Below are 57,671 nucleotides of genomic sequence, written 5' to 3'. Positions count from 1 at the left end.
AACTGGACCCGGCCGAGCTGACGACCGTGTCGCTGACGCGGGCCGAGATCGACCACGTCGTGGCGAACAGCCCGGTTCCGGTGGCCGACATCTGGGCGGTCTCGCCCCTTCAGGAGGGCGTCTACTACCAGGCGGCCTACTCCGAGGGCGCCGGCACCTACATCGCGCAGAACGTGTTCGACTTCGACCACCGGCTCGACATCGAGGCCATGACCACGGCGTTCGCGGCGCTGCTGCGGCGCCATCCCACGCTGCGGGCCGGGTTCACCGGCGACGGCGTGCCCGGTGTCGTGCAGTACATCGGCGCCGAGGTCCCAGCCGAGGTCGCGGTCGTGGACCTGGCGACCGGTTCCAGAACGGATCCGTCTGCCGCCTCCGGGACGGACATGCCGCCTGGTTCCGGGACGGGCCCGTCGACCGACTCCACGACGGACCGGGCGGACGCCCTCGCCGAGCTGCTGCGGTCCGACCGGGAGGAGCCGTTCGACCTCAGTCGGCCGCCCCTGGTCCGGCTGACCGTCATCCGCCTTCCCGGCGGCCGCGACCGGTTGCTGCTGACCGCCCACTTCCTGCTCTGGGACGGCTGGTCGCGCGAGCTGGTGCTGCGTGAGCTGTTCGCGCTGTACGAGTCCCGAGGCGAGCGCGGCGCGTTGCCGCCCGCCCAGGCGGCGTTCACCGACCACCTCGCCTGGATCGCCGCCCGTGACCGCGACGCCTCCACCGCCGCCTGGGCCGCCGCGCTCGCCGACGTCTCCGGGCCGACCATCCTGGTCCCGGAGGCGGTCGGCCGGGAGCCGATCCCGTCCGAACGCGTCCTGGCCGCGCTCCCGGCCGAGGTGACGACCCGGCTGGGGGAGCAGGCCCGGCGCGGCGGCGTCACGCTCAACTCGCTGCTGACCGCCGCGCTCGGCCTCCTCCTCGGGTACGAGACCGGGCGCACCGACGTCGTGTTCGGCACGACGGTCGCGGGACGCCCCGCGGGGCTGGCCGGGATCGAGAACGTGATCGGCCTGTTCCTCAACACCGTCCCGGCCCGGGTGACGGCCTCGCCCGACCTGACGGTGATCGAGCTGGCGCGCCGGGCCCAGGAGGACCGCATCCGGCTGGCGCCGCACGAATACCTCGGGCTCGGCGACATCCAGCGCGCCGCCGGTCAGGAACAGCTCTTCGACACCCTGTACGTCCTGCAGAACTTCCTGTCCGACACCACCTTCACCGACCTGGAACGCGAGCAGGGCATCGTCGGAGTGGAGTACGTCGACACCACCCACTACCCCTACACCTGGGTGCTGACCCCCGGCGCCAACCTGCGGATCAAGCTCGAATACCGGCCCGACGCGGTGACGGAGGCGGACGCGCGGCGGCTGGTCCGGCGCTTCAGGCGGCTGCTGGAGTCGCTCGCCGACGGCCTGTCGGTCCAGGCGGGCGCGCTGGACCCGCTGCTCGACGAGGAGCGCGCCGAGCTGGCCGGGCAGTGGGCGGCCACGGAGCATCCGATCGGCGAGGCGACCATCGCCGACCTGCTCGCCGAGCGGGCCGCGAGTTGCCCGGATGGTGTCGCCCTGGTGTTCGGGGAGCTGTCGCTGACCTACGCCGAGCTGGACGGCCGGATCAACCGCTGCGCCCGGCTGCTGCTGGCCAAGGGCGCCGGACCGGGCCGGATCGTGGCGCTGGGGCTGCCGCGCGGCGTCGAGATGGTGGTCGCGCTGTTCGCCGTCCTGCGTACGGGCGCCGCCTATCTCCCGCTCGACCTCGATCACCCGGTGAACCGGCTCGCCGAGATGCTCGACGACGCGCGGCCGGTGCTGCTGGTGTGCGCCGACGCGAGCGCACCGCTGGCCGAGCGGCAGCGGCGGCTGGGCGGGGACTGCCTGGTGCTCGATGGCGAACCGGCCACACTGCCCGCACCCCCGCTGAGCGACGCCGAACTGGGGGCGTTCGCCGGTACGGTTCCGGGCAGGCTGGAGCATCCGGCGTACGTCATCTACACCTCCGGCTCCACCGGCCGGCCCAAGGGCGTGGTCACTCCGTACCGGGGCCTGACCAACATGCAGCTCAACCACCGGGCCGAGATCTTCGACCCGGCCGTCGCCCGCGCGCGGAGCGCCGGGCGGGAGCGGCTGCGCATCGCGCACACGGTGTCGTTCTCCTTCGACATGTCGTGGGAGGAACTGCTGTGGCTCGTCGAGGGCCACGAGGTGCACATCTGCGACGAAGAGCTGCGCCGGGACGCCGCCGCGCTGACCGCCTACTGCCGCGCGAACCGCATCGACGTGATCAACGTGACCCCCACGTACGCCCACCACCTGTTCGAGGAGGGGCTGCTCGACCGGGACGGGCACCCGCCCCGCCTGGTGCTGCTGGGCGGCGAGGCGGTAAGCGAAGCCGTCTGGGACAGGTTGAGCGAGCCGGACGGCGCCGAAGGCTACAACCTGTACGGCCCGACCGAGTACACGATCAACACCCTGGGCGCGGGCACGCGCGACAGCGCCACCCCGACCGTGGGCCGGCCCATCTGGAACACCCGCGCGTACGTGCTGGACGCCTGGCTGCGCCCGGTCCACCCCGGTGTGCTCGGCGAGCTCTACGTGACGGGCGCCGGGCTCGCACACGGCTACCTGCACGCGCCGGGTCTGACCGCCGGGCGGTTCGTGGCGGATCCGTTCGTGCCGGGCGGGCGCATGTACCGGACCGGGGATCTTGTACGGCAGCGCCCGGACGGCAACCTCGACTTCCTCGGCCGGGTCGACGACCAGGTGAAGATCCGCGGCTACCGGGTCGAGCTCGGCGAGGTGGAGTCGGCGCTGGCCGCGCTGCCCCAGGTCCGGCAGGCCGCGGTCATCGCCCGTACCGACTCGGCGGTGACCGGCCTGAAGAAGCTGGTCGCGTATGTGGTGCCGGCGGAGGGGTCCGAGGGGGCCGCCTTAGTCGCGGACTTGCGGGCCGCGTTGGCCGAGCGGCTGCCCGGCTATATGGTCCCCGCGCTGTACGGCGTCGTCGGCGAGCTGCCGCTGACCGTCAACGGCAAGCTCGACGTCGCCGCCCTGCCCGAGCCCATAGCGCCCGTCAGCGGCGGCGACCGGCCACGCGACGACCGCGAGCGAACCCTGTGCGGCATCTACGCCGAGGTGCTCGGCCTGCCGGAGGTCGGCATCGACGACGACTTCTTCGCCCTCGGCGGCGACAGCATCTCCTCGATCGCCGTGACCGGCCGCGCGCGCAAGGCGGGCGTGCACCTCACTCCGCGCGACGTCTTCCGCCGCCGCACCGTACGGGCGCTCGCCGCGGCCGCGCCCCAGGCCGCTCCGGGCGTCGGGCCACGGGACAACGGCGAAGGTACGGTCGCGCTCACCCCGATGCTCGTCGAGACCATGCGGGCGCAGACGCCGCTGGAGCACTTCTACCAGTCGATGGTCTACCGCACCCCGTCGGAGATGACCCGCGCGCAGCTGGAACGCGTGCTCCAGGCCATCGGCGAACGGCACGGCCTGCTGCGGGCCCGGCTCGACCGCCATGGCGACGCCGAATGGGTGCTGTCGGTGCCGCCACCTGAGGCATTCAGTGCGGCGGACGCGCTCACCCTGTCCGTCCCAGGGGACGTGGAGGAGGCCACCCGGCAGGCCGCCGACCTGCTCGACCCGGATCGCGGGATCATGTTGCGGGCAGTCTGGATCGCCTCCGAGCCGGAGTCGGAGCCGGGTCGCCTGCTGCTGGTCATCCATCACCTGGTGATCGACGGTGTCTCCTGGCGGGTGCTCGCCGACGACCTCGCGCGGGCCTGGGCGGAGGTACGGGCGGGCCGCGAGCCCGTGCCCGACGAGGTGCCGACCTCCTTCCGTACCTGGTCGAAGCTGGTCGAGGAGGCGAGCGCGCGGGGTACGTTCCGCGACGAGCTCGACCACTGGCGGGCCGTCCTCGCCACCGAGGACCCCCGGCTGGGTACGCGCCCGCTCGACCCCGCGACCGACACGGCCGCCACCGTGGAGTCGCTGACGGTCTCGCTGCCCGGCGAGGTGAGCGCCGCCCTGCTGTCGGCCGTGCCCGCCGCGATGCACGGCGGCGTCAACGACGTCCTGCTGACCGGCTTCGCCGCCGCACTCGCCGAGTGGCGGGGTGGTGAGAGCGCCGTGGTCCTCAGCTTGGAGAGCCACGGCCGCGACGCCCTCGACGGCGTGGACCTGTCCCGTACGGTCGGCTGGTTCACCGCCATCTACCCCGTACGCCTCGACCCGGGACCGCTGAGCTGGGCGGAGGTCACTGAGGCGGGGCCCGCCCTGGCGGCGGCGGCGAAGCGGGTCAAGGAGCAGCTCCGCGCCGTACCCCGGCAGGGCCTGGGCTACGGGATCCTGCGCTATCTGGACGGCGAGGTGGACCTTCGGGGCGAGCCACCGCAGATCCTGTTCAACTACCTGGGACGGTTCGCCGCCGACGAGGGCGGGGACTGGGCGGCGGCCGGCGCGCTGCGCGAAGGTGTCCACCCGAGCAATCCCGCGATGGGACTGGAGATCAACGCGCTGGCTCAGGACGGATGGGCGGGCACGGTGTTCTCGGCCACGCTGTCCTGGCCGTCCGGCGTCATGACGGCCGCTGAGGTGGGCGAGCTGGCGGAGCTGTGGATGGCCGCGCTGACCGCCCTGACCCGGTGCGCCGAGCTCGCCGGGCGTACTCCCTCCGACTTCCCGCTGGTCGAGCTGACCCAGGGCGACGTGGACCGGCTCGCGCCGGACGGCGTGCGGGACATTCTGCCGCTGCTGCCGTTGCAGGAGGGCATGTACTTCCACGCGTCCTTCGCCGAGGACCAGACCGACACGTACATCGTGCAGCAGGTGGCCGAGCTGTCCGGCCCGGTCGACCGGGCGGCGTTGCGCCGCGCCGTGGAAGCGGTGGTCCAGCGGCACGACGCCCTGCGCGCCTGCTTCCAGGAGATGGCCGACGGCCGGGTGGTCCAGGTGATCGCCGGTGCCGTGGAGGTGCCGTGGCGCGAGGTGGACCTGACCGGTCTGGACGCGGCGGCGGCGAGCGAGCGGCTGGCCGAGGTCACGGCCGCCGAGCTGGCCGAGCCCTTCGACCTGTCGGCCGCGCCCCTGCTCCGCTACGCGCTGGTCTCGCTCGGTCCCACCGAACATCGGCTCGTGGAGACCATGCACCACATCCTCGCCGATGGCTGGTCGTACCCGCTGGTGTTCGGCGACCTGCTGGAGTCCTACGAGCGCGGCCGGTCCGGAAGCGGGTACGACCTGCCCGCCCCGGCGGTGACGTTCCGCGACCATGTCGAGGCGATGGCCGCCCTGGACCGCGTACGGGCCCGCGAGGTGTGGGCCCGCGCGCTGTCCGGCATCGACTCCGCCACCCGCCTGGTCGGCGCCGCGCAGGGGGAGGCCGCGCAGGGGGAGGCCGTCCAGGGGCAGGCCGTCCAGGGACAGAAGGTGTCGCGGCACGACAGCGTCCATGTCGCGCTGCCCGCCGAGCGCACGGGCGCCCTCGTCGAGGCCGCCCGCGAGCAGGGGGTGACCCTCAGTACGTTCGTGCATGGCGCCTGGGGTCTGCTGCTCGGCAGGCTGCTCGGGCGGGAGCGGGTGGTGTTCGGCTCCACGGTGTCGGGGCGGGGCGGAGAGCTGCCCGGCGTCGAGTCGATCGTCGGCCTCCTGATCAACACCGTTCCGGTGCCGATGTCCTGGAGTCCCGGCGACACCCTGCGGCAGGTGCTCGCCCGGCTGCAGGAGCAGCAGACGGATCTGCTGGACGTTCAGCAGGTGGGGCTCGGGGAGCTCGCCGCCGTGGCGGGGGTCCGGGAGTTCTTCGACACGATGGTGGTGGTGGAGAACTTCCCCGCCGTGCGGGCCGGTGCGGGGGATGGGCTGAGCGTGCTGGGGTTCACCGGCACTGATGCGCCGCACTATCCGGTCTCTCTGGTGGCCTTTCCTGGGGAGCGGCTGACGCTGGAGATCAAGTACGACGTCGAGCTGGTCGGGGAACGGGCGGCCCGTCGGCTGCTCGACCAGGTGGGACGTGTCCTCGACCAGCTGGCCACCGCGCCGAGCACGCCGGTCTCGCGGCTGGACGTGCTGGTGGCGGGCGGCTTGACGCTCGCCGACGCGTACGCCGCCGCACCCGTCCGGCCGGGCTCCATAGCCGTCACCTCGGGCGACACAATGCTCACGCACACCGAGCTGGACGCGGCCGCCAACCGGCTGGCCCGCGCGCTGGCCGCCGGGGGCGTCCGGCCGGAGTCGCGGGTCGCCGTCGCGCTGCCCCGCTCGGCGGACCTCGTCGTCGCCCTGCTCGCGGTCGTGAAGGCGGGCGGCTGCTACGTACCGCTGGACATCAGCGCCCCGGCCGGACGACTGAGCCACATCCTCGCCGACTCGGCCCCCGTATGCCTGCTGACCGACACCGCGACGCTGGACTCGCTGCCCCCCGTCACGGTGCCGGTCATGCTGCTGGACGATCCGCGCCTCCTCGCGGACCACGCCTCTGCCCCGCCGCCCCTGGTCCCGTCGGCGGCGGCTGACAACGCGGCGTACGTCATCTACACCTCGGGTTCGACGGGCCTGCCCAAGGGTGTGGCGGTGACCCATCGCAACGTGCTGTCGCTGTTCGCGGCGGCTGGGGAGCTGTTCGACTTCGGTCCCTCTGACGTGTGGACCATGTTCCACTCGTACGCGTTCGACTTCTCGGTGTGGGAGCTCTGGGGCGCGCTGCTGCACGGCGGTCGCCTGGTCGTCGTCGACCGCGACGTGGCCCGCGACCCGCGCCGCTTCCTGGCGCTGCTGGAACGCGAGCACGTGACCGTACTGAACCAGACGCCGTCCGCGTTCTACCCGCTGATGGAGGCCGAACGGGAGCGGCCGGGCGAGCTCGCGCTGCGGTACGTGGTGTTCGGCGGCGAGGCGCTGGACCTCGCGCGTCTGGCGCCCTGGTATCAGGGTCACGCGGACGGAGCGCCGCGCCTGGTGAACATGTACGGGATCACCGAGACCTGTGTGCACGTGTCGTTCCGTGCGCTGACCTCGGCCGACGCTGAAGGCGCGAGCGGTGACAGCGTCGTCGGCGGGCCGCTGCCCGGTCTCGGCGTACACCTGCTCGACGACCGTCTCGAGCCGGTCCCGCCGGGGGTCACCGGCGAGATCTATGTCGCGGGCGATCAGCTCGCTCGCGGCTACCTCGATCGCCCGGGCCTGACCGCCGAGCGCTTCGTGGCGCACACTGGCGGCACCCGCCTCTACCGCAGCGGCGACCTCGCGCGGTGGACTCCCGACGGCGATCTGGTCTACGTGGGCCGCTCCGACCAGCAGGTCAAGGTACGGGGATACCGCATCGAACCCGGCGAGATCGAGTCCGCGCTGCGCACGCTGGACGGAGTCGTGAACGCCGCCGTCACCGTGCGGGAGGACGAGCCGGGACAGCGGCGGCTGGTGGCGTACCTGGTCGTGCGGAACGGGGCGCGTCTCGGTGCCGCCGAGGCCCACGCCCACCTGGCTGAGAGGTTGCCCGGCTACATGATCCCGTCGGCGTTCGTCCCACTCGACGCGCTGCCACTCACGGTGAACGGCAAGCTCGACCGCACGGCCCTGCCCGCCCGTTCACCCGCCCGGGCCGCCGTCGTTGGCGACGCTGGGGGGTCGCCTGTGGCGGTGTTGCGGGCGCTGTACGCGGAGGTTCTGCGGCTGGACGGTGTGGGCCCCGACGACGACTTCTTCGTGCTCGGGGGTGACAGCATCATCGCGATCCAGCTGGTCAACCTGGCTCGGCGCCGGTCATTGCGGCTGTCCCCCCGTGACGTGTTCGTCCACCGCACTCCGGCCGCGCTCGCTGAGGCGATCGGCCATGGTGCTCAGGGTGTGGTTGCCGGGGGGATCGGCCACGGTGAGCGTGGTGCGGTCGGCCATGGTGTGCGGGGCGCGCTTGCTGGGGCGGTCGGCCACGGTGGCGCGGACACCGGCCCCGGCCGGGCGCCGGACGGGCTCGCGTCCGGCCCTGGCTGGGAGCCGGACGAGGTCGTGTCCGATGGGGTGGGCGAGGTCATGCTGATGCCGATCGTGCATCGGCTGGCCGAGTTGGGCGGGCGGATCTCCCGGCTGAACCAGTCCGAGCTGCTGTTCACCCCACCGGGCGCGACCCACGAGCAGATCGTCGCGCTGATCCACGCGCTCGTCAGGCGTCACGACGCGCTCCGGTTGCGGCTGCATCGGCCGTCTCCACTGCTGTGGTCCCTGGAGGTCCGCCCGGCCACCGACATCCCCGGCGCCGCCGACATTCCCGGTCCCGCTGGTGTCTCCGGCGCCGCTGGCATTCCCGGTCCCGGTGGCATCCCCGGTCCGGTTGGCGTCTCCGGTCCGGCTGGTGTTTCCGGTTCGGCCAGTGGCTCCGATCTCACTGGTGCCTCGGAACCTGCCGATGCCTCCGATCCCGCCGTGACCTTGGTCGACGCGGTGGGTCTCGACGACGACGCCCTGCGCGCTCTGGTCGCCGTCCAGTCCGACGCCGCCGCCGATCGGCTGGACCCCGACGGCGGTCACGTACTGCGGGCGGTGTGGTTCGATCGGGGGCCCGAGCAGCAGGGCAGGCTGCTGCTCGTCGCGCACCACCTGGTAGTCGACGGGGTCTCGTGGCGGATCCTGACCGACGACCTGCGACAGGGCTGGGACGCCGTGAGCACCGGGCGCCGCGTCCGGCTCGAACCGGTCGGCACGTCCCTGCGAGCCTTCGCGCGGTCCATTACCGAGAACGCCACCCAGGCGGCCCGGCTCGCCGAGTTCGAGCACTGGACGACGACCCTGGCACCGGGGGGCGAACTCGACCCGTCAACCCCGGCCATCGGCCTGACAGCAGGCCAAACCCGAGACCACGTCGTGCGCCTGCCCCCCGAGGTGACCGCACCGCTGCTGGCCACCGCGTCGGCCGCCCCCGTCGCCGATGTGACCGCTGTGCTCGTTGCCGCGCTGCACCTCGCCGTGTCGCGCTGGCGTGTGGCGTGTGGCGGCGAGCCCGGGGCGCCGCTGGTGATCGACCTGGAGCGGCACGGGCGTGAGCAGATCTCCGACGAAGACGACCTGTCCAGGACCGTGGGGTGGTTCACCGCCATCGCCCCTGTACGCCTGCCCGCCGTTACCGGTGGCCCCCGAGACGTACTCGGCGACGTGGGCCACGCGCTGCGAGCCGCCCCGGACCGGGGCCTGGGGTACGGGCAGTTGCGTTACTGCAACGCGCGCACCGCGCCTGCGCTCGCCCGGCTGGGAACACCCCAGTTGCTCTTCAACTACCTCGGTCGATTCCCCACCGGAGGATCCGGCGACTGGGACTCCGCACCCGAGGCGACGGCGCTGCGCGTACACCCGGACCCCGACCTGGGCACCCCGTACCTGCTGGAGATCAACGTCGCCTGCCACGACACGGCGGCAGGGCCAGAGCTGCACGCCGTGTTCACCTACGCGGACGGCGGGCTCGCCGCGGCCGACGTGGACACGCTCGCCGACGGCTGGGTGACGGCCGCCCGCGAGCTGGCCACCGCATCCTCCGGTTCCGCCTCCCCTGGTTCGACCCCACCCGGCTCCGCGTCCTCCGGCCCTGGGTCGTCCGAGCCCGGTGGGACCGCCCGGCCCACCCTGGTCACCCACCCCGCCCTCACCCCCGATGAGATTGATCGGGTGGTCGCCGCAGCCCCGGTCGACGTACAGGACATCTGGCCCCTGTCGCCACTCCAAGAGGGCCTGTACTTCCAGGCGGGCTACGCGGGTGACGCCGACGTGTACGTGGCGCAGAACGCGTTCGACTTCGCCGGGCGGCTCGACGTCGCGGCCCTCCGCCGCGCCTACGCCACTGTGCTCGACCGGCACGCGGCCATGCGGCTCGGCTTCACCGCCGAAGGCACGACCCGGCCCGTCGCCCTGGTCGGGACCGCGCTGGACAGCTCGGTCGGCGTGGTTGACCTGTCGGACGTGGCCGACGACGACCCGGACGTGGCCGACGGCGACTCGGACGTCGTTTACGGCGACTCGGGAGCGGCCGACGACGGCTTGGGAGCAGTCGACAACGGCTCGGGAGCGGTCGACGATGGCCGGCTCCGGGCGCTGATGGAGGAGGATCGTCGGCGGCCGTTCGACCTGGCCCGGCCGCCGCTGTGTCGCCTGACCGTGGTCCGGCTGCCCGGCGGGCGCGACCGGCTGCTGCTCACGTACCACCTGCTGCTGTGGGATGGATGGTCGCGGGAGCTGGTGCTGCGCGAGCTGTTCGGCCAGTACGCCCTCGCCCGCGACAACCGCCCGACCCCGGAGACCGCCGAGCAGACGGCGACGTCCATCGACTACCCCGCCCCGCGACAGGGAGGGGAGACGGCGATGTCCACCGACCACCCCGCCCTGCCGCCAACCGAACAGACGGCGACGTTCATCGACTACCTTGCCTGGCTGGGGCGGCAGGACACGGACGCGTCCGCGCGGGCGTGGGCGCGGGCGCTGGCCGGGGTCGAGGAGCCGACCATCCTGTTCCCAGCGGCCGCAGGGACCGCGCCGGTGCTGGCCACCAGCCTGTCGTTCCGGTTGACCCGGGAGCAGACCGGGCGCGTCACCGACCGGGCGCGCCGGGGCGGGGTGACGCTCAACGCGCTGCTCAGTACGGCGCTGGCCATGGTGCTCAGTCATGCCTCCGGCCGCCAGGAGGCCGTGTTCGGGACGACCGTCGCCGGACGGCCGACCGAGCTGGACGGCATCGACTCGGTGATCGGGGTCTTCCTCAACACCGTTCCGGTCCATGTCCGGCTGGCTCCGGGCGAGCCCGCGCTGGAGGTCATGCTGCGGGTGCAGGCCGACCGCGTGGAGATGATGCCGCACGAGTACCTCGGCCTGGGCGACATCCAGCGCGCGGCCGGCCGTGACCAGCTCTTCGACAGCCTGTACGTCCTGCAGAACTTCCTCGACGACGACACCTTCACCGACCTGGAGCAGGAGCACGGCATCGTCGGCGTGCGGAGTGTGGACGCCACGCACTACCCGCTCACCTGGGTGGCCACGCCGGGGGCGCGGCTGGCGGTGCGGCTGGAGTACCGCGCCGATGTGGTCGCGCCCGAGCAGGCGCGGGCCCTGCTGTCCCGGCTGGAGCAGGTACTGCTCCACCTCTCCGAGCACCCCGCCACGACCGTGGCCGACGTGCCCGTCATCCTCCCGTACGAGCGCGCGGCGCTGGAGGCCGGATGGGACGCCGTCACCCATCCCATCGGCGCCGAGACCATCGCGGAGCTGATGGAAGCCCAGGCCCGGCGGACACCGGACGCCGCCGCGCTCACCTCAGGCGCGCGGACGCTGACCTACGCCGAGCTCGACGCGCGGGTGAACCAGCTCGCGCGCCTGCTGCTCGACCGGGGAGCGGGCCCCGAGCGGATCATCGCGCTGGCCGTGCCCCGGTCCATCGACATGGTGGCGGCGTTGTTCGCGGTCCTCCGCACCGGGGCCGCCTACCTTCCCCTCGAACTGGACCATCCCGACGACCGACTGCTCGCGATGCTGGCCGACGCCGGTCCGGTCCTGCTGGTCACCACCGAAGCGGTGGCGCCCCGGCTCGCCTCCCATCCCGTGCCGGTGCTGTGCCTGGACGGCGCCGGCGGGCGTACCGGATCGGCGGACCCGATCGAGGACCACGAGCTGGGTGACTTCGCGCCCGGCAGTCCGGGACGGCTCGACCACCCGGCGTACGTCATCTACACCTCCGGCTCCACCGGACGGCCGAAGGGCGTGGTCACCCCGTACCGGGGGCTGACGAACATGCAGCTCAACCACCGCGAGGCCATCTTCGCCCCCACGGTCGCCGCCGCCGGGAACCGGATCCTCACGATCGCGCACACGGTCTCGTTCTCGTTCGACATGTCGTGGGAGGAGCTGTTGTGGCTGGTCGAGGGCCATCATGTGCACATCTGCGACGAGGAGCTGCGCCGTGACGCCCGCGCGCTCGTCGCGTACTGCGACCGGCACCGCGTCGACGTCGTCAACGTGACCCCGACCTACGCCCAGCACCTGCTCGACCAGGGGCTGCTCGACGGCGCGCGGTATGGGGGGCCGCCCGGTTCGTACCGTCCGGCTCTGGTGCTGCTCGGTGGCGAGGCGGTGCCGCAGACGTTGTGGAACGCGCTGAGCGAGGCCGAGGGGGTGGCGGGTTACAACCTGTACGGTCCGACCGAGTACACGATCAACACCCTCGGCGCGGGCACCGAGGACAGCGCGGGCACCACGGTCGGCCGGCCCATCTGGAACACCCGAGGCTACGTGCTGGACGCCGCCCTGCGCCCGGTGCCCGTGGGCGTGCCCGGCGAGCTGTACATCAGCGGGGCGGGGCTGGCGCGTGGATATCTCGACCGCGCCGGGCTGACCGCCTCGCGATTCGTGGCGGATCCGCATAGGCGTGGCGGGCGGATGTACCGTACGGGCGACCTGGTACGTGCCCGTGCCGACGGGAACCTCGATTTCCTGGGCCGTACTGACGATCAGGTCAAGATCCGCGGTTATCGGGTGGAGCCGGCGGAGGTCGAGGCCGCCGTGACGGCACGGCCGGGCGTGCACCAGAGCGCGGTGCTCGCGGTTCCCGGCCCGTCGGGTGGCAAGCGGTTGGTGGCCTATGTCGTTCCCGAGGAGCCCGGTGACGAGGACTCGCTGCTGGTGGCCGTCCATCGTGAGCTGAAGTCGGTGCTGCCCGGGTACATGGTGCCGTCGGCCTTCGCGGTCGTGGAGGCGCTGCCGTTGACGATCAACGGCAAGCTGGACACCGCCGCGCTGCCCGCACCGCGGTCGCTGCCGTCGAGTTCGAGGGCGCCGGCGGGTGAGCTGGAACGGCGGCTGTGCGAACTGTTCGGCGAGGTCCTCGGTGATCTCGGCGGGTTCGGCGCTGAGGACGACTTCTTCGACCGGGGTGGACACTCCCTGCTCGCCATCCAGCTGTTCGGGCTGGTGCGTGCGGCTTTGGGCGTCGAACTGTCGTTGCGTGACCTGTTCGACACGCGAACGCCCGCGCGCCTGGCCGCCCGTCTCGCCGACCGAGCCGGGACCGCACCCCCCGAGCTCACCTCCCGCCCGCGGCAGGGGCGCCCACCGCTGTCGGCGGCCCAGGAACGGCTCTGGCTGCTCCAGCAACTGGACCCCACCTCGACGGCGTACAACTACCCGCTGCTCGTCCGCCTCCGCGGATCCGTTGACCACGACGCCCTCCGGGCCGCGCTCGGAGACGTCGTGACGCGGCACGAGGTGCTGCGGACGCTGGTCACGGTCATGGACGACCAGCCGTTCCAGGACGTACTCGATCCGTCCCCGATCGAAGTCGCGGTCATGGACCGCCCGGCCGCCGAGACCGGGAGCGTGGTGTCGGCGGCGGTGGCCCGACCCTTCGACCTGGCCGCGGACCCGCCGTTGCGGGTCACCCTGATTCAAGAGCAGGACACAGGGGACAGCGTGCTGGCCCTGATCCTGCACCACATCGCCATGGACGAGTGGTCCGACCGGCCGCTGCTGCGCGACCTCGACACCGCCTATGCCGCACGGCGGGCCGGTCATGCCCCGCAGTGGGAGCCGCTGCCGGTGCAGTACGCGGACTACACCCTGTGGCAGCGCGAACTGCTCGGCGACCCCGGGAACCCGGCCGGCAGGCACGCCGCCGAGCGGACCTACTGGCAGGAGCGCCTGCGCGGCCTACCGGACGAGATCCCCCTCCCCGCCGACCGGCCCCGGCAGGCCCGCGCCGCCCGCCAGGCCGGTCGAGTGTCCGCGCCTCTCTCGCCGGGGCTGATCGACCCGCTGCGGGAGCTGGGCAGTGCCGAGTCGGCGAGCCTGTTCATGGTGCTGCACGCCGCACTCGCTACCTTGCTGCACCGCCTCGGCGCGGGTACCGACGTCCCGATCGGCAGCCCGACCTCGGGCCGCGCCGACGCGGTGCTGAACGACCTGGTCGGCTTCTTCGTCAACACCGTCGTACTGCGCGCCGACCTTTCCGGCTCGCCGTCCTTCACCGAGCTGTTGCGTCGGGTGCGCGAGACGGACCTGACCGCGTTCGAGCACGCCAACGTGCCCTTCCAACAGGTCGTCGAGGTGGTCAATCCGGTACGCGAGCAGGGGCGCAACCCGCTGTTCCAGGTGATGATCGGTTTCCTGCATCGGCCGGGCGATCAGGACACCGTCCTGGACCTGCCCACCGGCGAGGCGCCCTCCTCCTTCGCCGATCCGAAGGTCGAGCTGAACTTCACCTTCGTCGACGCCGGACCACGACAGCCGGTCGAACTCATCCTGGAGTACGACGCCGGACGCTTCCACGACCACACCGCTCGGCGCCTGCTCGACCGCCTCATGGTGCTGCTCGACGCACTCGCGGCCCGACCGGACCAGCCGGTCGACACGGCCCCGATCCTCGCCGCGAGCGACCTCGACGACCTCGCCAGGTGGCGGTCAGGCGGGCCGGTGGAACGGGGTGATCTGTCCTGGTACGCGCGGTTCTCCGCACACGCGAAGGCGGCGCCCGACGCGGATGCCTGCGTGTCGGGCGGTCGGACGATGAGCTACGCCGAGCTCGACGCGGCCTCGAACGCGTTCGCCGCCAGGCTCGCCGACCTTGGCGTCGGCCCGGAGAGCCTGGTCGGGCTGGCCCTGCCGCGCTCGGCCGACCTGCTGGCGGCCGTGCTGGGTGTCGCCAAGGCGGGGGCCGCGTACCTGCCGCTCGACCCCGCGTTCCCGGCCGACCGCCTGCGATTCATGATCGATGACGCCCGGCCCGCCGTCGTGGTCATCGACGAGTATTCGCGTGAGCTGTTCCCCGTCCTGCCTGACGGTACGTCTCTTATCGACCTCCCGTCCGCGAGCCCCTTCCAACCCATCTCGCCCATGCGTCCCGTTCACCCCGTCTCGCCCGATCCGGACGCCGCCTCGTACGTCATCTACACCTCGGGATCCACCGGCAGGCCCAAGGGTGTGGTCGTCACCCATCGCGACCTGGAGACCTTCCTCGCCGCCGTGACCGCCGCCGTCCCGATCGGCGACTCCGATCGCCTGCTCGCCGTCACCACCCTGTCCTTCGACATCTCCGTACTCGAGCTGATGGCGCCCCTACGCGCCGGCGGGTGCGTGGTGATGGCCACGGAGGAGCAGGTACGCGACCCGCGACTGCTCACCGCACTGGCCGAGGCCGAACAGGTCACGGTCATGCAGGCGACCCCGTCCCTGTGGTCGGCGCTGACACAGTCGCCGGGCGCCGACCTCGGCGGTGTGCGGGTGCTGGTCGGCGGCGAGGCGCTCCCGCCCCCGCTGGCCCGGGAGCTGGCGGCCAGAGCCCGGAGCGTGACGAACCTGTACGGACCCACGGAAGCGACCGTCTGGGCGACATTCGCGGCTGTGGATACCGACTGGTGCGACCGCCCCACGATCGGCCGCCCCCTGTCGGGCACCACGGTCCACCTCCTGGACGCGGCCCTGTGCCCGGTGCCTCCCGGCGCCGTCGGTGAGCTGTATCTCGGTGGGGCCCAGATCACCAGGGGATACCTGGGCCGCCACGGTCTCACCGCGTCCCGGTTCGTCGCCGATCCGTACACGCACGGCGCCCGCCTCTACCGCACCGGCGACCTCGCCCGCTGGACCGGTGACGGCTCGCTGGAGTTCCTCGGCCGCTCGGACCAGCAGGTCAAGGTGCGCGGCTTCCGCATCGAGCCGGGCGAGATCGAGTCGGTCGCGGCCGATCATCCCGCCGTCCGGCAGGTCGCGGTGGCCGTCCGCCAGGACGCGCAGGGCGAAACCCGCATCCTCGCGTACGTCACCACCGGCGACGGCTCATCGGCACCGCCGCTGCGGGAGTACCCCGCCATCAGCAACGCCTCATCGACGCCACCGTTGCGGGAGTACCTCGCCCGGCGCCTGCCGTCGTACATGGTCCCCTCGGTCGTGACGGTGCTCGACGAGCTGCCGCTCACCCCGAACGGCAAGGTGGACCGCGCGGCCCTGCCGGACGTCGACTTCGCCCGGCTGACCACCCCCACCGCGCCGCGCTCGCGTACCGAGGCGGCCGTCTGCGACGTCATCGCGGAGGTGCTGGGGCTCGACTCGGTCGGCGTGGACGACGACTTCTTCGTCCTCGGCGGCCACTCTCTGCTGCTGGTACGGCTGGCCGCGGCCCTGCGCAGGGAGCTCGGCGCCGACCTCCCGATAGCGGAGCTGTTCACGACACCCACGGCCGCCACCCTCGCCCAGCGCATCGCCGACGCGGCCCCCGGCGACCCCGCGACCGCCGGCGACGCGATGGCCCCGCTGCTGGCCCTGCGGGCAGGCGGCACCCGGCCACCGCTGTTCTGCCTGCCGCCCGCCAGCGGCCTGAGCTGGCAGTTCGCCGGGCTCAAGCGCTACCTGCCCGAAGACGTACCCCTCTATGGGCTGCAGTCGCCCCTCCTGAGCCGTACCACCCACCTGCCCGCGACGATGCTCGAGCTGGTCAAGGAGTACGCCGGGCTGATCGACCGGACCGCACCCGAGGGGCCCGTCAGCCTGCTCGGCTGGTCGTTCGGCGGTGCGGTGGCCCACCAGGTGGGGGTGCGCCTGGCGGCCGGCGGGCGCGAGGTCGCGTTCCTCGGCATGCTCGACACGCGTAAGGACTTCGCCGAGAGGCCCGAAGGCGCAGGGGACCGGTCGTCGGCGATCGCCGACCTGCTGACCGAGATGGGCTGCCAGGTGCCGGAAGGGCGGCGGGCCACGCTGTCGATCGCCGACGCGGTCGGGTTCGTCCGGGATCTGGGCGGCGGCGTGGCCGCGCTGGAGGACGCCCAGATCGCTCGGGTGGTGGAGAACTACCTGGCCGGCGACCGCCTGATGGAGCGGGCCGTGTACGGCGTCTTCCCCGGAGACGTGGTCTTCGTCGACGCGACCGTACCGGAGCAGGGGTTCGCGGGGACGGCCTCCGAGCAGTGGAGCGGGTACGTCGGGGGAGAGCTACGGACGTTCGCCGTCGAGTGCGGGCATTCCGAACTGCTGGACACCCGCACTCTGGAGACCTTGGGCCCGCTGATCGCCCGCCACCTCTCCCGGTGAGGCCGGGTGGGAGCTCAGGTGGGAGCAGGGTGAGGACCGGTCAGGTGACGTTGGACAGGTCGGTGATCGCGGTCGACGGCTTCATGTCGGCCGCGTTCGCCAGCTGGGGCACGAGCACGTCGAGCGCGTAGAGCAGCGCGTCCGGCCCGCTGTACGACAACGCGCCCCCGAGCGGAGTGGAGAAGTCCGTATAAATGGTCCGATCGGTCTTGACCACGTTCAGCCGGGAGAAGACCGGCGAGGAGGTCATCTTCGCCTTGGTCGAGCCGTTGACGAACAGCACGTCCTTGTCGAGCAGGTCCAGCCGCTCCTCGCTGATGTCGCCGCTCTGGCTCTGGGCGGCGAAGCCGAGCGCGTCGAACAGCGCCCGCCGCGGGTCGCGGCCCGGGATCAGGTAGTGCTGCCCGTTCTCGGGCCCGTAGTCCACCACCAGAACCTTCCCAGCGAACTCGGGATGCGCCTGCTTCGCCGCGGCGATCTTGCCGTTGACCTTGTCGACGAGCGCCTGCGCCTGCGCGGACTTGCCCAGTGCCTTGCCCGTGGTGAGCGTCTGGACGTCCCACGGCGTCTGCTCGTCCGGATACGCGCTGGACTGAACCACCGTCGGGGCGATCTGCGAGAGCTTGTCGTACGTCTGCTTGTTGATCGTCTCGTAGATCGCGATGATCAGGTCGGGCCGCTGCTTGATGATGGCCTCGAAGTTGATCTCCGCCGAGAACGTGGGCAACGGCTTGCCGCCCAGCGCCGCCTTGACCCAGGGATAGGTGAGGTATTCCTCGAACCACTCCCGCGTGCTCACCGGCACGACGCCGAGGGCGAGGGCGTAGTCCTGGTCGTTCCACCCGACGGTGACCACCCGGGTGGGCCGCGACTTGATCGTGGTGGACCCGAACTTGTGGTCGATGGACACAGGGAAGGCCGGATCGGCCGCCGCCATGGCCTTCGGGGCCGGCGCGGGGCTCGAACACGAGATCAGCGAACTCACCATGAGGACGCACGCCACGGCGATCGCCGCGGCTCGCCAGGGACGGATGGTGCCGGGAGGAGTCATCTGAGTTCCTTGTCTCTGTGCCCTCCGGCGCCTCGGTGACCGCTGGCCGGGGGGTTGCACAGGCGGGAGTCGATGGGTGTACTTAGGATAGCATTACCTAACTTTTACCGACTCTTCGGAGGGCATGGACATGCAGCGCACCCTGCTCGGCGGAAAGATCCACAGGGCCACCGTGACCCAGGCCGACCTGCACTACGTCGGCTCGATCACGATCGACAGAGTCCTCATGGACGCGGCCGACCTCGTCGAGGGCGAGCAGGTCCACGTCGTCGACATCACCAATGGCTCCCGGCTGACGACCTACGTCATCGAAGGGCCGGCGGGTTCGGGGGTGATCGGTATCAACGGCGCGGCCGCCCACCTCGTGTCCCCGGATGACCTCGTCATCATCATGAGCTATCGGCAGGTGGACGAGAGCGAGGTCAAGTCGTACGTCCCGTCCGTCGTCCACGTCGACGGGCGCAACCGGATCGTCGACCTCGGATCCGACCCGTCCGCCCCGGTGCCGGGCGCGACCGACCAGAAGTCCGGCTCGACGGTCGGCTGACCGCCCGGCGACCTCGGGCGAGCCTCCGGTCAGGCGGGCAGTCGCCGGCCGGTGGCCGGGGAGAAGAGGCGTTCCTTGCCCGGCAGGATGCGCAGCCGGACCCGTTCGCCCTTGGCCGGGGGCATGTTGGGGTCGACGCGGGCGATGACGGTCTGTCCGAGGCGGATCGTGTCGGTCGTGTCGGCGTACTGGCCGTAGAGGAAGGCGTCCGAGCCGAGTTCCTCCACGACGGTGACGGTGACCGGGAAGCTGCCCGGCGTGCCCTCGCCCACCACCTCGACGCCCTCCGGCCGGAAGCCCAGGATGACGCGGTCGCCGCCCTCCTCCTTGAGCGCCTGGATCGTCTCGCGGCTCAGCCGCACCCGCGTGTCGTCCAGGATCGCCTCGTCGCCCTCGACCGGGTACTCGGCGAGGTTCATCGACGGCGAGCCGATGAAGCCGGCCACGAAGACGTTGGCCGGGTGCTGATACAGCCGCAACGGCGTGTCGACCTGCTGGAGCACGCCGTCCTTGAGTACGGCGACCCGGTCACCCATCGTCATGGCCTCGACCTGGTCGTGGGTCACGTAGACGGTCGTCACGCCGAGCCTGCGCTGCAGGGCGGCGATCTGGGTGCGCGTCTGCACCCGGAGCTTGGCGTCCAGGTTGGACAGCGGCTCGTCCATGAGGAACACCTTCGGCTCGCGGACGATCGCCCGGCCCATCGCCACGCGTTGCCGCTGCCCGCCGGAGAGCGCCTTGGGCTTGCGGTCGAGGAACTCGGTCAGGTCCAGCAGGCCTGCGGCCTCCTTGACCCGGCGGTCGATCTCCTCCTTGGGCGCCTTCATCACCCGCAGAGCGAAGCCCATGTTGTCGGCCACCGACATGTGCGGATAAAGCGCGTAATTCTGGAACACCATGGCGATGTCCCGGTCACGCGGCGCCAGGTGGGTGACGTCCCGGTCGCCGATGGAGATGCGCCCGCCGTCGACCCGTTCCAGCCCGGCGAGCATGCGCAGCGACGTTGACTTCCCGCACCCCGACGGACCGACCAGGACCAGGAACTCACCGTCATGGATGTCGAGGTCGAGCGCGTCGACCGCGGGCCGCTCGGTTCCGGGATAGACCCTGGTCGCCTCGTCGTAAAGAACTCTGGACATGATCTCCCCTAAAACTCACTCCTGCGGCCGGACGACGGCTTTGACCAGCTCGGGGTCACGGGCGCCGGCCGTGAGCGCCTGCTCGACCTCGGCCAGGCCGTAATGGCCGGTCACCAGCGCGTCCAGCTGGACCCGGCCGGCGGCGGCCAACGCGATGGCCGCCGGCCAGGTGCCGGCGTAGCGGAACGTGCCCGTCACCTCCAGCTCGCGGGTCTGTACGTGGGCCAGCGGCAGCGGGATCTCGTCCCCGCCCATGCCCACGAGGACGACCCGCCCGGCCCGTCCGACGGCGCGGATGGCCGGCCCTATCGCGGCCGGCTGACCCGAGCATTCGAGCAGCACGTCGGGCTCGAACCCGGCGTCGGACAGCGGGTTCTCGCGCACGTCGAGGATCTCGCTCGCGCCCAGGTCGCGGGCCACCCTGAGCCGTACGGGGTTCACGTCGGTGACCAGGACGTCGGTGGCGCCGAAAGCCAGGGCGGTCTGCATGCACAGCAGCCCGACCGGGCCGGCGCCGGTGACCAGCACGCGGGCGCCCGGCTGGACCCGGGCCTTGCGGCAGGCCCACACGCCCACCGACAGCGGCTCGATCAGCGCGGCGGCGTCATCGGACAGGCTGTCGGGGACGGGGTAGGCGAACTCCTCGCGCACGACGACGTACTCACAGAAGGCGCCGTCGATCGGCGGGGTGCCGAAGAACCGCATCCGCGGGCAGAGGTTGTACCGGCCGGCCCGGCATTGCCGGCAGGTGAAGTCCGGCATGCCCGGCTCCACCGAGACGCGCCGCCCCACCAGCTCACGGCCGACGCCCGGCCCGCTGACGACCACGGTGCCGGCCGGCTCGTGACCCAGGACCAGCGGCGATTCCACCACGAAGTCGCCGATGCGGCCGTGCTCGTAGTAGTGCACGTCCGAGCCGCATGTGCCGACCGACGCGACCCGTACCAGCACCTCCCGGGGACCGGGCTCGGGCCGGGGACGCTCCTCCAGCAGGATCTTGCCGATGCCGTGCAGTACGGCCGCGCGCATAGCCTCACCTACTCCCCGGTGATGGCGCCGAGGGTGAGTCCGGTGACCAGCCAGCGGCGCACGGCGAGCCCGGCGAGCATCATCGGCACGACCACGATCGTGCCGATCGCGGTGAGCTGCCCCCAGTCGATGCCCGTCTGCGTGACCAGCTGGGAGGCGGCGATGGGCAGCGTCTGGGAGTTCGGCCCGGAGAAGACCACGGCGAAGGCGTAGTCGTTCCAGGCGAAGACCAGGCACAGAATGAACGTGGTGACCAGCCCCGACTTGGTCAGCGGCAGGATGACCATCCAGAAGGCCTGCCAGCGGGAGCAGCCCGCGACCAGCGCCGACTCCTCCAGCGACGAGGGCACCTCGGCGAAGAACGCGCTCATCAGCCAGATGGCGAAGGGCAGGTTGAAGGTCAGGTAGGCCAGGATCAGCCCGGGAATCGAGTCGATCAAACCGAGCCCGCGGAAGATGAGGAACAGCGGCACCACGACCGCCGCGATGGGCGCCATACGGGTGGAGATGATCCAGAAGGCCAGATGTTTCTTCCCGCGCATGTGGGTGCGCGCCAGGCCGTACCCGGCCAGCGCGCCCAGGCTGACCGCGAGCAGCGCGGAGATCCCGGCGGCCAGCACGCTGTGCACGATGTACGGCCCGAGGTTGTTGGCACCGGTGAACAGGTGGCGATAGTTGTCCAAGGTCGGCGAGAAGAAGAACTGCGGCGTGGCCGCCGTCACGGCCTCGGCGTTCTTGAACGACGACATCAGCATCCAGATCAGGGGGACCAGCGTCCAGAGCAGCGCCAGCACGATGAGCAGCGTCACCAGCCACCGCGTACGCCGGCTGCTCTCCTCCAGCGGCGACTGGGCCTCGCCGCGCGGGGCGGCGGTGACCGGTGGCCGGGTGGCCTCGCCGGGAAGGGTCTCCGGAGGTATGGGCGCCGCCGGCGGTGTCATCGAGGTGCTCATCGGGTCAACCCCCTCACGTCCAGCAGCCGGACGAAGGTACGCGCGATGAAGATCGAGAAGGCCAGCATCGCCAGGCCGATGGCGGCGGCGTAGCCCAGGTCGAAGAAGCGGAACGCGGTCTCGTACAGCCGGACCGGCACGATCTTGGTCGCGTCGGCTGGGCCGCCGTTGGTGGTGACCCAGATGATGTCGAAGAAGCGGATGGCGTCCATGGAGCGGATCAGCAGCGCGACGAGCAGCACATTGGAGATCGCCGGGAAGAGGATGTAGCGCAGCGTCATCCAGCCCCGGGCGCCGTCGACGGCGGCGGCCTCCCGTACCGACTGCGGCACGCTGGACAGCCCGGCCAGGGTGATCAGGGCGATCAGCGGGGTCCACTCCCACACGTCCATGAGCACGACGGCGGCGAAGGCGCTGACCGGGGCGCCGAGGATGTCACCGGTGTACCCGAGCCCGCGCAGCACCCACGCGTAGAGCCCGAAGGTGGAGTCGGTGAGGTAGCGCCCCAGCAGGCCGACGATCGACGGCGCGGCGAACATCGGCAGCAACAGCAGGCCGAGCAGGATGTTACGGCCGCGCAGCACGCGGAACAGGCACAGGGCGATGCCGATCCCCAGGCCCATCTCCAGCCCCACGGTGAGCACGAAGAAGATGATCGTCCGCAGCCAGGACAGCCACATGTCCGCGTCGGTGAAGAAGCGCGCCCAGTTGTTGAGCCCCACCAGGTCGAGCTTCACCCCGCCCAGCAGCCGGACGTGGGAGAAGCTCATCGCGATCAGGGCGATGAACGGCACGATCGACAGCGCGGCCAGCAGCAGCAGGCCGGGGGCCATCATCCAGCCTTCGAAGCCGACCCGCGGCTCCTTGCGGCCTGCGCTCTTCGGCTGGGCCGAGCCAGGTACCGCCGCTGAGGTCTCCGCCGCGTGCGCCATCTAGGCCACCCACCCTCGTGCCACGATCCGGTCCACCCGGGATTTGATCGAACGCATCGCGTTCGCCGGTGACTCCGCCCCGCTGAGCATCGTGGACAGCTGGGTGAAGATCGCGGTGTTGCACTCGTTCCACATGGGGATCTTGGGTCGCAGGCCGATCCGCTCGGGCGTCCAGGCCTGCTGTACCGCGGCGGCCGTGAGCATGTTGGGCATCGACGACGGCCGCTTCTCGGCCGCGCGCACTTCCGGCATCTCATAGACGGATGTACGCGTGGGAGTGCCGCCACCGGCCTTGCTCTTGAGGTTGGCCAGCTGCGTCTCGGGGGAGGTGGCCCAGACGAGGAACAGCCAGGCGGCGCCGCGCTCGTTGGGCATCGTGTTCGCGCTGATCCCGACCCCGGTGCCGCCGTACATGTTGGCCGTGGCGACCGGCCCCTTGGGCAGCACCGCGTAGCCGACCTTGCCGGGCAGCACCTGCTCGTTGCTGGCCGCGAACTCATGCCAGTTCGGGCACATCGCCAGGCGGCCCGCGCGGAAGGCGGCGCCGACGCCGTCCCAGTCCCACGTCTTCGAGGCCGGGTCGGCGATGGACAGCAGCCGGTTGTAGAACTCCGCGCCCGCGATGGCGGCCTCGGAGTCGAGCCGGCACGGTCCCGGATCCCGTGAGCCCAGACGGCCCACTTCCTTGCCGTGGTCGAAGTAGGCGCCGCCGTAGGACCACAGGACGTTGCTGAAGTCGTTCATGAGGGAGTCGTGCTGCCTGGCCTGGTGGCCGGTGCCGTACTTGACGTCCGAGGTGGCGTTCTTGTTGAACCACTGGGCGATCCGGAAGTACTCCTCCCAGGTCCGGTCTCCGCCCGGAGTGGGGTCGAACCCGAGGTCGTGGGCCATGCGGTCGTGGTACTTGGCGAACAGGTCCTGCCGGTACTGCCAGATCATCGTCGGCGCGTCATAGGGAAGGGCGTAGTAGGCCGCGGGATCGACGAACCGGCCGGCGGCGTCCATCTGGACGGGGATGAAGTCACCGATGCCGCCGGGCAGGCGGGGCAGGTTCGGGTCCGCCTCCAGCGTCCGCAGGTCCACCAGCCCGCGCTGGTACGGGGCGAGCACCTGGTAGGGGTCTGCGTAGATCACCTGGTACTGGGCCCGGCCCGAGGCCAGGTCCAGGGCGACCCGCTGGACCAGGGCGGTCAGCTCCAGCGTGACGATGTTGACGTTGATCCCGGTCAGATCGGTGAACGGCTTGGTGTTGGCGGCGATGGCGGCGGTGGGGGCGGTGTTCTCCGAGATGAAGTTCAGGGTGGCGCCCTGGAACTGGCGCCACTGGTCGGTCGTGCCGGCTCGCGCCACGTCCCCGCGAGATCCACAAGCGCTCAGCCCGCCGCCGAGGGTCACCGCTGCGCCGGCGGCCATGGCTCCACGGAGAATGTCGCGCCTGCTCGGTTGAGGTGGATAGTTCACCGCCTCTTCACCCCCCGATACCGCATAAGAAAAGGGCGATGAGACCAGGTTTATCCCTTATCGACATTGTTTGAAAACTCATATGTGAGATTTTCGCAGAAATAAGGGGATATTTTGGCTTTCGTGAGTTAAGTAAAATTGTCAGGTGCGGTGCTCCGCGAGCTCCCGTACCGTGGCGTGGGCGCCTTTGGCGCGCAGCGACTCCAGCGCGCGCAGATACGGCCGCACGAACCGCTCGTCATCGACGAGATCACCGAAGAGCTCCCGATTCGCGATGAACGCCGTAGGGTCCTGGCGCTGCGTCCGCGCGATGGCCGTCAGCCGATCCTTCAGCCGGTCGACGATCGCGATAGGTGCCCCCGATTCGTCGACGCCCTCGGCGTAACGCGCCCAGCTGGCCACCACGGCGGCCGCCCGGGTCACCGAACCGCCCTTGGCCAGCTGCTCGCGTACGACGGGTAGCAGCCACTTCGGGATCCGGTCCGACGACTCGGCGCACAGCCGGGCGAGCGTGTCCCGTACTTCGGAGTTGGAGAAACGCTCGATCAAGGTCCGCTTGTAGACGTCCAGATCGACGCCCGGCACCGGCCGCAGCGTGGGCGTGGCCTCGATGTCCATGTAGTCGAGCAGGAACGTCGCGATCGCCGGATCGGTCGCCGCCTCGTGGACGTAGTGGTGGCCGCTGAGGAAGCCGAAGTAGGCCAGCGCCTGGTGCCCGGCGTTGAGCAGGCGCAGCTTCATCAGCTCGTACGGCTCGACATCCGCGACGACCTGCACCCCCACCTCCTCGAACGGCGGCCGGCCACCGGGAAAACGCTCCTCCAGCACCCACTGCGTGAACGGCTCGCAGATGACCGGCCACTCGTCCCGCACCCCGAACCGCCGGGCCACGTCCTCGCGATCCTCGTCGGTGGTGGCCGGGGTGATGCGGTCGACCATGGAGTTGGGGAAGGCGACCTCGCGCTCCATCCAGGCGGCGAGCTCGGGGTCGGCGAGCCGGGCGAAGGCCGTGAAGGTACGGCGGGCCACGTAGCCGTTTCCCTGGATGTTGTCGCACGACATGACCGTGAACGGCGTCACGCCCCGAGCACGCCGCCGCCGCAGCGCCTCGGTGACCAGGCCGAACACCGTGGCCGGGACCGCACCGGGTGCCAGGTCCGCGCGGATGGCCGGGGACTCCGGGTCGAACTCACCGGTGACGGGATGGATGTTGTAGCCGCCTTCGGTGACGGTGAGGGACACGACGCGTACGGCCGGGTCGGCCAGCCTCTCGATGACCGCCTCCGGATCGTCGGGGGCGAAGAGATACTCGATGATCGACCCGATGACGCGGGCTTCGCGAGTACCGTCAGGGTGCTTCAGCACGAGCGTGTAGAGGCCGTCCTGCGCGGTCAACGCGTCCCGCATCCGGGCGTCGCCGGGCAGGACCCCGACCCCGCAGATCGCCCAGTCGAACGCCTTGCCCTCGTTCATCAGCCGGTCGAGGTACATCGCCTGATGCGCGCGATGGAATCCGCCGACCCCGAAGTGCACGATGCCGGTCGTGAGCCGCGACCGGTCGTAGGAGGGGACCGCCACCTGCTCCGACAGGCTCGTCACCGTCTCCTGCGTGAGCGTCGTCACCGCCATGAGTCCCCCTTCGGCCCTACGCTCAGCATGGCCAGCTCCACCGGCTTCAAACTCCTGACCTGCGTGTATGCCCGTGAGTGCCAGCCGCGGAGGCCTGGGCGGCTAGGTTGTCCTTGTCACGCGGATCTTTGGTGGAGGAATGATGTGGGAAGAGCAGTTCGCCACGCTTTCGGCCGTCGCCGCGCGCCAGAGCGGGCTGATCACGGAGGCGCAGGCCGGCCGGCTGGGGATCGACAAGCCAGCGCTGCTCCATTTCGCCGAGTCCGCGTTGCTGGTCGAGCTGGATTGGGCGGTCTACCAGCTCGCGTGGTCGGCCACGGGGCCGCGTTACGCTCCCAGCGGAAACTCTCCGGCATGATCGCCAGCCAGGCGGCCATCGGATAGGCGAGCGGTCGCAGTCGCTGCATGAGGACGCCGTCCTGTCGCACGAGTCGGCCTGCGGCCTGCACGGGCTGGGCGCCGAGCCGAGCCCATTGGTGACGTTCACCGTGCCGGAGGAGTTCGAGGGGCCCCGGGCGACGAAGATGCATGTCGCGTCGCTGAAGCCGGACGAGGTGAGCGTGGTCGAGGGGATCCCGGTGACGACCCCCGGCCGGACGATCGTGGATCTCGCCGCCGGCTGGGCCGAGCACGGCGAGCTGCGCCGCGTCCTCAGGGACGCCGTACAGAAGGACCTCGTGGACCTGCGCCGGATTCACGCGAGGTCAGTGGAACTGCGGGACGATCAGGTAGATGCCGTAGCCGACCACCGCCGCACAAGCGGCGAAGCACAGGACGGCGGCGGTCAGCGGGCCGGTGCCCGTGGCCTGCCGCTCCTCGGCTACCTGGCGGGCCGATATCGCCAGCACACCGAGGGAGAAGACGACCACGACGACGACGCTGACGGCCAGACTGACGACGAGGACTTGGCCGAGAGCGGCCCATTTGATGTCCATCACGATCCCCTCAGGCGGCGACCCGCTGCGGTTGGGCGGGGAGCTGGTTTCGGGCGGCACCCGCTGTGGCAGGGCAGCTGGTTCAGGCGGCGACCCGCTCTGGCTGGGCGGGCAGTTCGTTGACGTTGCCCGCGTGTACGGGCTCGCGGCGGCTGGCCGCGTACAGGCCGGCTGAGACGGCGATCGCGACCACCGCGGCGATGGTGACGCCGAGCGTGCCGGTGGTGGCCACGGCGGCGGCCACTCCGCCCACCGCGGCCGCCGCGGGCAGGGTGAGCAGCCAGGCCAGTGCCATCCGGCCGGCCAGGCCCCAGCGCACCTGGGCCAGGCGCCGGCCCAGGCCGGTGCCGAGGATGGCGCCGGAGACCACCTGCGTGGTGGACAGCGCGAAGCCCAGGTGGGAGGAGGCCAGGATGACCGTGGTCGCGCTCGCCTCGGCGGCGAAGCCCTGCGGGGACTCGATCTCGGTGAGGCCCTTGCCCATGGTACGGATGATGCGCCAGCCACCCAGGTAGGTGCCCAGGCCGATGGTCAGCCCGGCGGCGGCGATCACCCAGACGGGCGGGCCGGAGCCGGAGGCGAGCGCGCCGGTCGAGATCAGCGTCAGGGTGATGACGCCCATGGTCTTCTGCGCGTCGTTGGTGCCGTGAGCCAGCGACACCAGCGACGCGGAGGCGATCTGACCGAAGCGGAAGGTGCTGGTCACCGACTCGTGCCGGGCGCGGGCGGTGATCGTGTACGCCAGGTAGGTGGCGGTCATGGCCACGAACCCGGCGATCAGCGGCGAGGCCAGCGCCGGGATGAGGATCTTCTGCAGCACCGTGTCGAAATGGACGCCGCGCATCCCGGCCCCGACCCAGACCGCGCCGATCAGGCCCCCGAACAGCGCGTGCGAGGAGCTGGACGGCAGCCCGAACAGCCAGGTGAGCAGGTTCCACAGGATCGCGCCGATCAGCCCGGCGAACACCATCGGCGGTGTCACCAGCTTGTCGTCCACGATCCCGCCAGAGATCGTCTTGGCGACTTCCACTGACAGGAAGGCGCCCACGATGTTCAGTACGCCTGAGATCGCCACCGCCACCTTGGGCCGTAGCGCGCCGGTCGCGATGGAGGTGGCCATCGCGTTGGCCGTGTCGTGGAAACCGTTGGTGAAGTCGAAGGCCAGCGCCGTGATGATCACCACGACGACCAGGAACGTCACGTGCTCCATGTCGTTGTCCCCATCGTCTCGCCGTAACCCGGACGTTAGGCGCACGTGGTGAACCGGCCGTGAATTCCCAGCGGAGACCGGATAACGAACTCCGGTCTCCGCGCCACGGCCGAGCCGGTCCAGCCGGCGTCGGACTGGGTCAGTCGGCGTTGGAGGGACGGCGCCACGGGCCGGTGATCGCCAGGACGTGGCCGGGGCTCTGGATGTTGGCGAACAGGATCCGGCCGTCCGCGCTGAAGTTGGGGCCGGTGAACTCGCTGTCGTTGAGTTCGTTGCGCGCCATCGGGTACGCCTTGCCCTGCGCGGTGACGCCCACCAGGTGCTGGATGCCCTCTCCGTCCTCGGCGAGGATCACTCCTCCGTACGGCGAGACGGTGATGTTGTCCGGCCCGTCATAGTTCGTGTCCTGGGTGGGGTCGGGGTTGACGCCGAAGATGGTCTTCAGCGTGACCGTCTGGTGGCGCGGGTCGTAGAACCACACCTGGCCGTCGTGCTCGTTGACACTGCCGTCGGTGTGGCGGGCGTAGCTCGCGACGAAATAGGCGCCGCCATCCGCCCACCAGGCGCCCTCCAGCTTGCGGCTGCGGGTGATCTGGTCGTTGGGGAGCTGGGTGCGTACGGACTGGACGAGCGCGTCGCGTTCGGGCACCTCCACCCACCGGACCTGGTAGCGGGTGCCGGGGGAGGTGGCCTCCGACAGGTCGGCGACGTGCGTGCCGTCGCGATAGCAGCTCAGTGCCTCCAGCTTGCCCGCGGTCGCGCCGCCGTCGGAGAGGGCCAGCTCCCGCAGCGCGCCCTTGCCGCCGTGGAACCGCTTCGGCGGCGTCCAGCGGTAGTACAGCCCGTTCGGGCCGGAGGCGTCCTCGGTCAGGTAGATCGCCGACGTCTTCGGGTCGACGGCGACGGCCTCGTGCGAGTAACGGCCGAGGAACTTCAGCGGCACCGGGTCCTGGTTGGCCTTCCGGTCGAACGGGTCGACCTCGAACACGTACCCGTGGTCCTTCTGGAAGGCGCCGCCGGCCCGCTGCTCGGTCTCCTCGCAGGTCAGCCAGGTGTTCCAGGGGGTCTTGCCGCCCGCGCAGTTGTTGTGCGTGCCGGCCAGGCTGACGTATTCGCGGATGCGTACGCCGTGCGCGTCCACGTCGATGTTGGTGGTGCCACCGCCCGCGCCCGGATCGTAGGTGAGTCCGAGCAACGCGGGCACCCGGTACGGCTCGCTGCCGCCGATCTCGTGGTTGTTGACCAGCGTGGCGCCGCCCTTGCCACGGCCGAGCTCTGCGTCCGCTTCGTCGCCGTCAACCCCGATGCCCTTGCCACGGGTGAAGCTCGCCGTCCCGTCCGCGTCGCTCGGCGTCGGCTCGCCGCTCTCCAGCAGCGTCACCCCCGCCTCCGCGACGATCCGGTACGAGAACCCGGCGGGCAGGGCCAGCACCCCGGCCGGATCGGCGACCAGCGGGCCGTAGCCGAGCGGGGGCCGCGTGGCCGCGAACGCGGCGGGCCCGGCGATCGCCTCGATGCTGCCGGCGAACACTATGCCGAGGCCACCGGCGGCGCTGCGGCCGAGGAAGGAACGGCGAGAGACAGGTGCGGACATGGGACATCGCCTCCAACGTTGACGTCTGCAGGAGCCGACCCAATTGCGTCGCGGGAACGGGCGGCACCCCGCACTCCGTCCTTATGGTGAACGTTCGAGGAAGAACCGGCACCTGGATCGATCATCTTGATCGCCCGAAAGTGAATGATTCGTACGCACTGTGTTTGGAACCACGTCATGTGACACTCCTAGCGTGCCGGTCATGAAACGCATCTCCCTCGCCGTGGGCGCGGCCCTGCTGGCCGTGAGCCTCGCCCCCACGACCGGTCCCGCGTCCTACGCCGCCGCACAGGACGGCGCGCGGGACAACACGGGCCGCGCCACGCTGACCGGGTTCGCCGCGCTCCCGGCGCAGACCTTCGTACCCGGCAGCGAGCCCTCCGGCTCCCAGATCGGCACCACCCCGATCAACGGCGTCACGCCGCCCTTCGCCGGCCAGCCGGTCCAGGGGTTCAGCGGCATCGTCCGGCGCGGCGACGGCAGCTTCGACGTGCTGTCCGACAACGGGTACGGCGGCAAGAACAACAGCGCCGACTTCCTGCTGCGCGTGCACCGGGTCAGGCCGGACTTCAAAGCGGGCACCGTACGGGTGCTGGGCGGGTTCAACCTGTCAGACCCGCGCGGCCGGGTCTCGTGGCCGCTGACCAGGGCGGACCGGGTGCTCACCGGCGCCGACTTCGACGTGGAGTCGATCGTCCGGGCGGCGGACGGCACGTACTGGATCGGCGACGAGTTCGGCCCGTTCCTGCTGCACTTCTCGGCCACCGGCACGCTGCTGGAGGCGCCGATCGAGCTGCCCGGCGTCAAGGCGCCGGAGAACCCGACCCTCAACGGCGCGACGCCGAACCTGGCCGGCAGCAAGGGCTTCGAGGGCATGGCCCGTTCCGCCGACGGCCGGTGGCTCTACCCGCTGCTGGAGGGCACGGTCAGCGGAGACCCGGCGGGCACGCTGCGGCTGAACGAGTTCGACGTCCGGAAGCGGGCGTACACCGGCAAGCGCTGGACGTACAAGCTGGACAGCCCGACCAACGCGATCGGCGACGCCATCGCGGTGGACGAGCACCGCTTCCTCATCATCGAGCGGGACAACGAGCAGGGCGACGCGGCCAAGCTCAAGCGCGTCTACCTGGCCGACACCCGCGACCGTGACCACGACGGCGCGCTGGACAAGACGCTCGCCGCCGACCTGCTGGACCTGGCCAACCCGAAGGGCCTGGGCGGGTTCGGCGAGACCTTCCGCTTCCCGTTCCAGACCATCGAGGACGTCGTGATCCTCGATGACCGCACGCTCGGCATCCTCAACGACAACAACTTCCCGTTCTCGTCCGGACGGACGGCCGGGCAGCCGGACAACGACGAGTTCATCACTGTCCGCCTGCCGTTCCGCCTGCACGCCCGCTGACGAAGAGGGGCGGGCCGAACCGCCCGCCCCACCGTCGTCAGGGGGCTCTCAGGTGAAGTCGAGGGGCCCGTCGTTGAAGAGCTTGAACGGTCCACCCATGATCGCCTGCTTCCACCCATCGTCGTGTTCGCGCAGGTGGCGCTGGTAACTGGAGCCGTATCCGCCGTCGAGGTAGGTCTCGCGGGCCGCCTGCTCGTGGCCCAGCTGACTCCCCATCCGGTACGCCTCCTGGTTGGCCGCCTGCTCCTCCTTGTCCCTGGCGGCGCTGTACTCGGCGAAGTCCGTGCCGACCGGACTGTTGCCCCACCGGTCCTTGGCCATGTGAACCTGGCGCACGAACTCCCCGGCGAGCGCCTCGGAGCTGGCCGTTTCGGCTCCGCCGATGCGGATGACGTTGAGCTGCCGGTTGTAGTCGGACCACTGGATGTTCTGGCCGCTCTGGTACAGCGTGGTGATGCCGTGCTCCCTGGCGTAGGCCAGCGCCTCCCGCCCTGCGGCGGTCTCGTTCAGGACTCGCTCGGTGTCCTCCTGCGCCTGCGAGTTGTTGTCCCACGGCTTGAGCGTCAGCGTGTTGACTCCGGCCAGGGCCGTCTGCGCGCCCGGGATGATCATGAGACGAGCCAGCATGTGTCTCGCCAGCTGGAGAGACGTGACCGCGCCCCTGGCGATGTTGCGCTCCACCTGGCCGAGAGCCAGGGCGAGGGCCTTGCGCGTCTCCATGATCCGCCGCCTGCCGAACAGCGCCCCCAGCACCGGACCGAGCTGGAAGCCGCGGATGAGCGAGATCAGGAGCACCAGGAGAGTGATGACGAGCAGGTATTTCCACGCGGTCTTGAACACCACGAGGGCGGTGGTCCCGGCGCCGACCAGCGCGGTGGCCACCGAACCGTCGTCCATCCGCCTCGACTCGAGGCTGTACTCGTTCTCGAAGACGTTGATGTCGCCGCTGTAGTTGCCGGCCGCCCGCACGTGCGCGGCGGCGGGATCCGCCTGCGCCTTGCCGTCCTTGGCGGCGGAGGCGAGATCCAGCCAGGAGCCGGCCCCCTGGAGGCGCGACATGTCATCGGATTTCGGCCAGGGAGCGTCGGCCGCGACGAAACCGTGCACCGCACGCAGGGCGGGCGGCAACTCCCAGGTCACAGCGCCTCGATCGGGGGAGTCGTCCGGCCCGCGGCCGCCGTGCTGGCCTGCTCGGCTTGGGTGAGGTTCGCCTCCGACAGGGCGTGCTTGGACGCGATGCCACGCAGGCGCTCGGCGGTGCCGCCGAACGCGCCGCGCACCAGGTCGACCAGCCCCGAGAACTCGGCGTCGAACTGGGCGCCGGGCCGGTCGGGGCCGTCGGTGGCCGCCGCTCGCCCGGCGCCGTGGAGCGAGCCCCACATGGACTGCTCCAACTGGTCGGCGGTGTCCGCGAACCGGCTCGCCGAGACGAGCCGGCTGCCGAAGACGACCCGCAGCTCGCCGTTCCTGTCTTCCACTCGTGTCACCATCGCTCCGCTAGTAACTCGTGTCACCCGCTCCGCCAGGGATCCGGTCGTACGCGTGCGCTCATCAGGTCGGCCGCATCAGCCGGTCCAGCCTCATGGTCAGCTCGTTGGCGACGCTGAGGATCTCGTTCATGTTGCCGTGGGCGTCGGCCTTGATGTCCTGAAGCAGGGCGTTCAGCTCGGGCGTCTCCTGCTTCAGGGCGTCGGGGATGGCCGCCGCCGCGCGTTCCTGGGCGGCGGCTCGCCCCTGGCTGAACGCCACCCTGATCGCGGCGGCCAGCTCGTACGATGACAGCCGCATCGCCCTCGGGTCGATCACGAGCCCGACCAGGTCGCTGGTGCCGTCGACCTCCGCCTTGACGAGGCCGTTCGCCGCCACGCCGGTCTCCCGCAGGGCGGCGAACCGGTCAAGGAAGTCTGAGGACTCGTCGTTCATCCGGGGGGTCTCCAAGCAGCGCGGTGTGGTCAGCGCCTCTGGTGGCGCAGCCAAGATCCTAGGAGGCGGCCTCGGTGCTCTCGGTCAATGATCATCAGAGTTCATCGACGGTTAACCATGCGTTCTGGCCGGTCGGAGGTGGACCGGTTTCTTCCTCCCCCCTCCGTGCTGGCTGGGGTTCCTAGCGGGGGATACCCCCTTCGGGGAGCGGAAGACCCGGCGTGGACCTCGCCCTCATGGAGCTAGCCGAGGGCGTGGTCGAGGTTGAAGGCGGCGCTGATGAGGGCCAGGTGGGTGATCGCCTGCGGGAAGTTGCCGAGTTGCTCGCCGGTGTGTCCGATCTCTTCCGCGTACAGCCCCAGGTGGTTGGCGTAGGTGAGCATCTTCTCGAAGGCCAGGCGGGCTTCGTCGACGCGGCCGGCGCGGGCCAGGGCCTCGACGTACCAGAACGAGCAGATCGAGAACGTGCCTTCCGGCCCCTCCAGACCGTCCGGGCTGGCTTCGGGGTCGTAGCGGTAGACCAGCGAGTCGGAGACCAGCCCGCTGCCGAGGGCGTCGAGGGTGGACAGCCACTTGGGATCGGTGGGGGAGACGAACTTGGCCAGCGGCATCATCAGGATGGACGCGTCCAGGACGTCGTCGTCGAAGTGCTGGACGAACGCCTGCAGCGAGGTCGACCAGCCATGCTTCATGATCTGGTGGTAGATCGTGTCGCGGGCCCGCCGCCAGCGCGGTATGTCGGCGGGGAGCCCTCGATGGGCGGCCATGCGCATGGCGCGTTCGATGGCCACCCAGCACATCAGCCGTGAGTAGACGAAGTCCTTGCGCCCGCCGCGGGTCTCCCAGATGCCTTCGTCGGGTTGGTCCCAGTTCTCGCAGACCCAGTCTATTAGCGTGCAGACCTGCTCCCAGCGGTCGCTGGAGATGGGGTTGCCCCATTTGTTGTAGAGGTAAATGGAGTCGAGGAGCGCTCCATAGATGTCCAGCTGGAGTTGGTTGACGGCGGCATTGCCCACGCGTACCGGCGCGGATCCCCGGTAGCCCTCCAGGTGGTTCAGCTCGGATTCGGGCAGTTCGCTGCGTCCGTCGATGCCGTACATGATCTGCAGCGGGCCGGTGCTGCCGGCACCGGTGAGCGGGACGTGCGTGGACAGGAAGCCCATGAAGGCTTCGGCCTCCTCGGTGAAGCCGAGCCTGAGCAGCGCGTACACGCAGAACGCGGCGTCGCGTACCCATACGTAGCGGTAGTCCCAGTTACGTCCGCCCTTGACCTGCTCGGGCAGGCTGGTCGTGGGCGCGGCGACGATCCCGCCGGTCGGCGCGTAAGTGAGCAGCTTCAGCGTGAGGGCCGAACGGTGGACGACCTCACGCCACCTGCCCCGATAACGGGAGGCGGACAGCCACTTCCGCCAATACCGCACCGTGGCGGCGAACTGCTCCTCCGCCTCCGCGATCGGGCAGGGTCGTGGGGTGATCCCGTCGCCGATCCGGTCGAGGGCGAACACCGCGTGCTCGCCCTCCTTGAGCTCGAAGCTCGCCCAGGCGTCCCGTCCGTCGGTTTCGATGGGCACGCTGGCGGACAGCGCGAGGGACAGGGACTCCGACTCGAACGTCGTCCGGGACCCGTGCTGGTGGACCGTGTGGGGTTGCCTGGCGTAGTCGAACCGGGGGGCCACCCGGGCGCGGAACGGGAGGGCTCCACGGACGCAGGCCACCCGGCGGATCACCCGGTGCCGGTCCACATCGTCGGAGTCATCCTCGACCGGCATGAAGTCCTGGATCTCGCCCACCCCGTCGACGGCGAAGAAGCGGGTGATCAGGACATTGGTGTCGGGGAAGTAGAACTGCTTGGTCTTCGCCAGGGTGTCGGCGTACAGCTCGAACGACCCACCCTTGTCGGCGTCCAGGATCGAGGCGAACACGCTCGGGGCGTCGAAGCTGGGGCAGCAGTACCAGTCGATCGTGCCGTTGGTGCCCACGAGCGCGACCGTGCGCAGGTCGCCGATCAACCCGTGCTCTCCGATCGGCAGGTACCGCGAGTCCTCGGGGTAGCCGCCTGGTCCAGCCGTCATATCTGTTCCCTGCCACGATTCCGGGAAAATATGCAGGTCAGAGCAGCTCGACGCGCGGTCAGGCCGCCGACGGTGGTGGGGGCATGCCGTACGAAGCGCTCATGGTCAGGACCCGCTTCTCCAGATAGAGACACATCATCTCTGTCACGGTGTCTCTGTTCTGCGGCGTGAGGTGGAATGTCTCCACCGCTTCATGTTCCTTCAGGACATCGACCCACGGCTCTGCGGGGGACATCACCGTGCCCAGGATGAGGCACGGGCTTTCGAGCATATCGAGTACGACCTGCCGAAACGCCGCCGAGTACAGTTGCATGGGGCCGATCTCGTCCACCAGCACGATTCCCCCTGGATTGTTCGACAGGGAGGCACGCAGGGCGGGCACGGCGACGCCGTCCAGGAATTCGAGGTCCACGCCATACTTGAGCCGTCCATGGCTGAGCAGTCGCCCCACGCGCATATCACTGTCCGAATCAATGGACGCGAGCCGGCCTGACCGGCCGTCCAGCATCTCGATCTCGAAGCCCACGCGCTTACCGTCTATTCGCCGCTCGGTGGCGAAGAATCCGACGACGCTCTTGGGGGCCAGTCTGGTCACGACGTTTCTCAGGGCCGTCGTCTTGCCGACCTTTTTGACGCCAGTAAAGAGCAGTGCCCTACCCATGATCGCTCCCCGGAATGAGTAGCCGCGGCAAACCGGCGCCCTTGAGGTCGCCCCAGAGAACCGGGTTCTGGCGGCCATTGCTATAGTCACGCACTTGATGGAAAACCAGGTCGTACAGACTGGCCAGACCGATGACGTTCGTCGCCCCCGGACTGCGTAGCTGTTCGAGCAGGTAGTAGGAGAACACGCCATGTCCGAGGGTGCCGTCTTCCCGCGCGACTTCGTCGTCGGCACAGGCCGACAGGAAGATCGTGCCTGAGCCGAGCGGCAGGTTTTCCAGCCGGATCCGCGGTCTGTGAGTTCGGCGCTGCTCCGCCAGCAGCGGCCCGGTTATCCCACGCCCATCGGAGTAGCCGGAAAAACAGGCATCGAGGATGAAGACCACGAGGCGCGCATTGAGCCGGCTGGCCAACCGGGCCAGATCTGTATGCACCTCGATGGCGCTCGAAAGCAACGCATGCCGCTGGGTGTCATGGCAGACCAAGAAGCGTGACACTTTATCGACCCCGGGATGAATTTCGGGGGAGCCATGCCCGGCGAAGAAGATCAGCACCGCGTCACGGCGGTCGACGATCTGTGCCAGTCGTACCCCGATAAGGTCGATGATGCCCGATCGGGTTGCCTGACCGTCCACGAGTGGATGCACCTGCACGCTGGACGCGTATAACGCCTGCCCGAACAATTCGGCAAAGGCGAGCGCATCCGCTCGTGCGTATGACAGGTCGGGGATCGTTATATCGGCATACTTGTTCACGCCGATGAGCACCGCATGAAGCCGGGTCATTCGTGACCCCCTGCCGAGCGGTGTTCGAGGTAGTCACGCAGAGCCTCCGCCGCCAGCAAGTCGCCGTAGCCCAGGAGCGCAGCCCCATCGGGGACGGGATATGAGTAAGCAGCGTGGAGCTTGGAGCGGGAGACCGCCAGCTGGTGATACTTCGAGCCGTCACGGAGGCGAACGACAGCCAAGGACGTCACTTTCAGCAGCGCGTCGGCCGTGTCGGACAGCATCGTCACTGACTGATTCTCGCCCTGATGCCCCAGCCCCAGCATGCGTCGCGCGGTGTTGGCTTCGGTGACCACTCCGTCCAGGCCGCCCAGAATCTCCGCGACCTCGGTCAGCGCGTCGAAGAGCCGATAGAAGTCGTGCGGCACCACATCGAGCACCACGAGGGCGCCACTTCGCCTGGCCTCGGCGACAGCCCCGACGACCGCCGCGAACCGTGGTACGGAGCGGGAACGAAGACAAAGCCCCGAGATCCAGATGAGATCCCATGGCCCGGATTCGCCGGCGCGCACGAAGTCGCTCGACAAGGCGTCATTGGCACTTACCGAGGACGTGAACATGTGGCGCGCACCGGACGCGTCGTAGGCCACGAGGGTACGAGCCGTGGGAGCCGTGGTACTGCGCTGGACCCGGCACTCGAACGGCGCCGCGGCCAGCGCATCGCCGATGATCTCGCCGGCGGCATCCTCGCCTACTGAGCCGACGACCGTAGGTGAGAGCCCGAACTGTACGGCCCGTCTGGCGAATTGGTAAGCCGTGCCACCTACCTGGTCGGCTATGGGGCCACGCGCCAACAGTTCGCCAGAGGCGGCGACGCGGGACCAGGTTTTCGGCAGCCAGGTCTCCACGACGGTATCCAGACACAGGTCGCCCATGACGAGCACCCGAGGCGGGTCGTTCACCGCTCTGTTCCCGTGGGCATGTCGAGGATGTGGCCGTGATTGAGCTTGTCCCGGTAGTAATCACGTAGCTGTGGATGGCGTGCCAGGTCGACCGCCACCGGCAGCAGATTCGCTACTTTTATCCCGTCTCCAGCAATGGCACCGGCTTTGGCCGGACTATTGGTCAGCAGGCGAATGGACGTCACCCGCAGGTCGTACAGAATGGCGGTCGCCTGCTCGTAGTGCCGCTGATCGTCGCCGTAGCCCAACCTCCGGTACGCCTCGGTTTGCGGGATGCCCTCCTCGGCGGACAGTTGAGTGGCCAGCATCAGCGCGAAATGCCCATTGGCTCGTCCCTCCTGATCGAGCCAGATCACGACCCCCTTCCCGTGCTCCTGGATCGTCGCCTGCGAGGTGGCCATCTGCTCGCGGCAGTCGCATTCGATGCTGTTGAACACGTGGGCGGAAATGCAGGCCGAGTGGACCCGGCACGGCACTTCCTCCTGGCCGCTCACCTCGCCGTGGACCAGGGCGACGCTCTCCGCGACCCCGTCGTAGTAGAGAATCTCCCGCCAGCTGCCGAATTTGGTCGCCAGCGGGCGCTCAGCGAGTCTGACGATCGCTCTTGGCATGCCGCTACTCCAGATTGTCGGGCAGTTGTAGACCGGCCTGTTTCCGCAATATCAAACTCAGGGCCATGACATGGCTGCAGGTGGCGTGCACCGCGAAGAAGTCGCACGTGCACGACCAGGAGCCGGCCTCGAAGCTGATATGCCGCTCATCGTGTTCGGATCGCATGGTGACCTGTAGCGAGTCAAGGCAGAACCTGTCCTGCTCCCGGGCGTAACGCTCCGCCTTCTGCCACTTGGCGGCGACCGCCGCTGTCATATCAGGCATTGTTTTCCGTTTCTTCATGGGTTTCCAGCCAATTCTGGATCTCCGTGGTAAGTCCGATCCGCAGGACACGGCTCTCCGTCAGAGCGCCCCGCGCTTTGTGTCGGGCGCTTTCACGAGCGCTGTTGGCCCAGTCGAGGAGCGCTTGGCCGAACTGAGCGTGTACCAGCCACACCTGATCACCGAGTGTCTCGGAGATCTGCCGGCTCTCGGTGAACAGCCTTTCCGCGTCGGCCGTCCGGCCGGTCTCGAGAGCGAGTTTGGCCATTTGGAACAGCGTCGCCTGCTCCATCACCGGATCTCCGGCCAACTGCTCCAAGTGCAGCGCCTCCTCGTACAGAGTCCGGGCGGAGTCGGTCCGGTGCGCGGCGTGTTCTATTCGCGCCCGCTCATGGATGGTTTTGGCCAGGGCTCCGTCATGACCGGCGCGGAGTCGGTTTTCGTATACGCGGGTGAACAGCTCCCGCGCCTCATCCAGCCGGTCTTTGCGATAAAGGATCTTGGCGATTTGGTGATCGATGTCAGAGATCGCCTCTTCGTCGTCGGCCAGCCGGCGCGCATCCCGATAGACGGTCTCCGCCTGATCGAAATCGCCCATCCGATAATGCACTTGGCCTACCCCGCGCAGTGCCTGCAGCCTGAGACCGTGGGCGTCCGCCTCCTTCGCCAGCAACGCGGCCTGCGTGTACGCGTCTTCCGCGTTCGTGAAAGCGGCAAGCCGATATTCCACCAGCCCACGGACGATGAGGAAGGCCGCCTGACGCATGTGATCACCGAACCGGGACGCGGACCGGATGGCGGCGTCAAGCAGGTCGAGAGCCAAGGGCCAAGGCCCTCTGCGGATCAACGGGAGGTCCCGGTGGCCCACCACCGTTTCGCAGTAGCTCAGGATGTCTTGCCAGAGCCCCAGATCTTCGGCGACGCGCAGCGCTCTGCGGATGTTGCCCGACTCGTCGGCGGGATAGTTGCCCTCGTTCGCCAATTCCAGCTGTTGGGCGAGTTGCGATCTTATGAGGTCACTCATCTTCTCTTGGGAAAGCCCCGCGTGCCGGCGTCGCAGATGGGCGACGAGGAGCGAATGCATGACGCAGCGCGTGCCGCCGCCCGGCTGGTCGTGGCGGTCGATCAACGCGGCGCCATGAAGCTCGTTGAGCGCCGCGTCGAGCCGGGATCTCGTGGTGGGGGTGAGCTCACGGCCGCCCATCGCCACATGCCGCCATGCTGATTCTTCGGCTCCGTCCTCGAAGACGGCCCAAGCGTCGAGGAGGTCGCGCACCGCGGGAGTGCGCTCCTCCAGAAGAGTGATCACCCTGCCGAGCATCTCGCTGTTGACCGCGAGCGGCCCGCCGCCGCTCAGCCTCAGGAGATCGCCCCGCATCTCCGTCCAGCGTTGTCCGAGCTGCAGGAGAGACGCTGTGTACTCGATGGTCTTCGGATGCCCGAAACACAGCCGAGAGGCTTCGGCAACGTGCTCATCCGCGCCCACCAGCCTCCTCGCCCTCTCGGTTCCGCCCAGACAGGCGACCATGAGTTCGCGGGACGCGTCCTGCGGCAATCCGGTCACGGTGATCCAATTCGCACCGATGATGCTCTGCAGCTCGGCGCGATAGGAGTAGGAAATGAGCACGGCACGTCCGCCGAGGCTGGTGTCCCATGAGCTCAGCAGCGCTATGACCTCGGCGAGGACGGATTCGGGCGCCTCATCGATGTCATCGAAGATGAGGAGGAAGCGGCCGCGCGAGAGTCGCATGGCGACTTCTTCGGGCCGCATGGTGCCTTCCCCTTTCGGCCAGCCCAATACCTCGGCGAGATCGGATGCCGCGAAGCTGCCCCGTAGCGAGAAGTAACCGATGCCGCCACGAAATCGCCAGCCATAGCGATTGGCCATTGTCTGTACTATGGTCGTCTTTCCGTTTCCGGTGATTCCGACAAGGCCGATGTAAGGGCTTCCTCTGTCTTCGTCGAAGAGCCGGTGATAGAGGGCGAGCAGTTCGTCGGCTCGATCGACGACCGCGCGGTGCTGCGTCGGCACGTTCGCCGGCGGATTGCAGGCGAAATAGGTGGGACGTCCGCTGGTCGGCATGGCGTCGAAAGCGGGAGCGCTTTCCCGTGGCCCGCGGACTCGAATGGGATCCGCCGTATTTCTCAGCGGAATGCGGCGAAGCACGGCTTGCGAGGCGCTGTTGACCACCTGGCTGAGCGGAGTCCTGGTGAAAAGGAGTCCGTAGATTTCCTCGATGGCGCGCAGGGCGTCACGCCTGCTGATGCTGCCGGCCACGGAGATGGTGGTCAGGTTGCGATTGGCCAGCGCGAGCCGGTCGGCGAGGCTCTCGGTCGAGCAGCCGTTCAGGACGAGCAGACACTGCTGACGGTTGGGAAACGCGTCGGCGAACTCGTCTTCGCCCACCAAGATCGCCGTGCCGTCATCGTCTTCGAACTCGATTCCGCCGCCACTATGAGCGGCCACGTGAACAATGTCGAACTTATCGCTGGCCAGCGCGCGCCTAAGGCGGCCGATGGTCGGCGGCATTAGGCGGAGGATGTCCACTTCCGCCCCCGCTTCCTCCACGGCGGCAGTGACGTGCGCAAGCTCGGTTTCCGGGTGAAGCCGCCCAGGGTCGTTGATAGGCGACGGCGTGACCAGGAGCAGTCGTATCGGTGCAGTGCTCGCCGCCAGGGCCTCGATCAATGTTACGGGCGTCGTCACGCTCGCCTCCCGGCATGAGGGGAAGCCCTAAATTATGCAGCTGCTCGCTTAGTCTAGACGGAAACTTCGATCAGAACACCGGGAATCTTTTGATGGACACCGTGCTCCGTTGAACGCGAAGGATGTGTGCTTCATCGCGCTGTGCCCGCTTTGTGCACATCGCGGATCGGCGCGTTTTTGTTGATCAAAAGCAGCCATGTGTCGCTCTTAAATGTATTTATGGTTGGTCATGCTGACCGGTCTCGCGTCGAGGGACCCGTAGGCGGCGCCGGTCCTGCCGACGTCGGCCCGCTTCTGAGCTTGTGCTTTCTTTGTGCTCCCGCCTGCCAGGATGACCTTCGACCGCTTGGTCCAAGCAGTTCATCCTTCGTGGAACAGCCGAGAGACAGTCGAGGGTAACGAGCATGATTTCGCAGGTCAGGTTGGGAAGAGGAGTCGCCTTATCGGTCGGCGTCCTGCTCCTGGCCATGTCGGGTGCCACCGCCGCCAGGGCCATGACGCCCGCCACCGCCGGGGCCGTGACCGGGACGACCGCAGCCAGGGCCGTGACCGGCGCTGCCACTGCGACCGGCACGTCCGCGGCCACCGGACCCCTGCCGTTCGATCTGCCGGCGAAGGCCAGGCTGCGGGCCTCCGCCAAGAAGGTGTTCGCGCACTACTTCACGCCGTACCCCGTCTCCTTGGACAACAAGGAGAGCAGCGTCGACTACTACACCAAGAACTACCTCAACCCGGCCGGCGAGAGCGGCAAGCACGCGGCCTACGGCGGGCTGCTGCGCGACCGCCCGCGGCCGCGCGCCGTGCGCTCCGGCGACTACCAGCTCCAGGACATGGAGAGCGAGGTCAAGACAGCCGCCGCGGCGGGCATCGACGGCTTCACCGTCGACATGCTCTCGCTGTCCAGCGCCAACTGGACCCGGCTCAAGCTGCTCGTGAAGGCGGCCGAGACGGTCGACACCGGCTTCACGATCGTCCCGATGCCCGACATGACGTCATTGTCGGCCGACGCCGCGACGCTCGCCGCCTCCCTCGCCGAACTGGCCGCGTCGAAGTCGATCTATCGCCTGGCGGACGGGCGCGTCGTCGTGTCGCCGTTCAAGGCCGAGGCCAAGACCGCGGCCTGGTGGGCGGATCTCATCGACATCATGAACACCAAGTACGGCATCAAGATCGCCCTCGTACCGACGTTCCTGAACTTCTCCGCCAATGCCGCGGCCTTCGCCCCCATCAGCTACGGCTTCTCCAACTGGGGCAACCGCAGCCCCGCCGGGCAGTCGGGCATCGCGAGCAACATCAAGAAGGCGCACGACCTCGGCAAGATCTGGATGCAGCCGGTCTCCGTCCAGGACGAGCGCCCGAACCAGAGCATCTACGACGAGGCTCTGAACACCCAGAACCTCCGGACCACGTGGGAGGGCTCCATTGGCAACGGCGCGGACTGGGTCCAGCTCACCACCTGGAACGACTTCTCCGAAGGCACCCAGTTCACCCCGTCCCCGCACAACGACTCGTCCTATCTGGACATCTCGTCGTACTACCTGACCTGGCTGAAGACCGGTACGGCCCCCGCGATCGTCAGGGACACGGTGTACCTGACACACCGCACCCAGCTCGCCGCCGCCAAGCCCACGGGCGGCCAGACGAAGCTGATGGCGCCCCGCTCAGGCACCAGCACGCCCAGGGACAGCGTCGAGATCCTGTCGTTCCTCACCGGCGCCGCGACCGTGAACGCCACCATCGGCGGCACGGCCAAGACCTACCAGGGCAAGGCGGGTGTGCAGGCCCAGCTCTATCCGCTGGCCAACGGCACCAACAAGGTCTCCGTGGTCCGTTCCGGGGCGACGACGGCCACCGTCACCTCCCCCTGGACCGTGGTGGCCGCCCCCGTGGTGCAGGACCTGCAGTACCACGCGGTCAGCAGCGGCCGCTGATCGCGAAAGGGCCACCCGAGGGGGTTCTCGGGTGGCCCTTTCGCGCGTTCCTCCTTCCGGCTGTCAGCGGTTCCTTCCGGTTGTCAGCACCTCCTGCCGCTGTTGATGCATCGGACGACGTTGTTCATGAGCTGCTTCGACATCACCGCGATGGCACCCGCGTGGTCGGTGTTCGGGCTGTTCCCTTCGCTGGGGGCGCTGTCCACCATGAAGGGGACGTTCGTACCGTCGGGCTGGGTGTTGGGCACGTCGTCGTAGACGAGCGTGACGCGCAACTGTGGCACCGCCTGGGTGTCGGCCGGGCAGGCTCCGTTCTCGTCGGGGAAGACGACGTGGGTACGGTGGTCCGCGCTGTCGAGGTTCTGGCCGTCCCAGCAGCTGGGCATGTCGAAGACACGCATGAGGTTGCTGCCGGACGGGCAGATCGGATACTTGTCGGTCAGCCTGTTGGCGAAGCCGGTGCAGCTCCACGTGGGCCTGGCATTGGCCGCGTCACTAGGCGCGTCACTGGGTGCGTCAGTGGCGGTGTCACTGGCCTTGGCACTGGCCGTGTCAGTGGCCTTGGCACTGGCAGTGTCAGTGGGCGGGTCGCTCGGCACGTCACTGGCCGTGTCGCTGGGCAGGTCGGTAGGCACATCAGTGGGCAGGTCGGTGGGCACATCGGTGGGCAGGTCAGTGGGTACGTCACTGGCAGTGTCGCTGGGCGCGTCACTGGCCGTGTCACTGGGCCTGCCGCCGCTCACCGCCTGCGCGTCGCCGGTGATCAGCCTGAGGAACTGAGGCGCGGCCGTGACCTTCGACATGGCGTTGCCACGGAACTGCAACTGCACCAGAGACGGCCGCACGGCGTTGCCGTCCGCGCCGCCTACCCGCAGGACCGGCCAGAAGTACGTCGACCTGTCGGCGCGGATGCGGCAGGTGGTGTCCGAAGCGGCCAGGCTCTCGTTCGTGGAGAAGGCGTCCGTGGACACATTGCCCACGTAGTCGTTCTGCTGCTGGCCACCCTTGGCCACACCTGGAGCGGTGATGACGTTGTCGCTGTTGGCGTGACCCTCCTGGGGCGTGCCACACCTGGAGACGAAGGTGCCGCTGGAAGCGGTCCTCTGCAGCTGCTGCACGGGGTCGACCGACTGGATGTCGACGAAGTCGTCGGCCGTCGGCCCGGACGCCGCCTTCGCGCTCGCGCTCGCGCTCGGCTTCGAGGTCGCTGCGCCGCCGTTGCCGAGCGTGCACTTGGCCAGGCCGTCCAGCCCGGTGGGGCGGTCGGCGACTCGTCCGATGGCTGTGGCGATGCGGTTGATGGTGGCTGTTCGCTTGTCGGCCAGGGGGCCGAGGATGGCGTTCTGTACGAAGTTGGGGCCGCCTTCCCCTGCTGAGGTGATGAGTCGGTTGTTGGCTTCGTTGATCTGTGTTTGCAGGAGTTTGAGGTTGCGGTCCACTTCGGCTTGGGCCTGGGCGGGAATGTCGGGAAGTTTGCCCGCTACGTCCGGGCAGGTGATCTTGTTCCCGCCGGTGGCGGGGGGTGTGGTCGCATTGTCGGACGGCGGTGTGGTCGCGTCGTCGGACGGCGGCGACGTGGGGGGCTCTGAGGCGTCAGGGTCCTGGGTGGCGGGGGCGGTCGCGCCGCCGCCGTTGCCGAGCTTGCAGGTGGCCAGGCCGTCCAGCCCGGTGGGGCGGTCGGCGACTCGTCCGATGGCTGTGGCGATGCGGTTGATGGTGGCTGTTCGTTTGTCGGCCAGGGGGCCGAGGATGGCGTTCTGTACGAAGTTGGGGCCGCCTTCCCCTGCTGAGGTGATGAGTCGGTTGTTGGCTTCGTTGATCTGTGTTTGCAGGAGTTTGAGGTTGCGGTCCACTTCGGCTTGGGCCTGGGCGGGAATGTCCGGCAGTTTGTCGGCGACGTTCGGGCAGGTGATCGTGTCCGCGCTGGCGGACAGGTTCACCATGTTCCGCGACTGCCCGGATAACGGGCCACCCGCCAGAACGAGGGCGACACCTCCGACTAGGGAAACGACTCCCAGCCATGGCCTGAATGGCTTGCTCCCCGAGGCATTCGCCATACGGGAACTCCTCCCGGATTGATGACGTGGGCGGGAAAGCCCGCTTTTCATCAGATACGGGGGCATCGGCGGCATGGTTCACCCGGATGGAGAAGTCGCAGGTCAGAGCGGTGATTCGGGCTTGATGGCGAAGGCTGTGCCGTCGTCGGCGTTCACGTACAGGGCCGCGGCAGTTGGGGTCATAGGTGGCGTGAGCGGCACGAGAGTCGCGGCAAGAAATGGCGATGACCATCCACCTCGTCACACGTCGTCAAGGGAAAAGCGGTGGCAAATTCGCATTCTCCTTCGAGCTGACGCGGTGACGCGTTCTGCCTGGGTATGTGCCCTTTAAATCGTTCAGCGGGATATCTCTTCAGGGCAGTCGCTGAACAGCGCTCTGGCGCTATCCCACGTGTTATCGGTGGATCCCTCGCCGGTCCGGACCATGCGAATTCCGGCCGATGACAGCTTTATTTCTATGTAGGGGGTCCGGGCGGCGCCGGGCGCGGTCGGTGTCGCGATGGCTCTATGCACCTAACCAAGCGCTTGCTACGCTCCGCTCATGCTGTCCACGATCGTCTGGGGCACCGGCAATGTCGGCCGTGCGGCCATCCGTGCCGTCGAGGCTCATCCGGCACTGACACTCGCGGCCGTACTCGTCCACGATCCCGGCAAGGTCGGCCGCGACGCGGGCGCGCTCGCCCGGCTCGACCATGATCTGGGAGTCGCGGCGACCGACGACGTCGACGCGGTGCTGGCCGCCGGTCCCCACGCCGTCGTCTACGCGGCGTCCGGCGACATCCGCCCCGACGAGGCGCTGGCCGACATCATCAGGGCGATCCGGGCCGGTGCCGTGGTCGTCACCCCCTCGTTGTACGCGCTCTATGACCAGCGCAACGCCCCGCCGGAGCTGCGGGAGCCGGTGCTGGCGGCCATCGCGGACGGCGGTGGCTCGCTGTTCGTCTCCGGCATCGACCCGGGCTGGGGCAACGACGTGCTGCCCCTGTTGATCAGCGGACTCGGCGGCACCGTGGACGTGATCCGCTGCCAAGAGATCTTCGACTACTCCACCTACGACCAGCCCGACTCGGTCCGGTACTTGGTCGGCATGGGCCAGCCGATGGACTACGAGCCGCCGATGATCGCGCCGACGGTCCCGACCATGGTGTGGGGCGGCCAGGTACGGCTGATGGCCAGAGCCCTCGGCGTCGAACTCGACGAGATCCGCGAAAGCCGCGACCGGCGCCCGCTCGACGCCACGGTACGTACGGAGACGATGGGCGAGTTCGACGCCGGCACCCAGGGCGCGGTGCGCTTCGAGGTGCAGGGCATCGTCGAGGGCGAGCCCCGCATCGTCATCGAGCACGTCACCCGCATCCATCCGTCCTGCGCGCCGGACTGGCCGACGCCGCCCGACGGCCACGCGGCGCACCGGGTGATCATCGAGGGCCGCCCGCGCATCGAGGTCACGATCGAGGCCACCGACGAGGGCGGCAACCGGGCAGCGGGCGGGAACGCCACCGCGGTCGGCCGGCTGGTGAGCGCCATCGACTGGCTCGTGGCGGCCGAACCCGGGCTCTACGACGCGCTCGACGTCCCACTGCGCCCCGCGATCGGCAAACTCGGGAGGAAACAGCCATGAACCTCGACATCCCCGAGGGAAAGGACGCGATCGAGTACGTCTGGGGTGAGATGGTGCCCGGCATCGGGACCGCCGCCTCGCACTTCTCCCTGTCGGTGTACGCCCACACGACCCTCGGGCTCCGCGAGTTCGAGGCGGCACGGCTGCGGATCGCGCAGATCAACGGGTGCGCCTTCTGCCTGGACTGGCGTACCGAGCGGGACGGGCAGAAGGTCGAGGAGGAGTTCGCCGACGCGGTGACCCAGTGGCGCACCACCGACGCCTTCGACGACCGCACCCGGCTCGCCGCCGAATACGCCGAACGCTACGCCCTTGACCACCACGGCCTCGACGACGAGTTCTGGACCCGGATGACCGCGCACTACAGCCAGCTCGAGATCGTCGAGCTGAGCATGAGCATCGGGTCCTGGCTGGCCTTCGGGCGGCTCAACCACGTACTGGGCCTCGACACCGTGTGCCGGCTGCCCAGCGGCCGTTCACCCGCTTCCCGGCGGACACGCTAGATCTTCTCCAGGCTTTCTCCAGGCGCGAGCTGCAGCAAGAACCTGTTCTCATCCCACCGAGAGTAAGGACCATCGGATGAGTGACAACACCCCGGGCGAGGCCGGTTCCAGAGGTGTCTCGCGTCGTGGATTCATCGCCGGAAGCGTGGGCGCCCTGGCCCTCGCGGCCCACCCCACCGCGGCCCAGGCCGCGGCTCCGGCGGCGGCCGGTCCGATCGGCAACGGGGCCCATGTCCAGGCCCTGGTGATCGGCACCGGGTATGGCGGCTCCGTGGCGGCACTGCGTCTCGCCCAGGCGGGTGTCGACGTACACATGATCGAGATGGGTATGGCCTGGGACACCCCCGGCTCCGACGGCAAGATCTTCTGCAGCACGCTCGCTCCGGACAACCGCTCCTACTGGTTACGTACCAGGACCAAGGCGCCACTCAACTACTTCCTCGGCTTCCCGATCGACCGGGACATCTCCCGCTACACCGGGGTCCTGGACGCCGAGGACTTCAGCGGCATCACCGTCTACCAGGGTCGCGGCGTCGGCGGCGGCTCGCTGGTCAACGGCGGCATGGCGGTCACCCCCAAGCGGGAGAACTTCGCCGCCATCCTCCCGTCGGTCAACGCCGACGAGATGTACAACACCTACTACCCGCGGGCCAACGCCGGTCTCGGGGTGGGCACCATCCGTTCCGCCTGGTTCGACTCCACCGACTGGTACCAGTTCGCCCGCGTCGGCCGTAAGCACGCCCAGCGGTCCGGCTTCCCGTTCGTCTTCGTACCCGACGTGTACGACTGGAACTACATGGAGCAGGAAGCAGCCGGAACCGCCACCAAGTCCGCCCTGGCCGGCGAGATCCTCTATGGCAACAACTACGGCAAGAAGTCACTCCAGAAGACCTATCTCGCCCAGGCCAAGGCCACGGGCCGGGTCACCATCTCGCCGCTGCACAAGGTCGCCTCGGTCGCCCCGGCGGCCGGCGGCGGCTACACGGTCGTCATCCAGCAGATCAACACCACCGGTGACACCACGGCCACCAAGACCGTGACCGCGGACCGGGTGTTCTTCGCCGCCGGCAGCGTCGGCACCAGCAAGCTGCTGGTCAAGCTGAAGGCCACCGGCGCGCTGCCCAACCTCAACAGCGAGGTCGGCAACGGCTGGGGCGACAACGGCAACGTCATGTGCGGCCGCGCCAACCACCTGTGGGACCCGACCGGCGCCTCCCAGTCGACCATCCCCTGCGCCGGCATCGACAACTGGGCGGCCGGTGGCGCGTTCGCCGAGGTCGCGCCGCTGCCCACCGGAATCGAGACCTTCGCCTCGTTCTACCTGTCGATCACCAAGAACCCGAACCGCGCCCGCTTCTCCTGGAACGCCGCGACCGGCCAGGTCGATCTGAACTGGCAGACCGCCTGGAAGCAGCCGGCCATCGACATGGCCAAGTCGATCTTCGACAAGATCAACAACAAGGAGGGGACGATCTACCGGACCGACCTCTTCGGCGTCTACAAGGTGTGGGGCGACCACCTCACGTACCACCCGCTCGGGGGCGCGGTCCTGAACAAGGCCACCGACAACTACGGACGACTGGCCGGGTATCCGGGCCTGTACGTCATCGACGGCTCGCTGATCCCCGGCAACACCAGCGTCAACCCGTTCGTCACCATCACGGCGCTCGCGGAACGGAACATCGAGAAGATCATCGCCACTGACCTGTAGCGAGTGAGTGAGCGGGCGGTCGGTCGATCGGTCGCTCTGGAAGGGGCTGCGGTCTGCCCGCCGCGGCCCCTTCCCACGCTGGCCCTCGCGACCTCGACGACGCCGAGTCGTACACGGACCGGATCCTCTCCACGGCCGACGCCTACCTGGCCGTGACGAGGGACGGGCAGTGCCAGGCCCTGCTGTCCAGGGAGCGGGCCGTCAACAACCTGCTGCGGGCGGCACTACGGACAGATTGACGACGACGCGGCCCGCGCACGGGCCCGGACCGCATGCCGACCCCCCACCCCGCCGTCTGGTGATGTACAGGCGACGGCAGGGCTGGGGCGTCAGGTCGCGTTGGTGTTCTGCGCGGCCTGGTAGACGGCCATCGCCTCGTTCCCGAAGAAGGGGCCGAACATGAAGTCCGGGGCGAAGTTGTACTTGAAGCTGTTGACGGAGTTCAGCCAGCCGAGCCCGGTGGACTCGTTGAACCCCTGGAACCACGGGCCGCCGCTCGCCCCGCCGGTCATGTTGCAGCGCAGCCCCTGGTCCCGGGTCATGACGGTGTCGTTGAACGCGCGCCCACTGCAGTAGATGAGCCTGGAGCCGTCGAACGGCGGCGCCGCCGGGTAGCCGAAGGAGAACATCTGCCGCTGCCTCGGCTGGTTGAACGCCACCCCCTGCCCGCCCACGACGTCGGTCAACGTCCGTCCCTGCAGTGGCGCGACCACGACCGCCGCGATGTCGAAGTTGATGTCCTCGTTGGCGTTCCACTGCTGCGTGGTCAGCATCCTGGTGGCCACCCACGTGCCGAACGGCCGCCGCCCGTTGTCGAAGCCCGGGATGAACACCCAGTTGCGGTGGGCCGCACCGTCGATCTTCACGCAGTGCCCGGCGGTCATCACGACGCTCTCGTTGGCGCTGGTCACCGCCGTACCGGAGCAGGAGGCGTTGCCGCCTTCGGCGGTGGTGAAGAAGACGCGTCCGGTCGTACGTACGACGGCGCCGCCGTCCGTCCACCGGAGGCCGGGGCTGTTGGGCACCCGGGCTCCCTGCTGGGCGGTGGAGGCCGAGGCGGTCTGGACGCGCGTCGCGCCGCCGCTGGTCCACGGGCGCTGGGTGATGGTGGCCGAGGCGCCGCGGGTCGCCCACGGGGTTCCCTGGGTCGGCCCGCTCGACCGATTACCACGTCGCGGCGTGGGCGTATCCAGTGGCCGCGCCGCCAGTGTGCGCTGCTGCGTCCAGTACTGCAGGACGTTCCTGCGTTCCGCCGAGGAGTCCGTGGCGGACCACCTGACGGGCCTGGGGTCGAGGCCGGTCCCGCTCGTGGCCTGGGCGGCGCCCGCTGGGACCAGGGCGCCTGCCACGGTGAGCGCGACGGCGGAGAGCAGGGCGACTCTGCGGTGCATACATACCTCCCGAAACCGGAATCTGCCGTCAGGAGGTACGTATGGCAGCCGCCATCTTCCTCAAGTCATGCTCATTCGGGTATGGCAGCATTACGGGGCGATTGTGCGGCGATACTGCGGGTTATTTCGGGCAGGCCGCGAAGGAGCCGGATCAAGCCCTCCTGACGCCGTGCTTCACAATGTGATGCCATGAATCCCGCCGCCCCCGAGGCCGTATGGCTGGCGCCCACCGACGTCGAACGTGACCTGTACGCGGCCAAGACGCGCGGCGACTGGGCCGCGTACTTCGACGTCCTCGCCGGTACAGACCTGTATCACGCGATGTCGCGCGCTCAGGCCGACGCCAAGCCGGGCTGGCTTCACTACAACGCCGCATACTGGGGCCCTCAGCCGGGAAGCCCCCTGAGTCTCGCGTTCGTCACCGAGGGGATGCTTCCGGCGCCCGCGCCCGACCCGGTCTTCTTCGAGGTCGACCTGGGACAGCTGGTCCGGGACTGGCCCCAGGACGACGAGTGGCTGGCCATCAATCCGGGCACCCCGTGTGAGGCGTTCTTCCCCGCGACGGCCGCCCATCGGCAGACGTGGCGCTGGCATGCCGACCGGATATCCAGCACGCGCCGCAATCAACTGCGCACACTGTGGGTCGGGGGCCCGCTGCACGGCAACGTCGCTCACGGCCTGGCCTGCGGGGCGCTGCTCTGCGTGAACAACGCCTCGCTCTGGAACGCGATGGGCTGGCACGGCACCGGCTACGTCCGTGAGCGGAGGCGCCTGGAGGAGTGGTGGGAGATCACCAGCCGGGAAGGGTGGCAGCATGCCCAGGAGGAGCTGCTCAAGGGCCGGATGAGCAGCTCGGTCTGGGGATTCGTGCTGGGGATACGCGGCACCCTCGCCCGTGACTTCGGTGGCGCGGTCGAGGTGGATCACTGGCGTCAGGTGACGTCACGGGTCATCCGGCACCGCGCCGCGGAGAACGCGACCACCCCTGACTCCGAGACGGAGGCCGAGGTCGCCGGAGCGCAGCGGCTCATCGGACGGATCATCCGCTACGAGGCGCGATTCCGGGCGGACGGGCTGCTTCCCGAGGGCGGGTTCGTACGCACCGTGGAGGCGTGGGACTACGGGCGGGCGTCGAAGATGGCCCGCTGGGGGCTCGGCGCCCGCTACTGCGACCTGGCGGAGGCCGAAACGGCGGTCCTGCGCGCGGGCGCGGTCAGCCGGATCAACTACCGCTCCTGGGAAGAGTTCTCCGCCGCCTACATCCTGGGCCGCTGCCTCCACTTCGACGAGGAGGAGTTCGGCGACTGGTACGGGGAAATGCTCAACGCCCACCGAATCCTGACGACCGACCCGAACAGCCCCTGGCTCAACATCCCCTTCAGACGATGAAGGCGACCTGACACCCCCCCAAAAAAGCCGCTGGTCACCGAGCGCCGAGCGGACGGCCGCAGAGCCCGTCCGGTCGGCGCTCGGCGTTTTGACGCCTCCATGACATCACAGCAGGCCAAGCAAGGCACTTGCAATGACGCCATTGTGACGTCATAGTTGCGTCATGGACCTCGCGCCGTACGTAGATCACCTCCGCCGCGAACTCGCGGCCACCGCCCAAGCGGGCGACGACGACGCCCGCGCGACCGCCGAGCGTCTCGCCGCGGCGCTTGAGCCGGCCACTCGGCTCGCCCTGCTGGAGGCGCTCTCCGCCGCCGCGGACGAGATCACCCGCGATCTCGCGCCGGGCTCGGTGGAGGTCCGCCTGCGTGGCCGCGAGCCCGGCTTCATCGTGACGTCACCGCCCGTCGGCCAGTCGTTCGGGGAGGCGGGCGAGACCGGGCCGGTCAGGGCGGCCGATCCAGGTGTCCGAGCGGACGAGGGCGGGACCTCGCGGATCTCGCTCCGCGTCCCCGACCACCTCAAGCCGCGCATCGAGGAGGCGGCCGCCGGAGACGGCCTCTCGGTCAACACCTGGCTGGTCCGCGCGGTCTCCGCCGCGCTCGAACGCGACGGGAGCCGGCACCGGGGCGCCCAGACCGTTCGGAGCCACACCGGCTGGGTGCGCTAGCCGGGCCCACGACCACGCGTTCCGCTAGCGGAACACCGCTGAATCCATGAGGGAAACGCCATGCCAACGTTCGACACCCCCGAGCCCATCGTGGCCATCATCGATCTGGCGACCGCCAACGTCCGGATCAACGCGAGCGATCGCACCGACACCGTCGTCGACGTGCGCCCGAGGGACGCGTCCAACGACGCCGACCGGCAGGCCGCCGAGCAGGCCCAGATCGAGTACGCCGGCGGCAGGCTCCTGGTGAAAGTGGGTAAGCCCCGGGCCGCGTCGCTGTCCGGGTGGAGCGGCTCGATCGACATGCTGGTCGAGTCGCCCAAGAACTGGGCCCGTTCGCTGCTCGGATGGGACGGTTCCGTCGACGTGACGATCGACCTGCCGGCCGGCTCGCGCGTCGACGCGAACGGGACGGCGGACTTCCGCTGCAGAGGCCGACTCGGCGACGTGAAGTTCACCGCCTCCTACGGCGACATCAGGCTGGAGCGGGCGGGCCGGCTGCAGCTGAAGACCGGCTCCGGCGACATCTCGGTGACCCGGTCGGTCGGGCACGCCGACATCTCCAGCGCCAACGGCACCATCCGGGTCGGCGAGATCGACGGCACGGCGGTGGTCAAGACCTCCAACGGTGACCTCGTCCTCGGCGCGGTGACCGGCGAGCTGCGCCTGAACACCGCCTACGGCGACATCATCGTCGACCACGCCCTGGCCGGCGTCGCCGCCAAGACCGCCTACGGCAATGTCCGGATCGGCGAGGTGGTGTCCGGCGCGGTCGTCCTGGAGACCGCCGGCGGCCGGCTCGAACTCGGCATCCGGGAGGGCAGCGCCGCCTGGCTGGATGTGAGCTCCCAGTACGGCACCGTCGACGTCGACCTGGACGCCTGCGACGGTCCGGCACAGGCCGACAAGATCGTCGAGGTACGCGCCCACACCGCCTACGGCGACATCGCGATCCGTCGTTCATGACACAAAAAGTTCATGCCACAAAACACCGAAGGAGATCTCATGCCCCCCGCGATCGTGGCCGAGGGTCTGGTCAAGAAATACGGCACCGTCACCGCCCTGGACGGCATCGACCTGTCGGTTCCAGAAGGCACGGTCTTCGGATTACTCGGCCCCAACGGCGCCGGCAAGACGACGACCGTGCGGATCCTGACCACCCTGCTGCGGCCGGACGCCGGACACGCCACCGTAGCCGGTCTCGACGTCGTCGCCGACGCCCAGCGCCTGCGCTCCCGCATCGGGGCGTCCGGCCAGTACGCGGCGGTCGACGAGCACCTCACCGGCGCCGAGAACCTGGAGATGGTCGGCCGCCTCTACCACCTGGGCACCAAGCGCAGCAAGCAACGCGCCCGCGAACTGCTGGAGCGCTTCGACCTGACCGACGCCGGCGACCGCCCGGTGCAGGGCTACTCCGGCGGCATGCGGCGCCGGCTCGACCTGGCCGGCGCGCTGGTGGCCGATCCGCCGGTGCTGTTCCTGGACGAGCCCACGACCGGCCTGGACCCCCGCGCCAGAGTGGGCCTGTGGGAGGTCATCTCCGAGCTGGTCGCGGGCGGCACGACCGTACTGCTCACCACCCAATACCTGGAGGAGGCCGACCGGCTCGCCGACCGGATCGCGGTGGTCGACCACGGGCGGGTGATCGCGCTCGGCACCGCCGACCAGCTGAAGGACCAGGTCGGCGGCGACCGGATCGAGCTGACGGTGAGCCACGCCGCCGATTTGGAGACCGTGCGCCGGGTCCTGACGCCGCTGGCCGTCGCCGACGTCCGGACCGACCCCACCTCCCTGAGCATCACCATCCCCGTGGCGGGCGGCGCCGCCTCTCTCACCACCGCCCTGGGGCACCTGGCCGCCGAGCGCGTCACCGTACGCGACGCCGGGCTGCGGCGGCCGACCCTGGACGAGGTCTTCCTCAGCCTCACCGGCCACCAGGCCGCCATCGACGACACCAAGGAGACGGTCCGATGAGCCCCCTTCAGATGGCGGTCGCCGACGGCATGACGATCAGCAAGCGCAACGCGCTCAAGATCAGACGAGCTCCCGACCTGCTGGGCGGCGTGATCATCCTCCCGGTCGTGTTCGTGCTGCTGTTCGTGTACGTGTTCGGCAGCATGATCGACCTGCCCGGCATCTCGTACCCGGAGTATCTGCTCCCGGGGATCTTCGTCCAGACGATCGTCACCAGCGCGCAGATCACCGGCTACACGCTCACCCAGGACCTGCAGAAGGGCATCTTCGACCGGTTCCGCACGCTGCCGATGGCGCCGTCGGCGGTGCTGGTCGGGCAGACGCTCTGCGACATGCTCATGAACATCACGAGCATCGCCACGATGGCGCTGGTGGGACTTCTGGTCGGCTGGCGCGTGCACTCCTCGCCGCTCGAGGCTCTCGCGGGGTTCCTGCTGCTGCTGTTCTTCGCCTACGCCTTCTCGTGGGTGACGGCGACGATCGCGCTGGCCCTGCGTACGCCGGAGGTGTTCAACAACATCGCCACCCTCGTGTCGTTCCCGCTGGTCTTCCTGTCCAACGTCTTCGTCGACAGCTCCCGGCTGCCCGGCCCGCTCAAGCCCGTCGCCGAATGGAACCCGGTCTCCACGTTCGTCCAGGCGGCGCGCGAACTGTTCGGCAACACCACCGCCCTCAGGCCGGTGCCCGACGCGTGGCCGCTCCAGCACGCGGTGGCGGTGTCGGTGGGCTGGTGCGTGCTGATCCTGGCGGTGTTCGTCCCGCTGGCCACGCGCCTGTACAAGAGAGCGGTCTCCCAATGAACCTCCCCGCGGGACGGTACGACGACTTCGAGCGCGACCGGATCGTTCAGCGCGTCCAGCAGGCGTACGCCGACGGCCGCCTCGGCTTCGCCGAGATGGAGGAGCGGGTCGAACGGGCTCTCACCGCCGTGACCCAGGGCGATCTGGCGCGGGCTGTCGCGGACCTGCCCGACCCTCCCGAGGAGGAGGTGGTCCTGCTGAGGTCCACCGGCGGGCGCGTCAGACGGTCGGGCGACTGGCAGGTCCCGCGCGTGCTGCGGGTCGAGTCCGAGTACGGCGGTGTGCACCTCGATCTGTCGGGGGCCGTCATCGACCATCCCGAGATCGGGATCGAGCTCCGGCTCGCGTACGGCTCCGCGGTGATCATCCTGCCGGCCGGCGCGACGGCGAACGTCGACCAGGCGCGGACCGAGTGGGGGCGGGTTATCTGCAAGGCGCCCGGTCGTCCCCGTCCGGGACGGCTGCACGTCCAGATCGCCGGGGAGCTCGCCTACGGCCACCTGCGGGTCCGCCACCCGCGCGGCCTGGTCAGATAGGCGAGTCCGACGGACCTGGAAGAGCCGCCGGGCTCGGCTCAGACAGGCGAGTCCGACGGGTCGGCCGGGAACGCCGTGAGGCCCCGGAGCTCCTTGCGCGACAGCAGGCCGAGCTTGCGCAGCGAGCTGGAGATGTGGCTCTCCACGGTCCGCCTGGACAGGAACAGCTCGGTCGCGATCTCCTGGTTGGTCTTCCCCGCCGCCGCCAGCAGCGCCACCTCCCGCTCCCGCGACGACAGCGTCTGCCCATGAGAGGGCCGCCCGCCGCGCCACGGATAGGGGATGGGCACCCCGTTCTGCCGCATGATCCGGCAGATGCGGGCGATGTCCCGGTCCGCGCCCATCGCCGCGTACCGTCGCAGCGCGCTTTCGAGCAGGTCGCCACCGTCGGCCGCGCCACGTTCGCAGCGCCACCTGCCCAGGCGCTCGCCGGCCAGTGCCTCCTCGTAGCGGAGCCCGGCCTCCCGCAGCGTGGTGCGCGCCGCGTCGATCAGCCGCTCGGCCGTCAGCCGATCCGCCCGGGAGCGGGCGATGACGGCCCGGGCGCTCAGCGCGGCGGCCTGCGCGATCGGCGCGTCGGCGCCGTCGATCGCGGCGCTCAGCTCGTCGACCAGCGCGGCGGCCTCGCCGGCCTTCCCGAGGGTGTCCAGGGCGTCCACGAGGCACAGTACGGTCTCGGCGCCCCAGACCCAGTTCCCCTTGGCCCGCACCTGGTCGAGCCCGGCGGTGGCCTGCTCGACGGCGCCTACGGCGTCGTCGAGGGTCAGCAGGAGCCGGGACAGCGTCATGCGGGCGGAGATGAGCGGCCAGACGGCGCCGACCCGTTCGGCGATCGCGATCACCTCGCCCAGGCCCGTCACGGCCTCCTCGGCCGGGCCCCTCGCCGCCAGCAGCGCGCCCCGCATCAGCCGCGAGTCCAGGGACCCGGCGGCGAACGTGGCCGACGCGCCCTCCAGCGGACGCAGGCGGTGTTCCAGCCCCTCCCACCGTCCGGCGGCTCGGTCGACGGCGGCCGTCACCAGTTCGACGACGTCCGCCACCCGGAGATATTCGGCCTGGTCGGCGGCCTGACGGCCCTCGGCCAGCAGGCCCTGCGCGCGTTCGAGCCGGCCGATGTGCAGGGCGCCCTGCGCCCAGTTGAGGCAGGCGCGGGCGTGCTCTTTGGGCGCCGACCGCAGACCGTCGTCGCGCAGCAGGTCATCGATCAGCCGCCAGCTTCCCGGGTCGCCCTGTTCCAGAAGAAGCGACGCCCGCGCGATGCGTACCGCGATGTCGACGTCCCGGTCGCCGCTGCGACGCGAGGCCTCCTCGGCCTGCTCGCAGCGCGCGGTGTGCTCGCTGACGTGCCGGTTCACCACGGTCTCCGGTACGGCGAGCACGGCGAGCGCGCGGCCGAGGAGCGCGGGCCGCTCCGCGAGGTCGTCGATCGCGCCCTCGATCTGCAGGTAGCCCGCCCGCGCCTCACCCTGCTGACGCAGCAGGCGGCCGAGGGCGAAGCGCAGCTCGCCACGCAGCGGAGCGGGGAGCGGCTCGGTGGCCAGCAGGCGTTCGAGTATCGGTACGGCCTGGGTGTGCGCCAGCCCGTCGACCGCCACCCGGCCGAGCTTGACGGCCAACCGCACGCGCAGCTCACGGGGTAGCTCGCCGATCTCCAGCGCCTGGAGCAGGAACCGCGCCGCCGTGGCGTCGTTGCCGTGGGACAGGGCGGTGTCGGCGGCGGCCTCGGCGTTGCCGACGAACTCCGTCGTCCGGCCCGCGAGCCGGAAATGGTGGGCGAGCCTGGCCACCGGTCGGGGACCGGCCACCGACTCCAGGGCCCGCGCGGTCCTGAGATGCAGCCACCGCCGGCCGGACACGGCTACGGACTCGTACACGATCTGCCGCGCCAGGGCGTGCCGGAACCGGCAGCGGCCGTCCTCCTCGTGCAGGAGTCCGACCGCCTGCGCCTGCCCGAGAGCACGGGCGATCTGCGCCGGGCCGCGCTCCGTGACTTCCGCGAGCACCCGGTCATCGGGCGTCATGCCGATGACCGCGGCGGCGCCGAGGATCTCCTGCGCCGCGTCGTCGAGCGAGGACAGCCGTCGCAGCACCACGTCGCGCAACACCGTCGGAACGGCGAGCTCGGCCAGGACGTCCGACCGGCCGGGGATCTCGCTCGCGGGCAGGCGCTCCAGGAGTGTACGGAGCACCTCCTCCACCACGAACGGGATGCCGCCCGTCTTCTCGTACAAAAGGGCGGCGAAGGTGG

At 69.7% G+C, this 57,671-nt stretch carries 37 protein-coding genes (2 of these 37 running past the window's edge); 14 read left to right on the top strand and 23 right to left on the bottom strand.

The genetic code is table 11. The features are described from left to right. Positions 1 to 17,036: the 3' portion of a non-ribosomal peptide synthase/polyketide synthase gene (locus tag AB0B64_RS01445; RefSeq protein ID WP_358173705.1), read on the top strand. The gene continues 6,535 nt to the left of window position 1, outside the view; 17,036 of the gene's 23,571 nt are visible here — the last part of the coding sequence; the start codon falls outside the window, past its left edge; it ends in the stop codon at positions 17,034 to 17,036. A gap of 40 nt (positions 17,037 to 17,076) precedes the next feature. Here the strand turns inward: AB0B64_RS01445 and AB0B64_RS01440 are convergent, their stop codons facing one another. Continuing rightward, complete coding sequence (locus AB0B64_RS01440; protein WP_357952244.1) at positions 17,077 to 18,087, bottom strand: ABC transporter substrate-binding protein; 1,011 nt, start codon at positions 18,085 to 18,087, stop codon at positions 17,077 to 17,079. A gap of 130 nt (positions 18,088 to 18,217) precedes the next feature. Here AB0B64_RS01440 and panD point away from each other — a divergent pair, with 130 nt between their 5' ends. Further along, entirely contained in the window at positions 18,218 to 18,634 is a 417-nt protein-coding gene (gene panD, locus AB0B64_RS01435) for an aspartate 1-decarboxylase (RefSeq protein WP_357952245.1), read from the top strand. Between the two features lie 29 nt (positions 18,635 to 18,663). Here panD and ugpC read toward each other — a convergent pair whose 3' ends face one another. The 6 genes from ugpC to AB0B64_RS01405 form a co-directional block, all read right to left on the bottom strand. Then, on the bottom strand, positions 18,664 to 19,773 hold the full coding sequence (ugpC, locus tag AB0B64_RS01430; RefSeq protein ID WP_358173702.1) for a sn-glycerol-3-phosphate ABC transporter ATP-binding protein UgpC: 1,110 nt from the start codon (positions 19,771 to 19,773) through the stop codon (positions 18,664 to 18,666). Positions 19,774 to 19,788: 15 nt separating this feature from the next. Further along, complete coding sequence (locus AB0B64_RS01425; RefSeq protein WP_358173699.1) at positions 19,789 to 20,802, bottom strand: NAD(P)-dependent alcohol dehydrogenase; 1,014 nt, start codon at positions 20,800 to 20,802, stop codon at positions 19,789 to 19,791. Positions 20,803 to 20,810: 8 nt separating this feature from the next. Continuing rightward, entirely contained in the window at positions 20,811 to 21,755 is a 945-nt protein-coding gene (locus AB0B64_RS01420) for a carbohydrate ABC transporter permease (RefSeq protein WP_358173696.1), read from the bottom strand. Beyond that, a complete protein-coding gene (locus AB0B64_RS01415; protein ID WP_357952249.1) occupies positions 21,752 to 22,687 on the bottom strand; it encodes a sugar ABC transporter permease in 936 nt (311 codons plus the stop codon). Before AB0B64_RS01415 ends, AB0B64_RS01420 begins: the two co-directional genes overlap by 4 nt. Next, positions 22,688 to 24,100 carry an extracellular solute-binding protein gene (locus AB0B64_RS01410; protein ID WP_357952250.1) on the bottom strand — a complete coding sequence of 471 codons (1,413 nt, stop codon included), beginning with the start codon at positions 24,098 to 24,100 and terminating at the stop codon, positions 22,688 to 22,690. 189 nt (positions 24,101 to 24,289) lie between these two features. Then, the gene (locus tag AB0B64_RS01405) at positions 24,290 to 25,777 is read right to left on the bottom strand and encodes a mannitol dehydrogenase family protein (RefSeq protein ID WP_358173693.1); all 1,488 of its coding nucleotides are present in this window, start codon (positions 25,775 to 25,777) and stop codon (positions 24,290 to 24,292) included. 139 nt (positions 25,778 to 25,916) lie between these two features. Between AB0B64_RS01405 and AB0B64_RS01400 the strand changes: the two genes are divergently transcribed. Next, positions 25,917 to 26,135: a hypothetical protein gene (locus tag AB0B64_RS01400; RefSeq protein ID WP_358173690.1), complete on the top strand. Its 219-nt coding sequence runs from the start codon at positions 25,917 to 25,919 to the stop codon at positions 26,133 to 26,135. A gap of 346 nt (positions 26,136 to 26,481) precedes the next feature. Here the strand turns inward: AB0B64_RS01400 and AB0B64_RS01395 are convergent, their stop codons facing one another. The 3 genes from AB0B64_RS01395 to AB0B64_RS01385 all read right to left on the bottom strand — a co-directional run bounded on the left by AB0B64_RS01395 (position 26,482) and on the right by AB0B64_RS01385 (position 29,516). Continuing rightward, positions 26,482 to 26,712 carry a hypothetical protein gene (locus tag AB0B64_RS01395; RefSeq protein WP_357952253.1) on the bottom strand — a complete coding sequence of 77 codons (231 nt, stop codon included), beginning with the start codon at positions 26,710 to 26,712 and terminating at the stop codon, positions 26,482 to 26,484. 82 nt (positions 26,713 to 26,794) lie between these two features. Beyond that, positions 26,795 to 27,922, bottom strand: a complete 1,128-nt coding sequence (locus tag AB0B64_RS01390; protein ID WP_357952254.1) for an inorganic phosphate transporter — start codon at positions 27,920 to 27,922, stop codon at positions 26,795 to 26,797. A 139-nt stretch (positions 27,923 to 28,061) separates the two neighbouring features. Further along, entirely contained in the window at positions 28,062 to 29,516 is a 1,455-nt protein-coding gene (locus tag AB0B64_RS01385) for an alkaline phosphatase PhoX (protein ID WP_358173687.1), read from the bottom strand. A gap of 202 nt (positions 29,517 to 29,718) precedes the next feature. Between AB0B64_RS01385 and AB0B64_RS01380 the strand changes: the two genes are divergently transcribed. Next, positions 29,719 to 30,918, top strand: coding sequence for an esterase-like activity of phytase family protein (locus tag AB0B64_RS01380; RefSeq protein ID WP_358173684.1), 1,200 nt, complete (start codon positions 29,719 to 29,721; stop codon positions 30,916 to 30,918). A 48-nt stretch (positions 30,919 to 30,966) separates the two neighbouring features. On the opposite strand, the gene AB0B64_RS01375 is transcribed toward AB0B64_RS01380, so the two are convergent. From AB0B64_RS01375 to AB0B64_RS01330, 10 genes are all read right to left on the bottom strand, one after another. After that, a complete protein-coding gene (locus tag AB0B64_RS01375) occupies positions 30,967 to 32,058 on the bottom strand; it encodes a hypothetical protein (protein WP_358173681.1) in 1,092 nt (363 codons plus the stop codon). Then, positions 32,055 to 32,396 carry a hypothetical protein gene (locus AB0B64_RS01370; protein ID WP_357952258.1) on the bottom strand — a complete coding sequence of 114 codons (342 nt, stop codon included), beginning with the start codon at positions 32,394 to 32,396 and terminating at the stop codon, positions 32,055 to 32,057. Before AB0B64_RS01370 ends, AB0B64_RS01375 begins: the two co-directional genes overlap by 4 nt. Positions 32,397 to 32,469: 73 nt before the next feature. Next, complete coding sequence (locus AB0B64_RS01365; RefSeq protein ID WP_357952259.1) at positions 32,470 to 32,841, bottom strand: YbaB/EbfC family nucleoid-associated protein; 372 nt, start codon at positions 32,839 to 32,841, stop codon at positions 32,470 to 32,472. Positions 32,842 to 33,083: 242 nt separating this feature from the next. Continuing rightward, the gene (locus tag AB0B64_RS01360; RefSeq protein ID WP_357952260.1) at positions 33,084 to 34,913 is read right to left on the bottom strand and encodes a glycoside hydrolase family 15 protein; all 1,830 of its coding nucleotides are present in this window, start codon (positions 34,911 to 34,913) and stop codon (positions 33,084 to 33,086) included. 58 nt (positions 34,914 to 34,971) lie between these two features. After that, positions 34,972 to 35,574, bottom strand: a complete 603-nt coding sequence (locus tag AB0B64_RS01355) for a nucleoside-triphosphatase (RefSeq protein WP_357952261.1) — start codon at positions 35,572 to 35,574, stop codon at positions 34,972 to 34,974. Beyond that, complete coding sequence (locus tag AB0B64_RS01350; RefSeq protein WP_357952262.1) at positions 35,567 to 36,358, bottom strand: caspase family protein; 792 nt, start codon at positions 36,356 to 36,358, stop codon at positions 35,567 to 35,569. The genes AB0B64_RS01355 and AB0B64_RS01350 overlap by 8 nt, the downstream gene beginning before the upstream one ends. Continuing rightward, positions 36,355 to 37,260, bottom strand: a complete 906-nt coding sequence (locus AB0B64_RS01345) for a hypothetical protein (RefSeq protein WP_357952263.1) — start codon at positions 37,258 to 37,260, stop codon at positions 36,355 to 36,357. The genes AB0B64_RS01350 and AB0B64_RS01345 overlap by 4 nt, the downstream gene beginning before the upstream one ends. Continuing rightward, positions 37,257 to 37,871 (bottom strand): hypothetical protein, encoded by a 615-nt coding sequence (locus AB0B64_RS01340; protein WP_357952264.1) that lies wholly within the window; start codon positions 37,869 to 37,871, stop codon positions 37,257 to 37,259. The genes AB0B64_RS01345 and AB0B64_RS01340 overlap by 4 nt, the downstream gene beginning before the upstream one ends. A gap of 4 nt (positions 37,872 to 37,875) precedes the next feature. Further along, positions 37,876 to 38,127 (bottom strand): SWIM zinc finger family protein, encoded by a 252-nt coding sequence (locus AB0B64_RS01335; protein ID WP_357952265.1) that lies wholly within the window; start codon positions 38,125 to 38,127, stop codon positions 37,876 to 37,878. Position 38,128: 1 nt separating this feature from the next. Next, positions 38,129 to 40,840 carry a tetratricopeptide repeat protein gene (locus AB0B64_RS01330; protein WP_357952266.1) on the bottom strand — a complete coding sequence of 904 codons (2,712 nt, stop codon included), beginning with the start codon at positions 40,838 to 40,840 and terminating at the stop codon, positions 38,129 to 38,131. A 404-nt stretch (positions 40,841 to 41,244) separates the two neighbouring features. On the opposite strand from AB0B64_RS01330, the gene AB0B64_RS01325 reads away from it, so the two are divergent. Next, on the top strand, positions 41,245 to 42,771 hold the full coding sequence (locus tag AB0B64_RS01325) for a glycoside hydrolase family 71 protein (protein WP_358173678.1): 1,527 nt from the start codon (positions 41,245 to 41,247) through the stop codon (positions 42,769 to 42,771). A gap of 83 nt (positions 42,772 to 42,854) precedes the next feature. On the opposite strand, the gene AB0B64_RS01320 is transcribed toward AB0B64_RS01325, so the two are convergent. Next, positions 42,855 to 44,714 (bottom strand): DUF1996 domain-containing protein, encoded by a 1,860-nt coding sequence (locus AB0B64_RS01320; protein WP_358173675.1) that lies wholly within the window; start codon positions 44,712 to 44,714, stop codon positions 42,855 to 42,857. Positions 44,715 to 45,369: 655 nt separating this feature from the next. Here AB0B64_RS01320 and AB0B64_RS01315 point away from each other — a divergent pair. From AB0B64_RS01315 to AB0B64_RS01305, 3 genes are all read left to right on the top strand, one after another. Continuing rightward, complete coding sequence (locus tag AB0B64_RS01315) at positions 45,370 to 46,449, top strand: dihydrodipicolinate reductase (RefSeq protein ID WP_358173673.1); 1,080 nt, start codon at positions 45,370 to 45,372, stop codon at positions 46,447 to 46,449. Next, positions 46,446 to 46,952 (top strand): carboxymuconolactone decarboxylase family protein, encoded by a 507-nt coding sequence (locus tag AB0B64_RS01310; RefSeq protein WP_357952270.1) that lies wholly within the window; start codon positions 46,446 to 46,448, stop codon positions 46,950 to 46,952. Before AB0B64_RS01315 ends, AB0B64_RS01310 begins: the two co-directional genes overlap by 4 nt. Before the next feature lie 76 nt (positions 46,953 to 47,028). Further along, positions 47,029 to 48,663 (top strand): GMC oxidoreductase, encoded by a 1,635-nt coding sequence (locus AB0B64_RS01305; RefSeq protein WP_358173670.1) that lies wholly within the window; start codon positions 47,029 to 47,031, stop codon positions 48,661 to 48,663. Between the two features lie 329 nt (positions 48,664 to 48,992). Here the strand turns inward: AB0B64_RS01305 and AB0B64_RS01300 are convergent, their stop codons facing one another. Then, positions 48,993 to 50,054, bottom strand: a complete 1,062-nt coding sequence (locus AB0B64_RS01300; RefSeq protein WP_357952272.1) for a peptidase — start codon at positions 50,052 to 50,054, stop codon at positions 48,993 to 48,995. A 189-nt stretch (positions 50,055 to 50,243) separates the two neighbouring features. Here AB0B64_RS01300 and AB0B64_RS01295 point away from each other — a divergent pair, with 189 nt between their 5' ends. The 6 genes from AB0B64_RS01295 (at position 50,244) to AB0B64_RS01270 (ending at position 55,423) form a co-directional block, all read left to right on the top strand. Next, positions 50,244 to 51,443 carry a DUF1266 domain-containing protein gene (locus AB0B64_RS01295; RefSeq protein WP_357952273.1) on the top strand — a complete coding sequence of 400 codons (1,200 nt, stop codon included), beginning with the start codon at positions 50,244 to 50,246 and terminating at the stop codon, positions 51,441 to 51,443. 163 nt (positions 51,444 to 51,606) lie between these two features. Next, positions 51,607 to 52,113 carry a hypothetical protein gene (locus AB0B64_RS01290; RefSeq protein WP_357952274.1) on the top strand — a complete coding sequence of 169 codons (507 nt, stop codon included), beginning with the start codon at positions 51,607 to 51,609 and terminating at the stop codon, positions 52,111 to 52,113. A 60-nt stretch (positions 52,114 to 52,173) separates the two neighbouring features. Continuing rightward, positions 52,174 to 53,079, top strand: coding sequence for a DUF4097 family beta strand repeat-containing protein (locus tag AB0B64_RS01285; protein ID WP_357952275.1), 906 nt, complete (start codon positions 52,174 to 52,176; stop codon positions 53,077 to 53,079). Positions 53,080 to 53,118: 39 nt separating this feature from the next. After that, positions 53,119 to 54,087, top strand: coding sequence for an ATP-binding cassette domain-containing protein (locus AB0B64_RS01280; RefSeq protein WP_357952276.1), 969 nt, complete (start codon positions 53,119 to 53,121; stop codon positions 54,085 to 54,087). Continuing rightward, positions 54,084 to 54,887: an ABC transporter permease gene (locus tag AB0B64_RS01275; RefSeq protein ID WP_357952277.1), complete on the top strand. Its 804-nt coding sequence runs from the start codon at positions 54,084 to 54,086 to the stop codon at positions 54,885 to 54,887. The genes AB0B64_RS01280 and AB0B64_RS01275 overlap by 4 nt, the downstream gene beginning before the upstream one ends. Next, positions 54,884 to 55,423 (top strand): DUF1707 domain-containing protein, encoded by a 540-nt coding sequence (locus tag AB0B64_RS01270; protein ID WP_358173667.1) that lies wholly within the window; start codon positions 54,884 to 54,886, stop codon positions 55,421 to 55,423. Before AB0B64_RS01275 ends, AB0B64_RS01270 begins: the two co-directional genes overlap by 4 nt. A 38-nt stretch (positions 55,424 to 55,461) precedes the next feature. On the opposite strand, the gene AB0B64_RS01265 is transcribed toward AB0B64_RS01270, so the two are convergent. After that, on the bottom strand, positions 55,462 to 57,671 hold the 3' portion of the coding sequence (locus AB0B64_RS01265; protein ID WP_358173665.1) for an AAA family ATPase. It continues 697 nt past the right edge of the window; only the last 2,210 of its 2,907 coding nucleotides appear in the window; its start codon lies off the right edge, out of view; it ends in the stop codon at positions 55,462 to 55,464.

It is taken from the genome of Nonomuraea sp. NPDC049129, from assembly GCF_040648495.1.
Classification (GTDB): Bacteria; Actinomycetota; Actinomycetes; order Streptosporangiales; family Streptosporangiaceae; genus Nonomuraea.
Note: the sequence above shows the minus strand (reverse complement) of the source record. Positions and strands in the feature narration are given on the sequence as shown.

What these genes read in the sequence shown, in the direction of transcription:
- AB0B64_RS01440 (WP_357952244.1), bottom strand. Translation starts at nt 18,087, where the DNA reads ATGACTCCTCCCGGCACCATCCGTCCCTGGCGAGCCGCGGCGATCGCC.
- panD (WP_357952245.1), top strand. Translation starts at nt 18,218, where the DNA reads ATGCAGCGCACCCTGCTCGGCGGAAAGATCCACAGGGCCACCGTGACC.
- ugpC (WP_358173702.1), bottom strand. Translation starts at nt 19,773, where the DNA reads ATGTCCAGAGTTCTTTACGACGAGGCGACCAGGGTCTATCCCGGAACC.
- AB0B64_RS01425 (WP_358173699.1), bottom strand. Translation starts at nt 20,802, where the DNA reads ATGCGCGCGGCCGTACTGCACGGCATCGGCAAGATCCTGCTGGAGGAG.
- AB0B64_RS01420 (WP_358173696.1), bottom strand. Translation starts at nt 21,755, where the DNA reads ATGAGCACCTCGATGACACCGCCGGCGGCGCCCATACCTCCGGAGACC.
- AB0B64_RS01415 (WP_357952249.1), bottom strand. Translation starts at nt 22,687, where the DNA reads ATGGCGCACGCGGCGGAGACCTCAGCGGCGGTACCTGGCTCGGCCCAG.
- AB0B64_RS01410 (WP_357952250.1), bottom strand. Translation starts at nt 24,100, where the DNA reads ATGGCCGCCGGCGCAGCGGTGACCCTCGGCGGCGGGCTGAGCGCTTGT.
- AB0B64_RS01405 (WP_358173693.1), bottom strand. Translation starts at nt 25,777, where the DNA reads ATGGCGGTGACGACGCTCACGCAGGAGACGGTGACGAGCCTGTCGGAG.
- AB0B64_RS01400 (WP_358173690.1), top strand. Translation starts at nt 25,917, where the DNA reads ATGATGTGGGAAGAGCAGTTCGCCACGCTTTCGGCCGTCGCCGCGCGC.
- AB0B64_RS01395 (WP_357952253.1), bottom strand. Translation starts at nt 26,712, where the DNA reads ATGGACATCAAATGGGCCGCTCTCGGCCAAGTCCTCGTCGTCAGTCTG.
- AB0B64_RS01390 (WP_357952254.1), bottom strand. Translation starts at nt 27,922, where the DNA reads ATGGAGCACGTGACGTTCCTGGTCGTCGTGGTGATCATCACGGCGCTG.
- AB0B64_RS01385 (WP_358173687.1), bottom strand. Translation starts at nt 29,516, where the DNA reads ATGTCCGCACCTGTCTCTCGCCGTTCCTTCCTCGGCCGCAGCGCCGCC.
- AB0B64_RS01380 (WP_358173684.1), top strand. Translation starts at nt 29,719, where the DNA reads ATGAAACGCATCTCCCTCGCCGTGGGCGCGGCCCTGCTGGCCGTGAGC.
- AB0B64_RS01365 (WP_357952259.1), bottom strand. Translation starts at nt 32,841, where the DNA reads ATGAACGACGAGTCCTCAGACTTCCTTGACCGGTTCGCCGCCCTGCGG.
- AB0B64_RS01360 (WP_357952260.1), bottom strand. Translation starts at nt 34,913, where the DNA reads ATGACGGCTGGACCAGGCGGCTACCCCGAGGACTCGCGGTACCTGCCG.
- AB0B64_RS01355 (WP_357952261.1), bottom strand. Translation starts at nt 35,574, where the DNA reads ATGGGTAGGGCACTGCTCTTTACTGGCGTCAAAAAGGTCGGCAAGACG.
- AB0B64_RS01350 (WP_357952262.1), bottom strand. Translation starts at nt 36,358, where the DNA reads ATGACCCGGCTTCATGCGGTGCTCATCGGCGTGAACAAGTATGCCGAT.
- AB0B64_RS01340 (WP_357952264.1), bottom strand. Translation starts at nt 37,871, where the DNA reads ATGCCAAGAGCGATCGTCAGACTCGCTGAGCGCCCGCTGGCGACCAAA.
- AB0B64_RS01335 (WP_357952265.1), bottom strand. Translation starts at nt 38,127, where the DNA reads ATGACAGCGGCGGTCGCCGCCAAGTGGCAGAAGGCGGAGCGTTACGCC.
- AB0B64_RS01325 (WP_358173678.1), top strand. Translation starts at nt 41,245, where the DNA reads ATGATTTCGCAGGTCAGGTTGGGAAGAGGAGTCGCCTTATCGGTCGGC.
- AB0B64_RS01320 (WP_358173675.1), bottom strand. Translation starts at nt 44,714, where the DNA reads ATGGTGAACCTGTCCGCCAGCGCGGACACGATCACCTGCCCGAACGTC.
- AB0B64_RS01315 (WP_358173673.1), top strand. Translation starts at nt 45,370, where the DNA reads ATGCTGTCCACGATCGTCTGGGGCACCGGCAATGTCGGCCGTGCGGCC.
- AB0B64_RS01310 (WP_357952270.1), top strand. Translation starts at nt 46,446, where the DNA reads ATGAACCTCGACATCCCCGAGGGAAAGGACGCGATCGAGTACGTCTGG.
- AB0B64_RS01305 (WP_358173670.1), top strand. Translation starts at nt 47,029, where the DNA reads ATGAGTGACAACACCCCGGGCGAGGCCGGTTCCAGAGGTGTCTCGCGT.
- AB0B64_RS01300 (WP_357952272.1), bottom strand. Translation starts at nt 50,054, where the DNA reads ATGCACCGCAGAGTCGCCCTGCTCTCCGCCGTCGCGCTCACCGTGGCA.
- AB0B64_RS01295 (WP_357952273.1), top strand. Translation starts at nt 50,244, where the DNA reads ATGAATCCCGCCGCCCCCGAGGCCGTATGGCTGGCGCCCACCGACGTC.
- AB0B64_RS01290 (WP_357952274.1), top strand. Translation starts at nt 51,607, where the DNA reads ATGGACCTCGCGCCGTACGTAGATCACCTCCGCCGCGAACTCGCGGCC.
- AB0B64_RS01285 (WP_357952275.1), top strand. Translation starts at nt 52,174, where the DNA reads ATGCCAACGTTCGACACCCCCGAGCCCATCGTGGCCATCATCGATCTG.
- AB0B64_RS01280 (WP_357952276.1), top strand. Translation starts at nt 53,119, where the DNA reads ATGCCCCCCGCGATCGTGGCCGAGGGTCTGGTCAAGAAATACGGCACC.
- AB0B64_RS01275 (WP_357952277.1), top strand. Translation starts at nt 54,084, where the DNA reads ATGAGCCCCCTTCAGATGGCGGTCGCCGACGGCATGACGATCAGCAAG.
- AB0B64_RS01270 (WP_358173667.1), top strand. Translation starts at nt 54,884, where the DNA reads ATGAACCTCCCCGCGGGACGGTACGACGACTTCGAGCGCGACCGGATC.